This is a genomic window from Paraburkholderia tropica (assembly GCF_014171495.1).
Lineage (GTDB): Bacteria > Pseudomonadota > Gammaproteobacteria > Burkholderiales > Burkholderiaceae > Paraburkholderia > Paraburkholderia tropica.
Genome location: NZ_CP049135.1, coordinates 1,828,136 through 1,884,069, shown reverse-complemented (window position 1 = coordinate 1,884,069; position 55,934 = coordinate 1,828,136). Strand labels below are relative to the sequence as shown.

Genomic DNA, 55,934 nt, shown 5'->3' with positions numbered 1-55,934 from the left:
TCTGCACCCTCTACGGATTGCCGTTCTTCTTCACTTTCATGCTGTTCAAGAACAACGGTAATGAAGTGTGGGTGGAAAGCGCGTTGATCGCCGCCTTCGTCATGGTGCTGCTGCTCGACTGGCTGATGCTCGTGCTGCAGTTTCTCGTCGGCATCGGGCTGGCGCTGCTCGCCTATACGCTCACGAGCGACAGCTTCTCGCTGAGCGGCATTTACCTCACCCATCTGGCGATTTTCTCGTTCGCCGTGGCGATCGGCGCGATTGCCAATTACGATCAGGACCGCATCCAGATCGAACAGGAGCGCGCCATGCTGGCCACGGCAGGCAGCGTCGCGCACGAGTTGCGCACGCCGCTCGTCGCCATTCGCGTGGGCGCGGCCGGCCTCATGCGCTATTTGCCCGCACTGCTCGACACCTATCTGCTGGCCCAGCGCAACAGTCTGCCGGTGCCCAAAATACGCGTCGCGCATCTACATTCGATGCAAGGCGTGGTCGGCCGCATCGAGCAGGAAGCGCTGCATTCGAACGCCATCATCGACATGCTGCTGGCCACCGCGCGCTTTACCGGCGGACCGATGCAAAACGCAAGTCCGTGTTCGATCGCGCATTGCGTGGAAACGGCATTGGCGCGCTATCCGTTTCGCGAAGGCGACCGCGCGCGCGTGCATTGCAATCTGCGGCCCGATTTCGAATTCACCGGATCGGAAATGCTCACCGTGCACGTGCTGTTCAATCTGATCAAGAACGCCTTCCGCCATATGGGCAGTATCGAAGGCGCGCATATTTCTATTCGTCTTGAATCAGGAAAACGTGCCAACCGCTTGATTTTCAGCGATACCGGAACGGGTATTTCATCCGAAACCTTGCCGCACATCTTTACCCGCTTTTATACTTCAAGCACCATCACCGATGACGTATCGCTCGGCGCGGGAATCGGCCTGGCATTTTGCCGCGATGTCATGCAAGCGATGGGGGGAGCGATTACCTGCTCTTCAGTCAAAGGCCAATATACCGAGTTCGTTTTGACATTCCCAACGCCATGACGAAAGCCATTCAGCCATTTTCCTGGCCAACCACGGTCGCCTTCGTCGACGACAGTGCGGCATTCCTTTCGAATCTGAGCCTGCAACTCGACCCGGAGCTGGCGTTCCGGATGTTCAGCTCGCCCGGCGAGGGCCTGAAGTATCTCAACGCGCGCGCGGCGCAGGATCATCCCGTCTCGCCCATCTTCAGCCCCTATCTCGACCGCACCGAGGAAAACGATGCGCATCAGGTAATCGCCATGCGCGTGGACGCCATTCGCAGCCTCGTGAACCGGCCGGCGCGTTTCGAATCCATTTCGGTCGTGGTGGTGGATTACGATATGCCTGAACTCAACGGTATTGAATTCTGCCGCCGCCTCACGAATCCCGCGATCAAGAAAATCATGCTCACGGGCAAGGCCGACGAACACGTGGCGGTGAAAAGTTTCAACGAAGGGCTGATTGATCGCTTTATTCGCAAGCATGAAGCCGATGCAGTAGAAACTCTGAATCAGGCGATTCACGACATGCAGCTCGCGCATTTCGATAAAACCAGCGGCAGCGTGCTCGATGCGCTCGCGGTGTCGGAATATGCGTTTCTCAAGGACGGCGCGCTCGCCACGCATGTACAAGGCATTTTTCATTCGCTCGGCATTGTCGAGCATTATCTTTCATGGCAGCCGCACGGCCTCCTGATGTTCGACGCGGAAGGCACGGCCTATCTGCTCATCATCCATACCGAGGAATCGCTGCGCGGCGTGCGCGAGATCGCCGTCGAACAAAGCGCGCCCGCCAATTTCCTCGCCGAACTCGACAGCCACGGCAGCGTGCCCTACTTCTGGCGCACCGAAGGCTACTATCCGGCGCAATGCGCGGACTGGCGGCTCTACATGCATCCCGCATCGGTATTCGAAGGCGAGCGCCGCTACGTCTATTCCATCGTCAAGCAGCCGCCCGGGCTCACGCTCGACGGCATCGCGCCGTACGACGGCTATCTACAGCGCCTCGACCGCGAAATCCAGGCGGCGTGGGGCACGCACTGAACGCCCCACGCCGGTTTTAACGCGGTAGATCCCTAACGCGCCTGCGGCTGCATCACGCCGCTTCCGGCAACTCGATCAGCGCGGGAGCCTGACGCGTGCGCGAACGGCCTTCGCCACGCTCCAGCAGACGCCGCGTCGACGGCCAGTTCCACATCTGCACTTCGTCGCGTATCGCCTTGCACGCCTCCACGAGCCGTTCGAGATCCGCATCGCTCATGGCCGCGTTGATCGACAGGCGAATGAGCGAGCGATTCTGCGCCGTGGCGGGCGCGCAAAACACCGAGCCGAAAATACCGCGCGCCTCCAGCGCATCGCGCAGCACGATGGTCTGCGTTTCCGGCCCCGCTTCGAGCGCGACGATCTGCGTTTCGCTGCCGTTGAGGTTGTAGCCGAAGCCGGCCAGACTCGACCGCACGTAAGCCGCATTCGACGCGAGACGCGTGCGGCGCCAGTCGTCGCGCTCGATGACGTCGAGCGTGGCGGCAAGACCGGCGGTTTCGTGCGGCAGCAGCGTCGAGCTGAAAATGGCCGGCAGCGCCTCGAACTTGAAATACTCCTGAAAGCGCCGCGAGCAACTGATGATGCCGGCGCGCCCCGCAAACGCTTTCGCCAGACTCGCGGTGCGAAAATGCACGCGATCGCCGAGACCCAGTTCCGCCACGAGGCCCGCGCCATGCGGCCCGTGCGTGCCGAGCGAATGCGACTCGTCGACCACGAACACGCAATCGTGCGTGGCGCATACGTCGGCGAAAGCCTGCAACGGACAGACACTGCCGTTCGTGCTGTACACGGAATCGACCATCACAATCCCCGGCCCGTAACGGCGAATGCGCTGCTCCAGATGCTCGGCGTCGTTATGCATGAAGCTGATCGGCTTCGCGCCCGCGCTGCGAATGCCTTCCCACAGCGACATATGCGCCATCATGTCGACGTACACCGGCGTCTGCGCATTGGCGATCGACTGGATCAGCCCCGTATTCGCCGCGAAGCCGGACTGACACAGCACGCTCGCTTCCGTACCCATATAGCGCGCGAAACGGTCTTCGAGCAGCAATTGCGGGCACGCGTCGCCGTGCAGAAAAATGCCCGACATCAGCAGACCGTTACCGTCCGAACGGATGCTTGTGCACATCGCGTCGAGAATCTCCGGATGGCGCGCGATCGACAGATAGTCGTTGCTCGACAGATGCAGCGCCTGCGCGTCCGGCTCGCGGCCCATCATGATGTGGCCGCCCGCCCACGTCTGCTGCACGCGCGCCTCGTAATAGCGGTCGACGCGCGCCGCGAGAAACGCGGGCAGGCCCGCGTCGTTGTTGTGTGCGTCACGCCAGTTGTTATTCGTGTTATTCACTGCTTTCATCTCAGGCTCCTTGGTGGTGGATGGCCGCCCCCGCGAACGACTTCTCGGTCGAGATCGACTGCGATAGCTGGCCGGTGATACACCCGAGCCTGGACACCACGCGCACAACGGCATGGCGAGACATCCAGGCAACAGGCTGGTAATGAATGGCGAATAAGAAGGCTGGCGCGCGCGTGGCGACGAGGGCGCGCGGCGGGCGCAAACGTGTGCGCACGGACAGCGCGTGGCGGCTGCGCCTCATGCACGCAAAACGGACACGAGCAGCCGCGGGCAGGCACGGGCAAACGTGCACGCGGCGCGCTGCGATGGTGCGCTGATCTCCCCGTGGCGCGACCTCCCGTCGACGCGCCACGCATCCCCCCGGACGCGCGCAAACGGCTGCGAATTGAAAGGCGGATACGGGCGCTTTACGCCTTGAACGAGCGTCCCGACACCCGCGCGACGGACGCTACGCGCGACCGCCACGGGTTCATTGAAAAGACGCTCGCCCGATGAATGGGGTGCCGTTCCGCACGGCGCGCGCACGATGGCGCACCGCAAGCTGGAACAAACGTTGCGAGGAACGTTTATCGCACCTTCGATAATTATCCTTTAAAAACAGCGGTGTGATGCATTTCACGGGCTTCGATGCGCTTTGCATTCCGAAATGGTTTTGCCATCGTCGAAACATCATCTCGACAGCAAAAATTTCATGCGGGCGGCATGAATTACCTGCTGTCGGCAGATAAAAAACTGCAACAATCGAATGGGGGAAAGAAAAAGAAAAACGCAGTGACGAAATAATTCGTCATTCGGGACGCAGGCATGGGCGATACGGCAAAAAATAATCTTGCCGATGCCGTTATGAAATTTTCGTGTCGTCGGCGGCGGAAATGGCGTCGCGCGGCACGGCGGCGCGTGCGCTCACGACCTGGTTGCGTCCGCGCATTTTCGCTTCGTAGAGCGCCGCGTCGGCGCGCGCCATCAGCGAAGTCAAGGTGTCGCCGTCATCAAGCGCGTCCACGCCCGCGCTGAACGTCAAACCGTCGTGCACCGGTTGCACGGCGTCGACACCGGGCATGTTGTGAACCGGCGCGGCATGATCCGCCGTGCGGCGGACCGAAAGCGCGGCCACGCGCAGCGCGTCGACGCGCGCGGCGGCGTGTTCGCGCACCGTCGCCGGAAACAGCAGCGCGAATTCCTCGCCGCCGAGCCGTCCGAATAAATCGGTTTCGCGCACACCCGCCGCCATCACGCGCCCGAAATGCGCCAGCACGCGGTCGCCCGCTGCGTGACCATACAGATCGTTGACGGCCTTGAAGTGATCGATGTCGATGATCGCGAGCGCGAGCGGCACGCGGGCCGCGCGCGCGGCGCCGAGCAAGGCGTCGGCTTGCGTCACGAAGGCGCGGCGCGTGAGCGCGCCGGTCAGTTCGTCGCGATTGGCGAGCCGTTCAAGCCGCTCCGCCATGCGGTCGTGCGCGAGCAGCACCATGCCGATCGACAACGCGGGCAACACCAGAATGCCGAGCGCCAGATACGCGACGTTGAACGGCGTGGAATCGAGCAGCGTGGTCTGATGCACGAATCCGCAGCCGTAGATGATGCCGCGCATGCCATGCGCCAGCGCGCCCAGCCATGCCGACCACGTAACAAAGCGATAGCTGTAGCGCGGCCGTCCCGACGGCCGGCCGTGCAGCGCGAGCCAGCCGATCGCGCCATAAATCGACGCATGAAACATCGATATGAGCGCAATGCGCGCGCCGAGATCCGGTTCCACCCAGTACCACCACGCGATGCCCGCCGCCACGGCCGCACATCCCGCCCACGCGAGCGGCACGCGCGGCGCAAGGCCGAAAAACTCGCGGCAGCCTTCGAGCGCACGCGTGACGGCAATCGCGAGCAGCGTGTTCGATACGAGCACCGTGAGGAACGGCATGCCCATGCGCTGCATGCCCGCGAGCACGATCGCGATGCTCGCCATCACATACGCGCCGATCCAGCGGCTCACGCCCGGAATGCCCGCGGGCCGCAGCGAACCGAGAATCGCGAGACTCATAATGCTCGAAAGCACCGTGACGAGAAGAATATTGACCGGATTGAGCATGGACTGCGCGCGGCCGCTACTGGCGTGTTGATCGATAAAGGGACACGTCAGTTTAGGGCACGAATTGCATAAAGCTTGCATGGTTTTTAGTCGCCGCCGTCAATATTCAACGCGGACAAGCTTTTATTCGGCATGACCCGCCGCAATTCGATGCGCCTGCACGGATCGACGGGAACGCCGTCTGCTGGAATAAGCGCAAATGAACTTGAGGGAGACTGCCATGCCCGCATCGATTCCGGACGTCGCTCGCGAGGCGCTGATCTTGCGCGTCGAGCGCGCGCTCGACGCCGTGACCTTTCCCGCCCATCCCGGCACGCTGCTCGACTGCGCCGAACACTCGGGCGCGCGCGCTGACGTAATCGACGCATTGCGCGCGTTGCCGGACGAAGCCTTCGGCAGCTTTTCGGAGGTGTCGGCATCGATCGTCGCCTCGCATGACCGGCAGGCCCGTCCGCGCGCGCTGAGCGCCGGTTGAGCGCGGAGAAAGCCTATGCGCGGACAGACCACGACACCTTCGAGCCAACCGGGAACGAATCTTGCTGGCCCCGCCGGGCGTGCCGGACAGTCTCCGGCAACGGGCCGCCCGGAGCAGGGGCGCAGCCACGGCAACAACAAGGGCGTGCGCGATGTGAGAACCGCCGACGCGGTCGCAGCGCGCAGCACAGGTAAACGACGTATGGCAACCGTATTACTCGTCGACGACGACAGCAACGCACTGGATGCGCTCAAGGAGCTGGTCGGGCAGGAAGGCTATCGGGTCAGAACCGCGGCCGACGGCTCGGACGCGCTCAAGAGCGCGCTCGCCGACCCACCCGACGTGGTGATTTCCGACTGCATGATGCCCCGCATGGACGGGCTCGAGTTGATGCGCGCGATGCGCCGCAACCACAAGCTCGCGGCCGTGCCACTCGTGCTCGTCTCCGCGCTCGTCACGCCGCCCGCCGACGCCGATGTGGTCGGCTTCCTGCGCAAGCCCTTCGCGGTATCCCAGTTGCTCGATATCCTGCGCCGCGTGGCCTCGCCTTGAGCCATCGCCTTGACCCTCGTTATTTCGCCATCCTGATCGATTTAAGATGAGATGCGGGGCACGCGCATTGCGCCATGACGAAGCATGACGACGCCACTCAGGAGGCCATCATGACCGACTACGCAGGACGCTCGCAGGACGACCGGGTCGCGCAACGCAAGCAGCACAAGCAGCCTTCCCAGGAGCCGCCCGGCGGCGATATGGCCGTTCACGGCACCCAACCGGATGCCACGCACAGTAGCGGCGAACTTTCCGAGCAAGGCAAGGAAGTCTGGCGCAAGGGCGCGGGGCTCGACGGCGGCGGCAAGTCCGGCTGATTACATAACGCTGACGATTGTGAAGACGACGCGTGCCGCGCATTGCCGCACGCGTCGTCTTCGCTTTCACTCCCGTCCGGTTCTTTTACGCGCATTCAGCCGCGCCTGGGTTTCGCATTGCGGTTCGCCTGCGCGTCGTTTTGCGTGCGCGACTGATACGCATCGCCGCCCCTCCGGTCCGTATCCTCCAGACCGCGTTCGAGGTCGCGATGCCCCTGCACGCCCACGGAACGCGGCTCATGCGGATGGCGGCTGCCCACCGGCTCGCCTCCTTCGTGACGCGGATGCTTCACGCTCTGCGCCTCCTCCTGCGATTCAGGAGTCGCGGGCTGCGATGCCTCGCGCGCCCGTTCCTCAGTACGCTTGCAACGATCGTTCATGGCACACCTCCAGTCATGGCGCGCTTCGTGTCCTTCATGTCCTTCGTGTCGATGGCGCGTCTGCCCGATTAGCAGCAGCTTGCATGCCGCGTCGGCCGTCCGCTGGCTTAAACTTGCGATGTCGGCGGCTAAACCAGGCGCGACACGTCCCGCACACGCCCATCACGATCACCACACGCCGCACCATGACCTCGAAGGACCGCCGTCACTTTCTGCGCAGCGCCGCGACCGGCGCCGCACTGAGCCTGTTTCCGCCCGCGATCCGGCGCGCGCTCGCCATCCCCGCGCACAACGCTACCGGCACGATTCGCGACGTCGAGCACGTCGTGATCTTCATGCAGGAAAACCGCTCGTTCGATCACTACCTCGGCACGCTGCCTGGCGTACGCGGCTTTGGCGACCGCATCACGATTCCGCAGCCGCAGGACGCGAGCGTCTGGCAGCAGAGCGACGGCGAACGCACGCTGCTGCCGTTCTACCTCGACAGGAACAAGGGCAACGCGCTGCTCGCGGGCGGCGCGCACGAATGGCTCGACGCGCACGCCGCGTGGGACGCGGGCCGCATGACGCACTGGCCGCGCGCGAAGGGCAACGTGTCGATGGGCTATCTGCAGGCCGCCGACCTGCCGTTTCATTTCGCGCTCGCGAATGCCTTCACGATCTGCGACGCCTACCATTGCTCGCTGCACGGCGGCACCAATTCGAATCGACTCTTCCTGTGGACCGGCACGAACGGCCCCGGCGGCGCGCCTTATGCGGTGGTCAACAACAATGACTGGGACTGGCTCGATAAATCCGCGAAGGGCCTGTCCTGGACCACCTACCCCGAGCGTCTGCAACAGGCCGGCGTGAGCTGGAAGGTCTACGAAAACACGCCCGACAACTACAACGACAATCCGCTCGCGGGATTCGCGGCGTACCGCAAGGTGCACGAGTCGATCGAAGGCTCGCCGAACCGGCCGTGGACGCCGGAGATCGAAGCGCAATCGCCGCTCTACAAAGGCATCGGCAACACGATGCCCGACGGCGGCTTCCTGCAGGCGCTCAAGGACGACGTCAAGGCGAACCGGCTGCCGCAAGTCAGCTGGATCGTCTCGCCGCAAGCCTATTGCGAGCATCCGGCGATCTCCACGCCGGGCCAGGGCGCGTGGTACATCCAGCAGATCCTCGACGCGCTCACCGCGAATCCCGAGGTCTGGAGCAAGACCGTGCTGTTCGTGAACTACGACGAGAACGACTGTTTCTTCGATCACATGCCGCCGCCCGCCGTGCCCTCGCCGCTCGAAGGCGGCGGCTATGCGGGCAAGTCGACGGTCAGCACCGAGCACGACTATTTCACCGTGCCGAATCCGCCCGGCGACAAACAGCCGCTGCCGCCCGACGGCCAGCCCTACGGCCCCGGCCCGCGCGTGCCGATGTTCGTGATCTCGCCGTGGAGCACGGGCGGCTACGTCAATTCGCAGGTGTTCGATCACACGTCGGTGCTGCGTTTCATCGAGCAGCGCTTCGGCGTGCAGGAGCCGAACATCAGCGCATGGCGGCGCGCCGTTTGCGGCGACCTGACCTCCGCCTTCAATTTCCGTACGCCCAACGAGCAACCCGCCACGACGTTTCCCGCGCCCACGCGCGCCGCCGCCGATGCGCTCAACGCCCAGCAAAGCGCGCTCAAAACCGTGCGCGCGCCCGCCGAAAGCGAACAGACGATGCCGCATCAGGCGCGCGTCGTGCGGCCGTCGCGCGCGCTGCCGTATCGGCTGCATACGCATGCGAGCGTCGATGCGAAACATCGCGAAGTGCATCTCGTCTTCAGCAACGAAGGCAGCGCGGGCGCGGTCTTTCACGTCTACGACAAGCGTCATCTCGACCGCGCGCCGCGACGCTATACCGTCGAAGCGGGCAAGCATCTCGCCGATACCTGGACGCCCGTTTCCACCGACGCGGGCGCCTACGATCTCTGGGTGCTCGGCCCCAACGGCTTTCATCGCAGCTTCGCGGGCAACGTCGATCGCACGCAACACGATGCGAGCGTGGAAATTCAGGTGAGCTATGACGTGGCGACGAACGGCAGCGGAACGGGCATCGGCATCACGATCGTCAACGCAGGCCGCGAGCCCGCCACCTGCAACGTGATCTCGAACGCCTATCGGCACGACGGACCGTGGGTTTTCACCGTCGCGCCCGGCGCGCGCGTCGCGCAGAACTGGCCGCTCGACGCGTCGGGCGGCTGGTACGACTTCACGCTGAGCGCCGCGAATGGCGCGGAGGCCACCGTGCGCCGTTTCGCGGGCCGCGTGGAAACCGGTCGGGACAGCATCAGCGATCCGGAAATGGGCACGCCAAGCTGAGCCCCCGTTTCATATCGATTGATCTAAAATGATGGCTTCCCCGCCACGGAGCCATCGATGGGCCGCCCTCGCGAATTCGACGAAACCGACGTGCTGAACGCCGCGTGCGACGCCTTCTGGTCGCGCGGCTACGAAGCCACTTCCACGCGCGATCTCGTCAAGGCCACCGGACTCACGCAGCCGAGCCTCTATAACGCGTTCGGCGACAAGCGCGCCCTGTTTTTACGCGTGCTCGATCACTATTTGCAGCAGTCGCTGCGCGAGCGCATCGCGCGCCACGAAGCCGCGGGCACGCCGGGCACCGCCATTGCCGGTTTTTTCGCGGAAACCGTGCAGCGCTCGCTCGACGATCCGGGCAAACGCGGCTGCCTGATGGTCAATTCCGTCCTCGAAGCCACGCCCGACGACGAAGAACTGCGCGACGCGCTCGCCGCCGAAATTGTGCAGATCCGCGATTTCTTCCTGCGCTGCGTGCAAGCCGGTCAGGCCAGCGGCGAAATCGCGCAGACAGTCGGCGCGCAAGAGGCCGCACAACATCTGCTGGCCGTCTTGCTGGGCCTGCGCGTGATCGCGCGAATTCGACCGGAGCGCGACTGGCTCGTGAATGCCGTCGCGCCCGCGCTCACGCTGCTGGGTTTATTGCCTGGCAAGACTGCCTGACGCGCGCCGCTCGCCTGTGTTAATCTTGTAACTCCGATTCAGTCAGTCGCGGTATCGTCATGTCTTTTATCAGCACCGGTGTCGAATACGGTTTGCATTGCCTGCTCTATCTCGCCAACCCTTCGGGCGTGCGCGAGGCGAGCGTGCGCGATCTCGCCGAGATGCAGGGCGTCTCGGTCGATTACGCGGCCAAACTGTTCACGCGTCTGTCGAAGGCGGGCATCGTCTCGGCCACGGAAGGTGTGCGCGGCGGCTTCGCGCTGGCGCGTGCGCCGGAACACATCACGGTGCAAGACGTGGTCGACGCCATCGACGGCGACAAACGTCTGTTCGACTGCCGCGAAATACGCTCCCAATGCGCGCTGTTCGAGGGCGAGGCGCCCGCCTGGGCCACGCGCGGAACCTGCTCGATCCACGCCGTCATGCAGGCCGCCGAGCGCAGCATGCGCGCGGAACTCGAAAAGCACACGCTAGCCGATCTCGCTTCCCGCGCGCATTCCAAGGCGCCCGCGAGCCACGCGCATCACGTCGTCGAGTGGTTCACCGACCGCGCCGCCAATCGCCGCAGCGATCGGGCTTAAATACATACCTCAACTCGCGCGTTAATTTTCGCGTTGGCGGAAATCATGAAAAAGGCCCTTTCTCAAGGGCCTTTTTCATTTCGTATGCTCAGCGCAGCAGGCTCAGGCCACCACGATCCGGCGCGGATCGGCGGACGCAAACACCTCTTCACGCTCCGCACGCGGCGGATAGATCCATTCCGTGTTGATGCGATGCTTGAGCGCCTTCGCTTCCTGGCCGCTCATCTTCACTTCGCGCTCCCAGCCTTCCGTATAGACCGCGCCCCACGGGCCGAGATCGAGACAGGTCACGTATTTCGGCTGGCTGTACGGCAGCGCGTCGAGACCGAGCAGATCGGCGGCGGCATTATGCCCCGCCGAGCGGCCGAGATTCATCGCGTGCTGACACGACATGAGCGTGCGGTTGCCTTCGTCGTCGGTGGCCGCGCTCGCGACGTCTCCCGTTGCATACACGCCCGGCACGCCCTCGACCGCGAGATGGCGATCCACATACAGGCGGCCCGCCGCGTCGCGACGCGCGGGAATCTGCTCGGTCAATGCGCTCGCGCGGACGCCCGCCGTCCAGATCACCGTATTCGACGCGATGCGCTCGCCATCGGCCAGGGTCACGCCCTGTGCGTCGACCGCGCTCACGCCTTGCCCCAGTTTCCACTGCACACCGAGTTCGCTCAGCGCCTGCTCGATCACCGGACGCGGACCCGGGCCGAGATCCGGACCGATCGCCTCGTTGCGCTCCACGACCACCACGCGCACGTTGGCCTGCTCGCCTAACGCGGCGCGCAAACGCGCCGGCATTTCCGCGGCCGTTTCGATACCGGTAAAGCCGCCGCCCGCTACTACGACCGTGTTGCGCGCGGGCGTGTCGGGCTGCTGCGCCAGGTTGCGGATATGCGCTTCGAGCACCGCCGCCTCGTCGATCTGATCGACGCTGAACGCGTGCTCCGCAAGGCCCGCGATGGCCGGGCGGAACAGCTTGCTGCCCGTGGCGAGCACGAGCCGGTCATAGGACATCGTGAAGGCGCGCTGATTCGCGTCGGCGCCATGCACGGCATGAGCCGCGAGATCGATGCGCGCCACACTGCCCTGCACGAACTTCACGCCCGCTTCGCGGAAGATGTCCGTGAGCGGCGCCTTCATGTTTTCCGGCCCTTCTTCATACAGACGCGGACGCACGTGCAGATGCGGCTCCGGCGCGATCAGCGCGACTTCGACATCCGTGCGACCCGCTTCGTCGATCAAACGCGCCGCGCTCAGTGCGCTCCACATGCCGGCGAAACCGGCCCCGATAATCAAAATACGCTTGGACATGCTGCTGCTCCTGTGGATCGTTGCACCGTCGCAACGTGTAACTCGGATTCTATGAGTCGCAGTTTAACCCGACAATGCACGTTAACGAAACACACTGTTGTCCGGGCTGAGCGAAAACAAGTCCACGCACATTCCTCCGATCAATCACACGTAAAAACGCCCGCATGCTTCAAAGCATGCGGGCGCATGGAATCGACGGCGCAGTTATTCGCGCATCATCGTCTGGATAAACGATGGGTCGCCAGATCCGCCATAAAAGCAAGTGCAAGCGCCGCCGCACCGCACGCGAATATCAGTGCGTAGTTTTCGTGCGTGTGCGAAAAAACGAAGGAATAACCGTAGCCGCCCAGCGCCTGAAAGAGTGCGAACGCCGTCGTGGCGCGGCTCCATGCGGCTCGTTGCTCGAGATGATCGTGCGGCACCAGTTCGTGAATGCGGCCGAGCGCGAGCGGCACCACGCCCGGCGTCAGCGCACCGAGGATCAGCGTGGCTACAAAAATCGCCGCTGTGTGATTCGACATGGCGAGCAACGCGACAGCAAACGTCTGAATCGCCAACGCGAAACGCCACGCGAGTTTGAAGCCGATGCGATCGGCGAGTTGTCCGCAAACAATCGGCCCCGCGATGGCCGCCATGCCATACAGCACCCAGATATGCGCGCCCGTCGACGCACCGCGCCCGAGCCCGCGCGCCACATAATCGACGAGCAGCACCATGGCCGGCACGAGGCCGAGCGCATTGGCCGCGTACTGCGCGTACAGCACGCGCAACGCTGCTTGCGCCGGCAACGCGGCACGATGCGCCGGCGCGGACGCGGCAGCAACCGGCGCGTCGGTGCGCGGCCAGCCGAACCAGCTGATCGCCGTGAGCAGCAACGCGAGCACACCCAGCCCGAACCACGCCGCGCGCAAACCATAGTGCAGCAACGAAGGAATGAGCGTGCCCGAGGCGGCGATACCCAAACCGAGCCCGAGAAAGATCATCCCGCTCACGAAGCCGCGGCGCGCGGGCGGCACGTGCGGAAGAATCGACGTGGCCACCAGCACCATGATCGCGCCGCCCGCCACGCCGGACGCGAGTCGCCACGCAAAAAACCACGCCACGGACAGCGGGAACGCGCACGCGAAAAACGCGATCGTGGCGGTCGCCATGAGCACGCGCAGCGCGTGCCGGTTCGTGAGCGCGTGCGCGATGGGCCGCCCGAGCAACGCGCCCAGCAAATACCCGGCGAAGTTGGCCGCGCCGAGCGTGACGGCCTGCGAAGCCGTGAACCAGTGCGCCTGGATCAATGGCGGAATCAGCGGCGTGTACGCGAAACGCGCGAGACCGATGGCGACGAAACTGCCACACAGGCCCGCAAGCGTTGCGAACAGGGCCGCGGCGTCGAGCCGCTCGGGCGCGCGGACACCGAGCGTGGAGGGCTGGGCTGACATGTTTGCTTTCCTTTCGGATGAATCCGTTTTATATCAATCGATACAGTAACGACGAATTCTATATCGATCGAAATAAAATGCAAGCCCTCAGCGCAGCCGAAAAATCCGCGCAGTACACTGCCCGTTCCGTTCATCCCCCATCGATTGCAAGGAGCCACGATGAAGATCGACCTGTCTGGAAAGCTCGCGCTCGTAACCGGCTCGGCGGCCGGCATCGGCCTCGCCACCGCCAAAGGACTCGCGGAGAGCGGCGCGAGCGTGATCGTGAGCAGCCGCCACGCCGGCAACGTGAGCGAAGCCGAAGCCGCCGTACGCGCCGCGGTGCCGGGCGCGCAGGTGCAGGGTTTCGTCGGCGACCTCTCGAATGCTCAGGGCTGCGAGGCGCTCGTGAACGCGCATCCGAAAGTCGACATCCTCGTGAACAATCTCGGCGTATTTCAGCAGCAGGACTTCTTCGAGATTCCCGATAGCGAGTGGCTGCGCTTTTTCGAAACCAACGTCATGTCGGGCGTGCGTCTTTCGCGCGCGTATGCGGGCGCGATGGCCAAGCAGGGCTGGGGGCGCATCGTGTTTATTTCGTCGGAATCTGGACTCAATATTCCCGCCGACATGGTTCACTACGGCATGACCAAGACCGCGCAACTCGCCGTTGCGCGTGGGCTCGCCAAACGTCTCGCCGGCACCGGCGTGACGGTGAATTCGGTGCTGCCCGGACCGACGCTTTCGGAAGGCGTGGAAGCGATGCTGAAGGACGAAGTGGCGAAGACCGGCAAACCCGTGGAAGAAGTGGCGGCGGCGTTCGTGCAGCAGCATCGCGCTTCGTCGATCATCCGCCGCGCCGCGAGCGTGGAGGAAGTAGCGAACATGGTCGTCTACGCGTGCTCGACGCAGGCTTCCGCCACCACGGGCGCGGCGCTGCGCGTGGATGGCGGCGTGGTCGACACCATCGCGTGAAATTGATTCGACATCCTGATTAAATTGCGTGGCACGCTCGCTTCGGTCGTGCCACGCGCGGTTTCATTTAAAACCGCTTGCGAATCCCCAGCCGCAACGCCACCTGATTGATTGAACTCGACGCCGACAATACTGGCGCAAGATCCGCCACTGCCCCCCCGCCCGCACGCATATAGGTTGCGCTCGCGTAGACATCGGTACTCTTCGAAAGGTAATAATCCACGCTGGCATCGGCTTCGTGATAATGCGGCGCCTGCCCCGTGGCGGACACATTGCCTTCCGTATAGCTATAAGCCGCGCCCAACTGCAAAGTCGGCGTGAGCATATAGCTCGCGACGATTTCGCCGATATTGAAAGTCACGTGGCCGCCGATCTTCGCACCGAGCGTGGGATCGAGATCGCCGAACTGTGTATGCGTCCAGTCCGCGCTGAGTTTGAACGAGCCGATCGTATATGCCGCGCCAAGTCCAAACACCTTGTAGCTGCCCGCCGCGAGCCCGTAATTGCCGCTCACGGTATTCGATGCGGTCCACACGCCTTCCGGCACGGCTTGCGCGGGATGATCGATCGACGTGAACGCGCCCACCAGTTGCAGACTGCCGTTGATGTATTGCAGCGCGAACGACTTCGCACTGTTCTGCGCCATATTGCCCGCCACGCCGCCGAAGCTGTACGTGGCCATGCCGCTGAAACCGGCCACCGTCGGCGTGACGTAGCGCACCGCGTTGTTCAGGTGAAAATCGATGCCGTTGTTGTCGAGATCGCCCGGATGCGGAAACAGGATGCCGCCCGGCAAACTGCCGTTGGCCGACAGCGTGCCGATATAGTCGCCGATCGCCTCGCCCTGGCGGCCCAGCGTGAGCGTGCCGTAGTGCTCGTTCGCGAGGCCCACGTAGGCGAGTCGACCGAACAGGCGGCCGCCTTGGCTCATCGCACCGGTATTGACGTTGAAGCCGTTTTCCAGCCGAAATATCGCGCTCGTGCCACCGCCCAGATCCTCGTTGCCACGCAGACCCCAGCGATTGCCCTGCGAGATGCTGCTGTGCAGTTGAACCGCACTGTGACCACCTTGATTGCTGCTCCAGGTCAGACCGTCGTCGATGATGCCGTAGATCGTCACGCTGCTCTGCGCGTGCGCGATTCCGGAGATTCCCGATAACGTAAGCATTCCGAAATACATGGTATAAGCGAACGGCTTCCTCACGACTTCCCCTTTGAACTGGTTAGCGGACTTGCGGGTTCGATGCAGAGCGCGTACGCGCCACGATACGGTGTTCGTCGTCGATGTCGAGCAAAACGGTGTCGCCCTCGCGCGCGGCCGAGTCGAGGCGGGCGATGACCATCGGGCCGGCGTCGGTCTCGACGCTCGCGAGATAAACCTCACCCGCTCCGGCGACGCCGACACGATGCGTCACCGTCGTGGCCGCGACGACCTTGCCGCGCGTCGCTGCCAGCGTCGCCCACTGCGCGCCGCCGCATGCGGGGCACCGATAGCGCGCGGGAAAGAGTGTCGTGCCGCACGCCGTGCAGCGAAATACGTCGAGCGTCATGGCGCTTCTCCTTGCACGGCTTCGAGCACGACCGCGTTCGCGCACATGCCGTAGCGGTATTCGACCATGCCATAGCCGCTCACCAGCGCCAGCCGCGCACGCGCGACCTGGCGTTCGCCCGCCGCGCCCCGCAATTGCGTGATGGCTTCCACAAGCCCATGCATGCCGCCCGCCGCACCCGCTTGCCCCGCCGACAACTGGCCGCCCGAGGTGTTGACGGGGAACGCATGCGTGGCAATGCGTGCGATCAGCGCGCGCAGATCGCCATCGTGTGCGAAGCCAAGATCGGCGAGTTGCACCAGCGTCATCACGGGATAATCGTCGTAGACACAGGCGAGATCCATATCATTCGGCGTGGCATTCGCCGCGCGCCAAAGCTCCGGCGCGAGCGTCGCGAGCGAAGTCTGCAAACCGTCTCCGGCCTGATGATCCGCGTTATAGCAGCACTGCAACGCGCGCACGGCCACATGACGACCCGGCTTCGCGAGATCGGCGCGCGCGACCACGACCGCATTCGCGCCGCACACGACCGGGACACAGTCGTAGCGGCCCAACGGTTCGGCCACGACAGGCGCGTGCAGATAGTCGTCCAGTGAAAGCGGCGTGCGATACACAGCCTGTGGATTGCGCGCGGCCCATTCACGCTGCGCCACGCAAAGTGCACCGTAATCGGCGCGCGACAAGCCGTGTCGTTGCGCGTGGCGCTGCGTGAGCATCGCGAACAGCGCATTCGGGCCGCCGCTTTCGAGCGGACGCAGCCATGTGCGCGTGGTCAGGTTGTAGTGTTCGACGAGGCGCTTGAAATCGGCAGGCTCGAAACGATCGCCCGACAACAGCACGATGACATTCGCATCGCCGCTCTGGATCGCGCGTATTGCATGCTGAAGCAGATTGATCGCGCTCGCCCCGCCATGACAGTCGTCCATGCACCAGCGCGGACTCAGGCCGAGACGCCACGCCATGTCGATCGCGTGATCGGGCGCGAGCGTGAACGACGCCACGCCGAGGCCGTCCACCTCGCGCGCCGTGAATCCCGATTGCGCGAGCGCGGCGTCGAACGCTCGCGCCAGCAGATCGCCGGTCGTGCCTTCCGGCGCCTGACGGCAATAAGGCACTTCCACGCCCGCACACAACAGCGCGCCATCATAAGCACTCGATCGCATTGATTCGATATCCTTATCGACTAGTATCATCGCGCGTCACGGCGCACGGTTTCGCGCGTGCAGATCAGTGCGATGACGGTAATCGCGCCCATCGCCATCAACATCAGCGCAACGGGCCAGGCGGCGTGATACTTCGCGAGCAGCGCAGTCGCGACGAGCGGCGAAAGACCGCCCGCGAACACCGAGGCAATTTCATGCCCGAGCGCCATACCGGAGTAACGCACCTCCGTGCTGAAGAGTTCGCCCATCAGGCTCGGTTGCGTGCCGATCATCGCGCCATGACAAACCGCATTGCCGAGCAGCAACGCGAGCCAGACGAGCGCGGGCACCTGGGTGTCGAGCAGCCAGAAGAACGGGAACGCGACCACCATAAGTCCCACCGCGCCGATCAGATAAACCGGCTTGCGGCCGATGCGATCCGAAAGCCGTCCCCAGAGCAGCATCGTGACGAGTTCGACCGTCATCGAGACCATCACGCCCGCCAGCATCACCGGGCCCGGAATGCCGATGAATTTTCCATAGACGAGCGAGAACGCGAGAAAGATATACGAGCCGCCGTTTTCCGCAACGCGCAGGCCCATCGCCACCAGAATCGCGCGCGGATGCTTGCGGATCGCATCGAGCACGGGCATATGCGAGGTCTTGCCAGCGGCTTCGGACTTCGCGAACTCCGCGCTTTCCGGCAGCGTCGAGCGAATATAGACGCCCACGCCGAAGATCACGATGGACAGCAGAAACGGCACGCGCCAGCCCCAGCTCATGAAGCTGTCGTGCGGCAACATCTGCACGGCGAAGAACACGGCCGCCGACAACACGAAGCCACCACCCACGCCAATCTGGCTCCACGACGCGTAAAAGCCGCGCTTTTCCGGCGGCGCCGATTCGCTGATCATGAGCACGCCGCCGCCCCACTCGCCGCCCGACGCCACGCCCTGCACCACGCGCAGCACCACGAGCAGCGCGGGCGCCCACATGCCGACCTGGCCGTAAGTGGGCAGCAGGCCGATCAGGAACGTCGCGCCGCCCATCAGCGAAAGCGTCCAGACGAGCGCGCCCTTGCGTCCATAGCGGTCGCCGATATGGCCGAACAACACGCCACCGAATGGCCGCGCCGCGAAACCCACGGCAAAGCCTGCGAAAGCCGCGAGCGTGCCGATCAGCGGATCGGTGCCCTTGGGAAAGAACAATTCGCCGAATACCAGCGCGGCCGCCGTGCTGTAAAGAAAAAAGTCGTACCATTCAAGCGCGTTGCCCGCGACAGAAGCCATGACGATGCGACGCAGCGCGCGTGGATCGCGCGCGACGGCGTCGGCGTGAATGACGCCGTGTTCGTGTGCGTTTGTTTGTGAAGCGCCGGGCGCGTCCGCGCGGCAGGTCGAGGTGCTTGCCATGCTGCCTCCAGTGCCGAGTGACGGCACATCCGATGGGGTGCTGCATTTATGGGGCGCACATGTCCCGCGCGCCGGGATGATTCCGTTCTCGTTCGATGCGAGACGGGCGAACGTTCGCCGCTTGTTTAATGCGCTGTTTAGCGCCCGTTATGTGCGCTTCAATTTATAGCCCGTCTTTTCCAGATCCCATGCGGTCGCGGTGATACCGCGTTCGCGCAGTTTGTATTTCTGGATCTTGCCGTTCTCCGTGCGCGGCAGGTCGCCGACGAAATCGAGAAAACGCGGCACGGCGAAATACGGCAGACGTGGCTCGCAAAAGCGAATCAGTTCGAGCGCTTCGAGCAGCGCGCCTTCGCGCAGCACGAGCGACGCCATGACCTCGTCTTCGGCGAATTCGGATTGCACCGCGAACACCGCCGCTGTTTCCACTGCGGGATGGCTCAGCAATACCTGCTCCACTTCATATGAAGAAATATTTTCACCGCGTCTGCGAATGGCATCCTTGAGGCGATCGACGAAACGATAGTAGCCGTCGGCTTCGCGCACCACGCGGTCGCCAGTATGAAACCAGAGATTGCGCCACGCTTCCACAGTCTTGTCGGGCATGCCGAAATACCCGCTCGCGAAAGCGAAAGGCGTATCGGCGCGAACGATTAATTCGCCCGCGACGCCGTCGGGCAGCGGATGGTCGTTTTCATCCACCACGCGAGCGTCGAAACCCGCCGCGAGTTTGCCCATCAAACCGGGGCGCTGCTCGTCGATGCCGCCACCCAGAACAAAATTGGTTTCCGTCGATCCATAGCCGTCGAGCAAAGCAATGCCGCAACGGTCGGTGAATGCCTGCTGAAAATGCCCGGGTACGCCGGGCGCGAGCGCGATCCGCACACGATGCGCGCGTTCCTGCGCCGTCGCCGCGCGACCCAGCAATATCGGCACCATTGCGCCGAGCACATAGGTCACGGTCGCGTTTGTTTCGATGAGTGCGTTGAAGAACCCGCTCGCTGAAAAACGACGATCGGCGACCAGTTCGGCGTCGTAAGTCAACGCCTGAAAAAACGCGTTGAGCGCATTTGTATGAAATAGCGGCAGGCAGGTGTAAAGCACGTCGCCACGCACGACGCCGAGATTGGCCGCCGTGTAACGCGCCCACCAGAAGAACTGCGCGTGCGGGCAAATTACGCCCTTGGAGAGCCCCGAAGTGCCCGAGGTGTAGAGAATCGCCAGCGGATCGCCGTCCCCGAGATCGGCCGCGGCAATCGGCTCCGCGAGCGGCGGCAGCGTTTGTCGTTGAACCGGCGATGCGGTGCGTCGCGCTATTTCGTCTGCTTCGCCGTCTTCGTGACTGTCGATCAGCCAGATCGATTCAAGCGCAATGCGCGCGGCGTCGAGCGCGTACACGGCGCTCACTAACTGCGTTTCGGCGACCAGCAAGCGCGCGCCCGAATTGGCGAGAATGTGCTCCAACTGCATGCCGCGCGAAGCTGTGTTGATCGGCACCACCACCGCGCCGAGCCAGCCGCATCCCAGCACGATCTCCATGAATTCGCTGCGATTGCTGCACAGCAGCGCGACACGGTCGCCGCGACGAATCCCTTGCGCCGCCAGCGATCCCGCGCGCCTGGCCGCAATCTCGAGCGCCTGCGCGGCGCTCCAGCGCGTGCGTCGATCCGAGAACAGCGGCGCGTCGCCATCGCGTGCGGCGCGTGCTTGCAGCAAGGCCGGCAACGCGAGACGCTGTGCCGACTGCCGGGCCTCGCTCGACAGCGCGGCACCCTGGTCCATGCAACCCATAAGACCGTCCCCTTGAAATGGATGAGACGAGTCTAGGTTTGGGCTAAGATATCTGTCAAATTCATCAATATTATCAAGTGCATAAATATGGCGGATTTCAACGATGCCGATCTGAACCTCGTGCGCGTGTTTCAGGCGATCCTCGAGGAACGCAGTCTCACGCGCGCTGGCGAACGTCTCGGTCTTTCGCAACCCGCCATCAGTTATGCGCTGGGCCGCCTGCGTGCGCTATTCGACGATCCGTTATTCGTTCGCTCTCCTGATGGCATGTTGCCCACGCCCACGGCGCAGCAACTCGCGCTGCCGCTCGGGCGCGCGATTGCCTCGATACGCGAAGCGTTGCGGCATGCCGAACCGTTCGATCCGGGCACCAGTTCGCGCGAATTCCATTTGTCGATGACCGATGCGGGCGAGCAATTTTTTCTGCCGCCGTTGTGCGAAATGCTCCAGCGAGTCGCGCCGAACGTGACGCTCGAAGCGCGCCAGTCGCCGGTCGCCGACGTCACCGAGCAACTGCGCCTCGGCCAGCTCGATCTCGCCATCGGCAATCTCCCGGCGCTCAAGCCGCATACGCGTCACGCGCTACTCTTCGACGAGCCCTATGTCTGCATGACGCGCCGCCGCGCCGGCCTGCCCGCGCGGCGTATGTCGCGCGAGCGCTTTCTCGACATGCAGCACATCATGGTCGTGTCGAGCGAAAGCAGCCACCGCACGATCAACGATTCGATGCGTACGGCAGGCCTCAATCGCAAGATTGCGCTGCGCGTGCCGCATTTTTCCGTCGTACCGCAGATTCTTCTGCGCACGAACTGGATGGTGACGCTGCCGCAACGCGTCGCGCGTTTTTTCAACGAACTCGATCAGTTCGCGATTTTTCCGCTGCCGCTGGAAATGCCTCAGGTCGAAGTCACCGTGCACTGGCACGAAACCTTCGACAACGACGACGGCAATCGCTGGTTTCGCGAACTCGCGATCGCCACGCTACGCAAGGTGTGACGCGAAGAAAAAAGCCCGCAGATTCTGCGGGCTTTTTTCTAGAACGAAGTGGCGAAAAAGCTTCACCCGCGCCGCACGACACCCAGCACCAGCGTAACGAGAAACACAACGATGAAGATGAAGAACAGAATCTTCGCAATGGATGCCGCGCCCGCTGCAATGCCGCCGAACCCGAACACAGCGGCAATGATTGCGATGATGAAGAAAATGACTGCGTATTGAAGCATGACGTCCTCCGGTCTTCGATAAAGCGATTTAGAAAGTCACCGCCGCGCAATCATCGCGGCGCAGAATGCATGGGCTCGACCGTTCGAGTCGGATCGAAGTCGGCCCATTTGCCTTGTTGCCAGCGGCCGTGCGCGCGCTCGACTTCCACGCCGCCTGCCGCGTCCAATACGTCGGCGGCTTCGCGCTGCGTCTCCGCACTCACATGCACGGCCACGAGCACGCCCGATTCGCGTCCGCGTGGCGTGCCGTCCGGGTCATGGCTGATGTCGGGACGCTTACCGCGTCCGCCGCCTCGCGTTTCCAGCAGCGCGCCCGCGAGCGTGCCCACATAGGCCCCCACGCCGGCCGCGACGGCCAGCACGAGCAGCGAACGTAAAAAGAGGAGCGAAAGCACGATGGCGATGACCACGCCTGCAAGCGCGCCTACGCCTGCTCCCGCTCCTGCGCCAAGCGAGGCCCAGCGTGACTGGGGATCGGCAAAGCGGTCGCCGCCCACGGGAAAGCGAGCGTGTTCACCGCCTGGATTCACGTAGAACAGCGAGACGTCGTCGTCGACGAAACCGCTATTGTGCAACCGTCCGATAGCCGCTTCGGCGTCGTTGAACGTCGTAAAGCGGCTTGCAACGATCAGAGACATGGCCGTTCTCCTTGCTCGATCAATCCGACATGCGGAAGCGTCCGCTATGCAGCACCACACTGCCGCCGGTCTGTTCGATCGCCTCGCTGCATACCGTGCGAATTCGCGCACGGCCGCGCGCGTAGGCGTCCTGCAGCGGCCCTTCGAGCGCCGACTCCGCGCCGAAGTGATCTTCGAGTGCTTCGGCGGTGATCGCGCAATCGAGCAGTTCGCCGTCCACTTCGGCGACGAAATGCATCAGCAGGTTCGCACCGTCGAATTGCGGCGCATCGTTGCGGTAGTGGATATTCATAACGGCATCCTTATCGATAATCAGCGATGCGACTTGCCGGCTTCACGGCCCGCTTGCCCGCGCGCGCCCTCGCTCTTGAGCGACGCGGTGAGGCACGCGATCAATTCGGCATTGAAGGCCGGCAGATCGTCCGGCTTGCGGCTGGTGACGAGATTGCCGTCGCGCACCACGCGCTGATCGACCCACGTGCCGCCCGCGTTGCGAATATCATCTTGCAGAGAAGGCCAGCTCGTCATGGTGTGCCCCTTCACGATGCCCGCGGACACCGGTAGCCAGCCGCCATGGCAGATCGCCGCGATGGGCTTGTGCGCAGCATTGGCCGATTTCACGAACGCCTGCGCTTCGGGAATCAGACGAATCGCGTCGCCGTTGATAACGCCACCGGGCAGCACCACGGCGTCGTAGTCGTCGGGCTTCGCCTGGGCGAACGTGCGATCGACTTTCACGCGCGTACCTTTATCGACGTGACGAAAGCCCTGAATTTCGCCAGGCTCGCTCGATATGACCTCGACCCGCGCGCCCGCTTCGGTCAGCGCCCTTTGCGGCTCGGTGAGTTCCACTTCCTCGAATCCATCCACGGCGAGTATCGCCACCTTGCAATGCTTCAATTCGCTCGTCATCACGCACTCCTTCGACGGTGTCGCCGGGGCATCGGCTCACGCCATCATGGATGGACTAGCGCAAGCCGGATGCCTGAGGTTGAGTGAGGCATTACGCGGATCACTGGGTCGTGTTCGGCGAGGTGCTTTGCGGCATCGACTGCATGTTCCCGCTGTTGCCGTTTTTGCTGCCCGGCGCTGTCGCGGGTGCCTTGTTCGGCGTCGAGCCCGTGCCGGTGCCCATGCCGCCGCCCACGCCCGTGCTGCCAGGCGAGCCGTAGCCGCTGGTGTCGCCGTTCGCGCCGGTGCTGCCCGTGGCGGTATTCGGCGCCATGCCCGCCGCGCCCGCCGCCGTGCCGCCGCCCGCACCCACACCAGCCCCGCCTGAACCGCCGGCGGCGCAGGCTGCGCCGGAAATCGCCATCGCAAGAATCCATGCTGCTGCCTTGATCGTCGGTTTGCTCATCATCGTTCTCCTTGAACGCGTTGTTTGCCGATGTTGTTTGCCGATATGCGACGCGCTGCCTGCCGATCAGAGACATTGCGCAACGCGACGCGCGGACACCTTTGCTAGCGCAAACGATGTGCCGCGCGAATCAACCCGGAAGCTCGCGGAGAAAATGAATGTTGAATGCGGAAATAAAAACGGGCCCGCATGACGGGGCCCGTTCGAGGACACATTAACAGCAGGAAGGATGAGTGTGCGAACGAATCAGATTCAGCGATTCACGCCAGATGCGCGGGCCCATGCCAGCCGTTCTGATGAAACGCGGTGGCGAAGAACAACACCTGATAACGAATCGAATTCGACCAGTAGGTCCAGGTGTGGCCCCCGGGCCGCTCCGCGTAATCGTGTGGCACGCCCAACGCAATGAGTTTTTCGTGCAGCGTGCGATTCGATTGCACGAAGAAGTCGCTGACACCGCAATCGATCGTGAGCGCGATGTGCGCGTGTTCGAAATTGCTTGCGTCTTCGACGATGGCATTGCGAGTCCAGAAGTCCGCATGGTGCGCGGGGTTGCCGAACACGCGGTCGATGCCGGGTTCATCTTCGCTATTACGCGGATCGACCGCGCCGCTAATGCTGCCCGCCGCGCCGAAGGTGTCCTGCCGGTCGAGCGCGATACGCAGCGCACCAAAGCCGCCCATGCTCAGGCCCGTGATCGCGCGCGTTTGACGCGTGGCGATCGTGCGGAAATGCGTGTCGATCCACGACACGACTTCGGTGCCGATATAGGTTTCGTAGCGGCTGGCCTGATCGAAGGGACTGTCGATATACCAGCTTTCGTGACCGCCGTCGGGCATCACGAGAATGACGTGATAGCGGTCCGCGAGTTTGCCGATCTGTGTATTCGAGGTCCAGTCCGCGTAATTGCCGCCGGAACCGTGCAGCACATAAACGACCGGATAACGCGTGGTGCCGTTGCCGCGACCGTAATCGGCGGGGAGGACCACCGTGGCGTCGAACGCCCGATGCATGGCGGCGCTTGGGATCGAGACGATTTTCGTCTGGAACGCCCAGGCAGGCGCACTGAAGAACACGACAAGAAACAGCCAGAACACACGCAGGGGCCGGAACGCGCGGGCTTTATTCATGAGGGGTCGCTCTTGTTCAGATAGCCACGAAGGGCACGACTTCAGCGACGACTCTAGCAACCGGCACTTACAACCAAATTTCGGCGAACCCTACGGCAACATTCGCAGCACTTTTCACGGCGCCCTGCACGCCCGCTCAATCGCCGTTGCGCCGCCGACGCCGTAAGCGCCCTTGTGATTCGCCTTCGTGCAGCAGCCCCTTCTGACGCGGCGTGAGCGGGTCGTTCAAACAGGGCTCGGCGTCGAGTTCCTGCTCGAAGCGCTCCCAGATACCCGCGGGCGTATTGGCCGTGCCCACGCGCGTGCCGATCATCATGCGGACCTGATTCGCGCGGCTGACGGTCGAGCGCAATCGATGAATCTCCCAGAGCAGCCGCAGCACCACGGGCAGCGGATGCCGGTCGTAAATATCGGCCAGCTCGGCTGCCGTGAGCGGAGGGAAATGACGATGATTTCGTCCCATGATTGCGTGTGGAATCCTGCGCCAGATACTGTATATATATACAGGTTAGCACACGCTTGGGGCGTCCTGGGAGCGTCGTCGAGTCGTTATTCACCGCCGCAGAAATGGGTGCATTACGCCCTTTTAATGCATCGCGTGCGCGTCCTTATCGATCGGCGGATGATGACTTCCATACAGGCGCAACGCCAACGCACACACCACCGCACCCAGGCCGCCCGCCACGCCGCCAAAAGTGCCGAGCCACGCAATACCGAAGTCGTTGGCAATATGGTTGCCCAGCAGCGCACCCGCGCCGATGCCCACGTTATAGAGGCCGGAGTAGATCGACACCGCGAGATCGGCGGCATCGGGCGCGAGGCGCAGCACCCACGCCTGCATGGCCAGCCCGAAACACACGACGGCGCCACCCCACACGGCCGTATGCACGGACAGCGTCACGATATTGAGCGCGCACGGAAACAGCACGAGCAGACAGACGCAAATTGCGAATACAGACGCTCGCAGGAATTGTTCGGGACGCTGCGGAAACACGCGATTGAAACCGATCGCGGCCGGAATGCCGGCAGCGCCAAACAGAATCAGCAAATAGGTAATACGGTCGTTGCTCTCGCGCCCCACATGATGAATGAACGGCTCGATATACGTGTACGACGTAAAGTGCGCGCACACCACGAGCACCGTGATCAGATAGAGCGATACCAGCATCGGTTTTTTGAACAGCACCGGCAGGCTTTTAAACGAACCGGCCTGCTGGCTTTCGAGTTTTGGCAACGCGAACCGCAGCATGAGCAGCGTCGCGGCGGCGGCGGCCGCAATCGCCAGAAACGTCTCGCGCCAGCCGAGCGTTTCGCCAATCACGCGGCCAAGCGGAATGCCCGCCACCATGGCGATCGATGTGCCCATGCCGAGCATGCCGAGCGCGCGACTTTTCTGACCGGGCGGCGCGAGCCGAACGACCAGCGAAACCGAAATCGACCAGAAAATCGCATGCGCGCACGCAATGCCGATTCTCCCGGCGACCAGCACGGGAAAATTCCATGCAACGCCGGTCAGGATGTGACTGGCAATAAATAAACCGAATACTCCGGTCAGCAACTTGCGGCGTTCGATATGGCGCGTCAGCAACATCAACGGCAGCGAAGCCACGGCCACGGTCCACGCATAAATCGTCAGCATGAGGCCAACGTCGGTCGCCTTCATTTGAAGGCTGTCGCCGATCGCGCTGAGCAGCGCCACCGGGACGAATTCAGTCGTGTTGAAAATAAACGCGGATAGCGCCAGAACCAGCACGCCCCACCAGGCGTAACCGGATGCGCTCCGTTCAGGCGTCGACATAATCAATCTGGGGCGAGAAGCAAACAGCGGCAATTATCACGTAAAGCGCGTGCAAACCTGTTGCAGCGCGCAAAAATCCATCAAACGGACAAATTTACCGGTCTATAGCGCCCCAATAAACAGCCTTCATTTATTTCAGTTTGCGTAAGACGCAATCGCGAAAGCACGGGGGTTTGCGATCATTTTGTTACACCTCTTACCCCCGAACCTTGCATGCGTTACAGAGGCCTTTCAGGTTGGAAGTTATACTCAGCGCCGTATTAAAACCAATGAGCTCACTCATGAAGAAATTCTTCCCGATGATGGCGATTGCAGCGCTGGCTGCCACGGCTTCGATTCCGGCAATGGCCGGCGACATGAACAATGCGCTGGGCGGCGCGCTCGGCGGCGTGGCCGGCGCAGCGCTGGGCGGCGCGGTGGGCGGCAGCACGGGCGCCGTGATCGGCGGCGCAGTGGGCGGCGGCGCGGGCGGCGCAGTGACGTCGAACCGTCGCGAACGCACCGGCGCCATCATTGGCGGCGCACTCGGCGGCGGCGCGGGCACGGCGGCGGGCAACGCCATGGGCGGCCGCACCGGCGGCCTCGTTGGCGCGGCGCTCGGCGGCGGCGCAGGTTCGGCGCTCGGCGGCAATATCTCGCGCTCGAATTCGTACGCAGACGATTACTCGCGCGGCTATCACGGCAAGCGTCACCACGGCAACAAGCATCGTCATTGGGACTGATGCCGCGCGCTCCGCATTGAGCGCGCGGTAAGCATGCAGTGAGTCCGCCGCTATCGCATTCGCTTATTGCGTAATAGCGTGAATGCGCGGAACACTCGCCACACATACAAAACGGCACGGCGAATCGAATCGCCGTGCCGTTTTTTATTCGAACCGAACGTGTGCGGTATCAGGCGAGTCTGAACACGCCCACCGCCTCGCGCAATTCCACCGCCTGCTCGGCCAGTGCATGCGCGGCCGCCGACGCCTCTTCCACGAGCGCCGCATTCTGTTGCGTGACTTCGTCCATCTGCGTGACCGCCACATTCACCTGCTCGATGCCGGTGCTTTGCTCCTGCGAAGCCGTCGCGATTTCGTCGATGATCGTCGTCACGCGTTGCACGGCGCCCACCATGTCCTCGATCACGCTGCCCGCGTCGTTCACGAGTGACGATCCGGCTTCGATGCGCTGCGCCGACGCTTCGATCAACTTCTTGATCTCCTTCGCCGCCGCGCCGCTGCGCTGCGCGAGCGTGCGCACTTCCGAGGCGACCACGGCGAATCCGCGCCCTTCCTCGCCCGCACGCGCGGCTTCGACCGCGGCATTCAACGCGAGAATATTGGTCTGAAAAGCGATCCCGTCGATAACCGCGATGATATCGACGATCTCGCCCGAACTCGTCGAAATACCGCGCATGGTCTCGACCACTTCGGCCATCAGATCCTTGCCGCGCACTGCCGTGCCCGCCGCGTCGCTGGCCAGCAGCGCCGCCTGTTTCGCATTCGCCGCGTTCTGGCGCACCGTGGCCGTGATCTGCTCCATGCTCGCGGCCGTTTCCTCGAGCGAGGCCGCCTGTTCTTCCGTGCGCGACGACAAACCCTGATTGCCCGCCGCAATCTGCCCGCTCGCCGACGCCACGCCTTCCGCGTGTCCACGCACCTGGCTCACCACGTTCACGAGGCTGCGCTGCATACCCTTGAGCGCGCCCAGCAGCAGCGCCGTTTCATCGTGTCCGCTTGCCCGCACCTCGAACGCGAGATTGCCGTCGGCGACCGCGCTCGCACAATCGAGCGCGCGTGCGAGCGGCTTCGTTACGGTGCGGCTGAATAACCAGCTACCCGTCATCGACACGATCAGCGCGGCTACCATCAGCACCGCGCTGATCGCCGTCGCGCGGTGCGCCTGCTGCTCGGCATCGGCGGAAATCTGCGCGCTGTCCGCGGCGATCTTGCGGGCGGCCTGATCGAGCAGCGCAGCGGGCGCGCGGTCCACGCCGGCCACGGCATGATCGCCGGCCGCGGGATCGAAACCCGCCGCCTTGAATGCCGCGAAACCGTTGCGATAGCCCTCGCCCATCGTTGCGTGCGCGCTGGCGAATTGATCGATCAGATCGCGGCTTTCGCCGGCGGGCAGACTCGCCTTGAGTTGTGCGGCGAGCGTATCCACTTCGTGCTCGCGCGTTTGAAACGCAGACCAATGCCTGTCGAGCATCGCCGGGTCCTTACCGCGCAGCAGCGTGTCCTTCCATTCCTGAACCTGCACCTTGAACGCGAGCAGCGTGTTCGTCACGGCGCGCTCGTTCGCCACGCTGTTTTGCACCGTCGTGCCGTAAACGGTCAGCGACTGATTCAGCGAGTAGATTCCATAGAACGCGCCCGCGAACATCAAGAGCAGCGCCGCTGCAAACGCGAGCGGAATCTTCAGGGTGAGCTTCATCGTCTATTCCTTGCAGTTGCCTTGTGCGGCGCGCCGGACGTGAATCGCCAGACAGCCAACGCCACGCCATGCTATCGGCATGGCGTTTGCAAAACTGAAGGGACCCGCCCGCGCAAAAGACGACTATTTGCGCCATTCTCTTTAGTCAGACAAAACACTTTTCCTCAGTCGATAACAATCATAAAAAGGGCCGCGATTGCAGCATGAAATCAGGGGAAAAGGCGTGAAAAAAAGACCCGGCATCGCCGGGTCGGTTTGTATCGCACTGAATCGCGCGACGTGTTCCTCTAATCGCTCTTTCAGAAATTGAAATTGTCGATGTTCGATGCGTCGAACGTGGTGGGCGGTCCGAGAATCACTTCGCCGCTCTTGCCGACCGTGCGCTTGCCGAGTTTGCCCGCCTCGAACGTATCGCCTTCCTTGCCGGTGATCGTGCCCGAGGCGAGATTCGCCGCCGCATAAGCCGCGAGATAACCGAGTGCGCCCGGGTCCCAGAGCTGGAACGCCTTCACGGTGCCGTTCTTCACGAACGCGCGCATCTGGTTAGGCGTGCCGAGACCCGTGACTGCCACCTTGCCCTTGCTCGACGACGACGAGATATAACGCGCCGCCGCCGCGATGCCCACCGAAGTCGGCGCGACAATCGCCTTCAGATTCGGATACGCCTGCAGCAGACCTTGCGTTTCGACGAAGGACTTCTGGTCGTCGTCGTTGCCGTAAGCAATTTTCACGAGTTTCATCTTCGCGTATTCGGGCTTCTTCAATTCTTCCTGCATCCACTTGATCCACGTATTCTGATTCGTGGCATTCGGCGTGGCCGAAAGAATGGCGAATTCGCCTTCGTTGTTCATCAACTTCGCGACGAGTTGAATCTGGCCGCGTCCAATGCTTTCCGCGTTAGCCTGATTCACGAAGATCTGCCGGCCTTCGGGCGCCGTGTCGGAGTCGAAGGTCACGACCTTGATGCCTTGCGCCATCGCGCGCTTCAGATACGGCACGAGCGCGTTGGCGTCGTTGGCGGCAATGACGATGGCGTCCTGACGCTGCGTGGTCAGCGTATTGATGTACGAGACCTGCGACGATGCGCCCGCATCGGACGGGCCGACAACCTTGCCGTCGCCCTTGAACTCCTTGATGGCATCCATGCCGCCGTTATCGGCGATCACTTCATACGGATTGTTGATCTGCTTCGGCACGAAGGCGATCTTCAAGCCTTCCTTGATGCCGGCGGCGTGCGCGGTCAATCCCGCGCCCAACAGCGTCGCGCACAGCAGGGCCGTGCACATGTGACGTACTGGCTTCATCATGAACGTGTCTCCTCGATGGATGCCCGAAGCGATTCGGGCGCTTGTTGCTTCGCTTTTGCTTCGTGTTTTCCCAGCGGGTTTTGCTTGAATCAACAACCTCTTAAACTACGCATGCGTGCTTGTAATTCACGTTTCAGGCAGTCTGACGCGCGAGCGCGCGACGGTCTCGCAGCGTGCGCCAGCGCGCCGCCAGATTCGGAATCAGCACCGAGGCGAGCAGCAACGCGCCCGTCACAATAGTGAGCGTTTCGCTGGACACATCGGCGAGCGTCAGCGCATTCTTCAGCACGCCAACAATCAGCAGCGAAAGCAGCACGCCGTACATCGAGCCGCGTCCGCCGAAAATACTCACGCCGCCAAACAGCACCGCCGCGATGACCGACAACTCGAAGCCTTCACCGTTGTCGCCGCGCGCACTCGTAAAACGCAGCGTATAGACAATGCCCGCGAGCGCGCTCATCACACCGGACAGCACGAAAAGGCGAATCTTCACTTTCGCCACGTCGATGCCCGAAAACGAGGCGGCCGTGCTGTTCGCACCGATCGCGTAGAGGCTGCGTCCGAACGCAGTGGCTTGCAGCAGCAAGGTGAAAATCACCGCGCAGACTGCAACGATCAAAAACGGCAGCGGAATAAACGTGCTGCCCAGATTGCTCATGCCGAACAACGTATAGGCCGGCGGAAAATCGGCAATTGCCTGGTCGCCGAGCAGCACATACGCCAGGCCGCGAAACAGCGCGAGCGTGCCGATCGTCACGGCCAGCGAAGGCAGATTCAGCTTCACGATTACGAGCCCGTTGAAGAGGCCCGCGAGACCGCCCGCCACGATCACGAGCACCATCGCGAGCGGCATCGGCACGCCCATGTGCCAGAGCACACCAAGCAACGCACTCGACGCGCCGAGCACCGACGCCACCGAAAGATCGATTTCGGCCGCCACGATAATGAGCGTCATCGGCAAGGCCATCAGCGCGACTTCGGTGAGATCGGCAAGCACGTTGCTCAGATTCGCGCCCGTGAGAAACACATTCGAGAGCACGCGCCCCGCGATCAGCGAGATCGCGAGTATCGCCACGAGCAGCGTTTCCCAACTGAGCGGCAGACCCGCGCGACGCGTGAGCAAGGCCGAATCGGGTTTGGAAGCAGGTTTAGCCATGATCGCGTTTCCTCATCATGCGTTTGGCGACGGAGCGGGCAAGCAGCGTGTCGGTGGTAATCGCCGCAACGATCAGCGCGCCCTGAATGGCCTGCTCCCAGAACGGCGAGACGTGCAGCACGACGAGCGCGATGCTGATGACGCCGAGCACCAGCGCGCCGAGCGTCGCGCCCAGTATCGTGCCCACGCCGCCCGTGATCGCCACGCTGCCCACCACGGCGGCGGCCACGACCTGCAATTCGATGCCCTTCGCCGTGCTCGCATCCACGGTGCCGAATCGCGCGAGCCACAGCGCGCCCGCGAGTCCCGCAATCGCGCCGCTGATCATGAAGCCCATCGCCACGCGGCGTTCGACGTTGATACCTGCGAGTCGCGCGGCTTCCGGATTCGAGCCGATCGCATAGTATTCGCGGCCGGGACGGAATTGCTTGAGATACACCGAAAGCGCAATCAGCAGCACGACGGCAATCAGCGCGAGCACCGGCACGCCGAGCAGCGAGCCCGTCGCGAGACGCGAGAACGCATCGGGCAGACTCGTCGCGTTGATCTGTCCGCCATGCACCCACGCATAATCCGCACCGCGAAAGATGTACAGCGTCGAGAGCGTGGCGACCAGCGACGGCACGCGTCCCACCGCCACGAGCAGCGCGTTGATCGAACCCGCCACCACGCCGATCGCCAGCCCCGCGAGCAGCGCGACGATTACGGGCATATGCGGAAACGCCACGTACAGACTGCCGACCGCATACGCGCTCACACCCACCGTCGAGCCCACCGAAAGATCGATGTGGCGCATCAGGATCACGATGGTCATGCCCGCCGTGAGCAAGCTCACGATGGAGACGTTGAGCAATACGTCGCGCAGATTCTGCAAATTGAGGAATTGCGGTTTCGCGAGCGAGGTGCCGCCGATAATCAGCAGCAGCACCACGAACAGCGTGGTCTCGCGGCTTTTCGCGAGCGCTTGCACCAGCGCCGACGCACTATTGCGCCGCGCGCGCGGCTCGCCGCCGTGCAAGGGATGGGGAGAAGTGGAATGACCCATCATGCTGCATGCCCCAGATGAATGTTGGTCTGGCCAAGCGCCGCGCTCATGATGCGCTCCTCGTTGGCGTCGGCGCGCGCGATATCGGCCGTGATGCGGCCTTCGTGCATCACCAGCACGCGATCGGCCATGCCGAGCACTTCCGGCAACTCGCTCGAAATCATCAGCACTGCCATTCCTTCGCGCACGAGTTCGGCGAGCGCGCCATAGACTTCGGCTTTCGCGCCCACGTCGATACCGCGCGTAGGTTCGTCGATGATCAATACTTTCGGCCCTGTCGCGAGCCATTTGCCGAGCACCACTTTTTGCTGGTTGCCGCCCGACAAGGTGCCCACCGGCGCATTCAGATCGCTGGCCTTGAGGCGCAGCCGCGTGCCCCACTGTCCCGCGAGCTGCACTTCGCGGCCCGCTGAAATCAGGCCGAATCGCACCAGACGACCGAGCACCGTGAGCGACGCATTGCGCGCGATGCTGAGTTCGAGCGCGAGCCCCTGCTGGCGCCGGTCCTCGGGCACGAGCGCGAGGCCCGCCTTCACCGCTGCCGCCGGCATGCCCATTTTCAGCGGCTTGCCTGCGATCTGCACCTGTCCCGCATCGCTCGGATCGATGCCGAAGATCGCGCGCGCCACTTCGCTGCGGCCCGCGCCCACGAGTCCCGCGAGCGCGACGATCTCGCCCGCACGCACATCGAAGGCGATGTCCTTGAAAACGCCGCGCCGCGTGAGGCCGCGCACGCGCAGCATCACGTCGCCGGGCTTCACCTCGGCTTTCGGATAGAAGGTCGCGAGATCGCGGCCCACCATCTTCGCGACGATGTCCTGCGTATTCAGCGTGGACGTGGGCGCGTCGAACACTTTCGCGCCGTCACGCATGATGGTCACGTGCTGCGTGAGCACGAACACTTCTTCGAGCCGGTGCGTAATGAACAGAATCGCCACGCCGCGCTCGCGCAGCTTGCGCGCGATCGTGAAGAGCCGCTCGACTTCGGGCAGCGAAAGCGCCGCCGTGGGTTCGTCCATGATCAGCACGTTCGCGTTGAGCGACAGCGCCTTCGCAATTTCGATCACCTGTTGATCGGCGATCGACAGACCGCGCACGAGGCGTTCGGCCTTGAGATCCACGCCGAGCGATGCGAGCAGCGCCGCGACCTCGCGATGCATGGTGTCGTAATCGATGCGCCCCACCTTGTCGACGGGCTGACGGCTCATGTAAATGTTTTCCGCGATCGACAGATCGAAAAACAAGGTGGGTTCCTGATAAATCACCGCGATACCCGCATCGCGCGCCTGCGCGGGCGAGGTGAATTCGCGCACTTCGCCGTCGACGTATAACTCGCCACCATCGGGACGATGCACGCCCGCGAGTATTTTCACCAGCGTCGACTTTCCGGCGCCGTTTTCGCCGAGCAGCGCATGCACTTCGCCCGCCTTGAGCACGAGCGAGCCGTCGACGAGCGCGCGCACGCGCCCGAAGGATTTGCTCGCGCGGCGCAGTTCGAGACGTGGTACGTCTGCGGCCATGGCGGCCATGGTTTTCGATTCCACGCATGTCTCCTGATTCGCCGCTCGCGCCGGTTTGCGTGCGCGAGCGCGGCGTCGCTAGATGCGATAAATGCGTTCGGCGTTGCCGCGAAACAGCGCGGCTTTTTCGCTTTCGCTGGCGTCGTTCACGATCGCGGCGTAGGCGTGCCACAAATCGGCGTAACTGCCGAACAGACGATCGACCGGGAAATTCGACGCGAACATTGCGCGCTGCGCGCCGAACGCGTCGATGGCTTCGAGCACGTAAGGGCGCAGGCTTTCCACGCTCCACGTGTGATCGAACATCGCGAGCCCGCTGATCTTCACCGATACGTTCGGGCACGCCGCGAGCAGGCGCAATCCGTCGCGCCACGCGCGCCAGCCCGCTACGCTGCTGCGATCGACGAACATGCCGCCATGATTGACGATGAGCGCGATGCCCGGATACGCGCGTGCGAGCGCGGCGGCTTCCTCCATCTGCGCCGGATACAGTTGCAGATCGAACGAGAAGCCGTGCTGCTCCAGTAACGCGAAATGCTCACGCCACGCGGCCTCGCGCATATAGTGGCGACCCACGTAGTCATAAAGCGGATTCGCGTGCACGTTGAGAATCTGGCGAATGCCGCGCACGCGTTTGAATACCGCATGCTGCGCGAGAATCGCCGCCGCATTGGCGGCGCTCAGATCGCAGGCGGCCACGATGGCGTTGGGCAAACCGCGTGCGGGATTGCCGTCGGCATCCGCGAGCGATTCGAGCCAGCGCGTTTCCTCAACCGGATCGGCGGGGTCGTGATTCGCCTCGACGTGGACCACTTTGAGCACGTCGATATCGCCGGCCTCGCGCACGAGATCGGCGGGCAGATAGTTATGCTTGAGTTCGCGCGCATCGCACACGAACGACGTGGCCGGCTTCGCGAGCCACGGATAGTGATGCGTGTCGAGGTCCCAGAAGTGGACGTGCGGATCGACGACCTGCATGGCATGCTCCTCAAGGCGAATCATGACGGCAGCGTGAAAATGGGCACGACGGGTAAGCGGCGCTAAGGCGCGAAGCCGCTACGCGCCGTTTCAAGGCAGATGAAACACCGGCACGAGCGGATGCGCCACGGGCACGTTGCCCTCGCCCGTCTGCATGATGTCGGCCATGTAATCCCACCATTTGCGCATGATGGCCGTTTCGGGCAAACGGTCCATGCCGTGATCCGCGGGCCGCTTGAGCACGGCAAACAGTGCATGCGTGTTTTCGTCGAGAAAGATCCAGTAATCGCTCACGCCCGCGTCGCGCAACGCCTGTGCGAGTTCCGGCCAGATTTCGCGGTGACGCCGCTCGTATTCGTCCCGTTTGCCGGGATTGAGCTGCATGCGAAACGCCATTGTTTCCATGATCGTGTCTCCGTCCAGCGTGCTTGCGCCGATCCGCTGTTCCGCTGTTTATGCGCGCGCCCTGGCGTTTGCCCTGGCCCGTCTTTATTCCATGTTTCGCAGCGATTCGAACGACTATAATTCGCCCATCGATAGCCAACCAATCCGATGTTGGGATCGGGCGATACTTAAACCGGATCGCAGGACCCATGAACCATCACACTGCCGTCGTCTCGCTCGTCAACCGACTCAAGTTCAAACATCTGGCCTTGCTCGTCGCGCTCGACGACGCACGCAACGTGCATCAGGCCGCCGACGTCATCAACGTGGCGCAGCCCAGCGCGAGCCGCATGCTCAGCGACATCGAAGAAGCCTTTGGCTTTCGCCTTTTCGAACGCAATGCACGCGGCATGCAGCCCACGGCGCTCGGTGTCGTCACGCTCGCCTACGCGCGCCGCGCGCTCTCCGACCTCACGCGTTTCGCCGAAGATCTCGACGTCAAGCGGCGCGGCGGTCACGGCCAGCTGACCGTGGGCGCCATCATGGGCGCTGCGCCCGATCTGCTCGCGCATGCCGTTGCCATGCTCAAGACCGAGCGCCCGCTGCTGCACGTGCGCATCCTCGGCGAAACGAGCGACCAGGTCGTACAACTGCTGCATCGGCGCGACGTCGATCTCGCGCTCGGCCGCCTCACCACGCCGTTGCAGCACAACGATTTCAGCTTCGAGCCGCTGGCGCGCGAAACGCTCGTGCTGGTCGTGCGCGCGCGCCATCCGCTCGCGCGCCACGAGCACATCACGCTTGCCGAACTGATGGACTGGCCGTGGGTCGCCCAACCCATCACGAGTCCCGCGCGCGAATTGTTCGAAGGCGAACTCGCGCGCGCCGGTCTCGCCACGCCGATGAATCTCACCGAATCGGCCTCGATCTTCGCCACGCTGCAATTGCTCGAAAGTTTCGACGCCGTGGCCATGCTGCCCGAGTCCGTCGTGCGCGATCACGTGCGGGGCAAACTGCTCGTGGTGCTGCCGCTCGAAATCGGCAAGAGCCTGCCCGGTTTCGGCGTGCTCACGCGCAAGAACGAAGCGCTCGCGGAACCGGCCGAGCATTTCGTCGGGCTGCTGCGCCGTTTCTCGCAGCCGTTCAAGGTCGATGATCCCGTTCACGATACGCCGGCCGCAAAATCGGCGAAATCAACGAAACCTGCAACCGTCGCGGGCAATTCGTGATTCATCCGGATTACTGAAGATTGACGAACAGCCCGCCGTCCACCAATAGCGACGCGCCCGTGACATAGCGCGCGCGATCCGAAGCCAGAAACACCACGCATTCGGCCACGTCGTCGGGCGCGCCGAGACGGCCGAGCGGAATACGTTTTTCAAAGTACGCGCGCTTCGATTCGTCGGCGAGATCTTCCGCGTTGAGGTCGGTGGCGATCGTGCCGGGCATGACCGAATTGCAGCGGATGCCATACGGCCCGAGCGCGATCGCGCACGATTGCATCAACGAATGCACGCCCGCTTTCGTGGGCGTGTAATGCGTCTGCATGCCGCCGCCCACGAGCGCGCTGATCGAACTTGTCGCGACAATCGCGCCGCCCGTGCCCTGCTCCTTCATTTGGCGCGCCACGGCCTGCGTGACGTAGAACGCGCCGTTCAGATTCACGCCGATGGTGCGTTCGAGCACCGCGGGCGGCAAGTCGAGAAACGAATGGAACGGGCACACGCCCGCATTGCTCGCGAGCACGTCGACCTTGCCGAATTGCTCGACCGTCTGCCGCACGAGATCGACGCCCGTTTGCGGCGCGGCCACGTTGCCTTCCACCGCAATCGCGCGGCGTCCCAGGCGCTCGATCTCGTCCAGCACTTCCGAAATCGCCGAACGCCGGCCATATGTGGCGTCGTTGTCGCCCCAGTAATTGATCGCGACGTCGGCACCCTCGCGCGCGCTGGCGAGCGCAATGGCCCGCCCGATGCCGCGCGAACCGCCGGTGACGATCACCACCTTGTCCTTGAGCAGCACGATGCATTCTCCTTTCGTTATGTGGAGCGAGGCGCGCTTGAACGACGCCTGAATGACGCCTGAATGCGTTCAGTGCGAGTAAGGGCGCGTCAGCTTGCAATCGGGATTCAAACGCACGCCGAAGCCCGGCGTGTCCGGCACTTTCAGGCGGCCGCGTTCGGGCACCGGTTCGTCGAGCAATAGCGGCGTGAACATCGGCACCACTTCGTCGGCCTTCGGCGCCATCATCAGGAATTCGGCGAAGGGCGAGTTGTGGCGCGTCACCACGAAGTGATAGCTGTACACCGAAGAACCGTGCGGCACGACCATCACGTTATGCGCGTCCGCGAGCGCGGAGATCTTGATGAGTTCCGTCATGCCGCCGCACCAGTTCACGTCCGGTTGAATGATGTCGCAACAGCCCATTTCGAGCAGCATGCGGAAGCCCCAGCGCGTGGCTTCGTGCTCACCCGTCGTCACCAGCATGCCGCGCGGCACGTTCTTGCGCAGTTCGGCGTAGCCCCAGTAATCGTCGGGCGGCAGGCATTCTTCGAGCCACTTGAGTTTGTATTCCTGCGCGGCCTGCGCAAGACGCGTGGCGTAACGCACGTCGAGACTCATCCAGCAATCGTACATGAGCCAAAAATCGTCGCCGACGCGCTCGCGCATCGTCGCAAGCGTTTCGATATTCTTTCTGAGGCCTTCCTCACCTTCCGCCGGTCCGTGTTGCAAAGGCAGTTTGCCGCCGATAAAACCCATTTCCTTCGCGAGATCGGGGCGCGCGCCGGTCGCATAGAACACGAGTTCGTCACGCACCGGGCCGCCAAGCAATTGATAAACCGGTTCCTGACGCAATTTGCCGAGCAAGTCCCACAGCGCGAGATCGACGCCCGAAATCGTATTGAGCACGACGCCCTTGCGGCCGTAATAAAGCGTCGCGTAATACATCTGATCCCACATCTTTTCGATGTCGGTCACGCGCTGGCCCTCGAGAAAGCGCGCGAGATGTTTCTCGACGATGAACGCGCCAATCTCGCCGCCCGTCGTCACCGCGAAACCCACGGTGCCGTCGCTCGCTTCCACTTCGACCACGAGCGTGCCGAGCACGTCGATGCCGAACGAGCGGCGGCTCTGCCGATACTCGGGATAACGCGCCATCGGCGTGGAAATGTGATCGTCGATCCAGTGACCGTCGGCTTGATCGTGATAATCGGCGCCGCCGCCGCGGACGGTGAACGCGCGCACCTGCTTGATGGTTGGCATGGCCATGTGACGTTGCTCCTGAAAGTGGATGTCCGTGCGTTCAGCGCGCGCGCCCGGCGGCCCGCTCGAAGGCAGCCGCGGTGCGTGCGCCCGCGCGAGGTACGACGATAAGTACGAGCACCGCCGCGGCGAGGCTCGCGAATCCCAGCAATACGAGGCCCGCCGCGTGCGAGCTGAAATGCTTGTCCGCGGCGGCGCGCATCAGCGGCGCGATGAAGCCGCCCAGGCCGCCCAGCGAGTTGATGAGCGCGATGCCGCTCGCCGACGCCGTGCCCGCGAGTTCGCGTGCGGGAAACGTCCAGAACAGCGGCTGCGCGGCGATAAAGCCGCTTGCCGCGCAACAGAGCGCCGCCATCGCCACGACGGCGCCGGCCGTAGACCCCACGCCGCCCGCCGCGCCCGACACGGCAATGCCGAGCCCGGACAGTACGAGCAGACGCACAGTCCACGCACGATGGCTGCCGAAACGATCGGCGCGGCGCGGCACGATCCACGTGAGCGCCACGGCGCACAGCCAGGGCACCGCCGCGAGCAGCCCGACTTTCAGGCCGACCTTCGCGCCCGCCAGCGAAGCCACTTGCTGCGGCAGGAAAAACACCACGCCGTAGACGCTCATCTGGATCAGCGCGTAAATCGCGGCATAAGCGAGCACGCGCCTGTCGACGAGTGCCGCGAGCGCATCGCGCGGACCGTGCGCCATCGCCTCGCCCGCATCGACGCGCAACGCCGCCACCAGCGCGCGCCGTTCGTCGATGTCGAGCCAGTGCGCGTCGTCGGGACGATCGGTCAGATACCAGAACGCCCACACGCCAACGACCGAAGCCAGCGCGCCTTCGACGAGAAACAGCCACTTCCAGCCCGCCAGCCCGCCGACGCCATGCAGATCAATCAGGAATCCCGACAAAGGTCCGCCGAAGATAAACGCCAGCGGTGCGCCGAAATAAAACAGGCCGATTGCACGCGCGCGCGACGACTGCGGAAACCACTGCGTGAGGTAATAAATGATGCCGGGAAAGAAGCCCGCTTCGGCGACGCCCAGCAAAAAGCGCAACGCGTAGAACGACGCAGGCGATTGCACCCATGCCATCGCGGCCGAAACCAGGCCCCACGTGACCATGATGCGGCACATCCAGATGCGCGCGCCCATGCGATGCAACAGCAGATTGCTCGGCACCTCGAACAGCGCATAGCCCGCGAAAAACACGCCTGCGCCGAATGCGAATGCCGCATCCGACAAACCGGTGTCGTGCTGCAACGCCTTCTGCGCGAAACCGATGTTCGCGCGATCGAGAAAGGCGAGCACATACATCAAGAGCAGGAACGGCAACAGCCTGCGCATGGCCTTGCCGATCGCGGACTGCGCGTGCAATGACGCCTGCGATGCTTCGCTCGACATCGAACTCTCCTGATCCGGCGGTGGGGTGATGCGCCCGAAAAAACTGGGCGCATCGGCTGGCGAGCTCAGCGCTTCAATACGTCGCGCGGCCGCCCGACAAATCGAATACCGACCCGGTGCTGAACGCGCAATCTTCGGAGCACAGCCAGACGATCATCGCGGCGGCTTCATCGGGCATCAGGAAACGGTTCATTGGAATTTTCGCGAGCATATAGTCGATATGCTCCTGTTTCATCGAATCGAAGATTTCGGTTTTCGCCGCCGCGGGCGTAACCGCATTCACGAGAATATTCTTCGTGGCGAGTTCCTTGCCGAGCGATTTCGTCAAACCGATCAAGCCCGCTTTCGATGCGCTGTAGTGCGAGGCATTCGGATTGCCTTCCTTGCCCGCCACCGAAGCAATATTGACGATGCGCCCATAACCCTGTTCGAGCATGCGCGGCACCACGGCGCGGCAGGTCAGATAGCTGCCGATCAGATTCACGTCGATCACGCGCCGCCAGACCTCGACCGGCAATTCCCACATCAGGCCATTGCCGCCCGTAATGCCCGCGCTATTCACGAGCGCGTGAATCCCGCCGTGATCTTTCACGGTTTGCTGCGCGGCGGCTTCCACGGAATGCTCGTCCGTGAGTTCGACTTTCACCGCGGAGACGCTGCCCAATTCCGACAATTCCTTGCGCGAACGTTCGAGCCGTTCGGCATCGATATCCCAGAGCGCGACGGCCGCGCCCGAGCGCAAGGCGCGCTGCGCCACCGCATAACCGATGCCGCGCGCGCCGCCGGTGATCACCATGACGCGGTTCTTCAGATCGAGTTGATTCATGACGCCCGCCCTTTATCGTGTGAATGCCGATGCCTGCGCCGTGCTTGCCACGGTGCGCTGCTGCTGCTCGCCGAGTCCCGCCACGCCGAGGCGCATAACCTGGCCCGCGCGCAGATAAACCGGCGCGGGTTTCTGGCCCATGCCGACGCCGGGCGGCGTACCGGTGGAAATCACATCGCCGGGCTGCAGGCTCATGAAGTGGCTGATATAGGACACGACGGTGGCCACGTCGAAAATCATCGTGCGCGTATTGCCTTGCTGATAACGCTTGCCGTCGACGTCGAGCCACATGTCGAGCGCCTGCGGATCGGGAATGTCATCGCGCGTCACGAGCCACGGGCCGAGTGGCGCGAAGGTATCCGCGCTTTTGCCCTTGTCCCATTGACCGCCGCGTTCGATCTGCCACGCGCGCTCCGAGACGTCGTTTACCACGCAATAACCGGCCACATGATCGAGCGCCCGCTCGCGCGAGACGTAGCGCGCTTCTTCGCCGATCACCACGCCAAGCTCGACTTCCCAATCGACTTTTTGCGCGCCGGGCGGAATCACGACGTCGTCGTTCGGGCCGACAATCGAACTCGTCGCCTTGAAGAACAGCACGGGCTCGCTCGGCACCGGCATATTGGATTCGGCGGCGTGATCGGAATAATTGAGGCCGACGCAAATAATCTTGCCGACTTGGCCCACGCAGGGACCGAGGCGCGCATCGGCGGGCGCGAGCGGCAGGCTGTGCAGATCGAGTGAACCGAGTCCGGCGAGGGAAGCGGACGAGAGCGCGGCGCCCGCGAGATCGGGCAGCACGCTGGAGAGATCGCGCACACGCCCATCGCGATCGAGCGCGCCCGGCTTTTCACTGCCCTTACTGCCCCAGCGGACCAGCTTCATGCGGTGTCTCCTGATATTGGATTTGAGCATTGCTCAAGCAATATAGGCAGTCCGCGATAGCGGAACAATCCGGATGAAGCATGGGGCAATAACAAAAGCGTATCGCGCCGATGCGAGTTGAATAATCAGCACGAATTGACCGGATACTGCGCGTTGCTGCATCGCCGCAAAAAAAGGCGAACGAAGTCCAATAAAAAACGGCGCGCCCGGTTATTCACCAGGCACGCCGTCTTTAGAAACCGCCAATCTAAAAGATCAGTCGCGATTCGCTTGCAGCACCGTCAACGCCGTCATGTTGATGATGCGTCGCACCGTCGAGCTGGACGTGAGAATATTCACCGGCGCATTCACGCCGAGCAGGAACGGACCCACGGCCACGTTGCTGCCCGCACCCGTTTTCAGCAGGTTATAGGCAATATTCCCCGAATCCACGTTCGGGCACACCAGCAGATTGGCCGCGCCCTTGAGCTTCGAATGCGGCAGGATACGCTCGCGCAGCGCTTCGTCCAGTGCGCAATCGCCGTGCATTTCGCCGTCGATTTCCAGATCCGGATTCTGCGCCGTGACGAGCTTGAGCACTTCGCGCATCTTCGTGCCCGACGCCGAGCTGCCCGAGCCGAAATTCGAGCGCGACAGCAGCGCGACCTTCGGTTGCAGATTGAGCCATTCCATCTGGCGCGCGGCGGCCAGCGTGAATTCGGCGATCTGTTCCGCGTTCGGGTTGTCGTTGATGTGCGTATCGACGATCGCGACCGTGCGCTTGTCGAGCAGCAGGATATTCATCGCCGCATACGTCTTCGCGTTGCGATGCATGCCGATCGCTTCGTCGACGAAACGCAGGTGGTCGTGATACGCGCCCACCGTGCCGCACACCATGCCGTCGGCGTCGCCGAGGCGCACCATCATCGCGCCGATCAGCGTGAGACGGCGGCGCATTTCCACGCGCGCCATTTCCTTCGAAATGCCGTCGCGGCAACGCAGTTCCCAATACGTGGTCCAGTATTGATGGAAGCGCTCGTCGTATTCCGGATTCGTGACTTCGACGTCTTCGCCGAGCTTCAGGCGCAGGCCGAACTTCTCGATGCGCGCCAGCAGCACTTCGGGGCGGCCGATCAGGATCGGACGCGCGAGTTTCTCGTCGACGATCACCTGCACCGCGCGCAGCACGCGCTCTTCCTCGCCTTCCGCGAACACGATGCGCGACTTCGCGCCGTCACGGACGAACTGCTTGGCCGCCGCGAAGATCGGCTTCATGAAGGCGCCCGAGTGGTACACGAACTGTTGCAGCTCGTTCGTATAGGCGGCGAAGTCGTCGATCGGACGCGTGGCCACGCCGTCTTCCATCGCGGCCTTCGCCACGGCCGGCGCGATACGCACGATCAGGCGCGAATCGAACGGCTTCGGAATCAGGTACTTCGGACCGAAGCGCAGGTCATACGCGCCGTAGGCGGCCGCGACCGAGTCGTTCAGTTCTTCTTCGGCGAGCTGGGCGATCGCGTGCACCGCCGCGATTTCCATCTTGCGCGTGATGGTGGTCGCGCCCACGTCGAGCGCGCCGCGGAAGATGTACGGGAAGCACAGTACGTTGTTGACCTGATTCGGGAAGTCCGAACGGCCCGTGGCCAGCACCGCGTCCGGACGCGCTTCGAGCGCGATCTCGGGGAAGATTTCCGGCGTGGGGTTGGCCAGCGCGAGAATCAGCGGCTTGTCGGCCATCTTCTTGACCATTTCGGCCTTGAGCACGCCGCCCGCCGAGAGGCCGAGGAACACGTCCGCGCCGTCGATCACTTCGCTCAGCGAACGCGCGGAGGTGTCCTGCGCGAAGCGCTCCTTGTCCGGGTCCATCAGCGTCGTGCGGCCTTGATAGACCACGCCGTCGATGTCCGTCACCCAGATGTTCTTGAGCGGCAGGCCCAGATCGACCATCAGGTCCAGACAGGCCAGCGCCGCCGCGCCCGCGCCCGAGGTCACGACCTTGACCGTCGAAATATCCTTGCCGACCACCTTCAGACCGTTGAGGAACGCCGCCGAAACGGTAATGGCCGTGCCGTGCTGATCATCGTGGAAGACCGGAATCTTCATGCGCTCGCGCAGCTTGCGCTCGACCGTGAAGCAGTCCGGCGCCTTGATGTCTTCCAGATTGATGCCGCCGAAGGTGGCTTCGAGGCTCGCGATAATGTCGACGAGCTTGTCCGGGTCGCTTTCCGTGACTTCGATGTCGAACACGTCGATGCCGGCGAACTTCTTGAACAGCACCGCCTTGCCTTCCATGACCGGCTTCGAGGCCAGCGCGCCGATATTGCCCAGACCGAGCACGGCCGTGCCGTTCGTGATCACGCCAACGAGGTTGCCGCGCGCGGTGTAGCGGAACGAGTTCTGCGGATCGGTGACAATCTCTTCGCAGGCCACGGCGACGCCCGGCGTATAGGCCAGTGCGAGGTCGCGCTGCGTGACGAGCGGCTTGCTGGCCGTCACGGAAATCTTGCCCGGCGTCGGGAATTCGTGATATTCGAGGGCGGCCTGACGATCGGTCTTGTTCATGTTCCTCACTCTGATAGTGTGCCGGGCGCGCGGGCGGCGCGGCGGTCATGTTCGAATGAGGCGATTCTAGTGAGCCGGCATCAGCTCCCCATTTTGATTTAGTATGGGGCCATTATTTTTTCCTGATACCTCCCCGGATACCCCTCCGGTAGCCCCGTGGACAAGCGGAACGTGTCTTTCAGCATCGAAGAAGTTACCCGGCGCCTCAATACGCGCCTGAAAATGCGTCACCTCGTGCTGCTGCTGCAGATCCGCCAGCACGGGTCGCTGACCCGCGTGGCCGAGCACATGGCCACGAGCCAGCCCGCCGTCACCAATGCGCTGGCCGAAATGGAGAGCATGTTCGGCGCGCCGCTGTTCGACCGCTCGCCGCGCGGCATGACGCCCACGCCGCTCGGCAACGTCGTGCTGGCGCGCGCCCAGGCCATGCTGCACGATCTCGACCACCTCGCGCGCGACATCGAGGCCGTGCATTCGGGCCACGCCGCGCGCCTGCACGTGGGCGTGATTCCGTTCATTTCGGGGCGCACGCTCGCCTCGGCGATCCGGCTCGCGCAGTCGCGCCTGCCGCAGCGCGTGACCATGACGATCCACGAAGGCACCAGCGATGCGCTGCTGCCGCAACTGCGCGATCACACGCTCGATATCGTGATTGGCCGCGCGTCGGCGACCGTCGACGTCGCGCAATTGCGCTTCGAGGTGCTGCATCAGCAGACGCCGCGTCTGATCGCGAGCCGCCGCCTGGCCGCGCGGCTCGGCCGCAGCAAGGCGAACTGGCAGAAGCTCGCGGAGCTCGACTGGATTCTGGGCGCGCCCAATACGCCCATCCGCGAGCAGATCGACGACCTGTTCCTGCACGCGGGCGTCTCGCCGCCGGTGCCGATCGTCGAAAGCTATACGTCGCGCCTGATCGGCGAAATGATCGTGGCCAACGACGACGCCGTGTCGATCGTCCCCGCGGATATCGCCGAGGAACTCGTGCATATCGCGGGCGTGGCGATCGTGCCCTACACCTTCGACTGGACGCTGCCGCCGATCGCGCTGTTCACGCGCGTGGGCGTGCCGCGCGAGGTCGATACCGTGTTCGGGCAGGCGCTGCACGAGCGTTATCTCGAAGTGGAGCGGGCGCGGCGCTGAATCGCGTGTTGAATTCGCTCGCTGGATGCGGACAGGGCGCGGTGTGAACCGTGCCCTGTTTGTTTTCGGGCGTCGCCTGCATTGCGGGCGAGCGAAATGTACTCACAATGAAAGCACGAATGTTTTCACCGAATCTTTCATCATGCTTTCATTTCGTCGGCGTCGCCGCTTAATGTGGCGAATAATTCTCATCAACGTATCAACACAGCGCCTCCAACGAGAGGCCGGTTCTCCATAATTTCCAACGAAATACCCTTGCATCAAAACGTCCAGACACTTCGGAGACAGACCATGAACGATCAAGCGATACTCGACGCCCTGACCGCGCACTGGCAAGCGTCGGCGGCCGGCGACCTGGAAACGGAACATCAGATCTACGCCGAGGATGCAATCTGCGACTACCCGCAATCCGGCGAACGCATTCTCGGGCGCGCGAATCTGCAGGCGCTACGCGGCGCGCATCCCGCCCGGCCATCGGGCTTCGATGTGAGACGTATGCAAGGCAACGGCGACCTGTGGATTACCGAATACACGATTACGTACAACGACCGCGACGCTTTGACAGTCAGCATCATGGCGTTCCGAAACGGCAAGGTCGTCCACGAAACCCAGTATTTTTCCGAGCCTTTCGACGCCCCGGCCTGGCGCAGTCAATGGGTGCAGAAAATGTCGTGACATGCGCGCTGCGCAGGCGCTGGATTGGTGACTGAAAGCGTTCACGCGTTTCGTTCAATCGTCAGCGGCTGGAGGCGGTCCATCGTCCAGATCACGCTCACGATGAATGATTAAACGGTGCGGCCGATTCAACCGGTCGACATCGCCGTTTCGATCGCCGACAATCAGCACCGAACAGCCATCGAGCACCGAACAGCCATCGCTTCTGTTTCTACCTGGAGCCGTCTCCATGCAGCCTGTCCTGATTGATCTACCCGATACGATTTACACCGAGCGACTAATCATTCGCGCGCCTCGGCCGGGTGATGGTCAGCAAGTCTTCGAAGCGACGGTTGAATCACTGGAAGCGTTACGCGCATTTCCAGCGTCGTTGCCCTGGGCAATGGAGGAGCCTTCCGTTGAAGCCTCGGAAATCTTCTGCCGGACTGGGGCGTCGAACTTCATCGCGCGTCGCGATTTTCCTTTTCTCTTTTTGCTGCGTGATTCCGGTGAATTGGTCGGGTGTGGCGGGCTTCATAACCCGCGCTGGAAAGCCGGCACGTTTGAGGCCGGCTGGTGGGGCCGAACCGCCTGGACCAAACAAGGCTTGGTGAGCGAAGCCGTTAGCGCCATCGTCGATCTGGCCTTCACCGCGCTCTCGGCCCATCGCGTGGAAGTTTTCACCGACGACCTGAACCCGAATGCATGGCGATTGTGTGAACGAATCGGCATGGCGCTCGAAGGCATATTACGTCATTCGCGAATCGAGCCCGACGGGACGCTGCGCAATACGCGGGTCTATTCAAAAATTCGCCAATAGTCCAATAGTCCAATAGTCCAATAGTCAGGCGCGTTTATAGACACTGAACATCAACCGCAGTCCAAGCGCAGCGATTGCAGCCGATGCGCAACGGTCGATCCAAACCCTGGATTTCAGGTAGCGGTCTCGAAGAACGTGGCCGGAAAAACACACGGCCACCGTGGCGTACCATCCGGCCTCTACGGCAAAGACGAGCGGCGGCAGCGCAACGTAGCACCACAACGGCGGATGCTGCGGCAATAAGGCCGCGAAAATACTTCCGTAGACAATGGCGGTCTTTGGATTGGTCAGCTGTGTGGTCAATCCCGTCCAGAATGATCGCCCCAGACTTTGCGCCGCCTCGGTGCGAATACGGTCAATCACAATTGACTCCGATGAACCTCGCCAGATTTTCAGGGCGAGGTAAATCAGGTACGCGCCTCCGGCCATCTTGAGTCCGCCATATAGCCATTCCACGCTGTTCAACAGCGTATAGAGGCCCGCCAGCGCGATGCCGCTGAAGCAGACTCCCCCAACGCCCATCCCGATGGCGGTGGCAAGCCCGTCACGCCGCGACAATCCCAGCGAACTTCTGACAACGAGAATAAAGCTCGGTCCCGGACTTATCGCGCCGAGCAGAAGTGCCGTGAGTATGGCGATGAGAGCCGACGAGACATTCATGGAGCCTCCACACACTGGAAAAGGATCGAAGGCCATATTGTGTGGGCTGACGGCTCTGATAAGCTAGCGCACAGTTCGACAACGAGGTGTGAATTTGAAACACATCCCCAAAGCTCGTCCGCCGCTTGCCAATCTCGAGACTGTCTGCCTGGTTGCTCAGGCGGGATCTTTCAGTGCGGCGGCGACCGCCAGCGGCGTCACGCATGGGGCCATCAGCCGGCGCGTAGCCGCTGTCGAAAATTGGCTCGGCGTGCGGCTTTTCGAGCGCCACGGGCGCGGGATCGAGCTCACACCAGATGGGCAACGCTTTGTCGGACAGGTGCTCCAGGCTTTCGATATCATCGATGTCGCGGCCGACCAATGGCGTACACGCGCCGTTGCAAGACTGGTGCGAGTGAGCGTTGTATCCTCGTTCGCCCAGCTTTGGCTCTTCGATCGACTCGCTAAACTCGAAGCTGGCGCGAATCCACTCAAAATACAGCTCGACGTCGGGTCACGTCACGTTGATATTGCGGGCGGCGAGGCCGATCTGGCCATTCGCTATGGTCGCGGAAACTGGCCTGGGCTCCATGCTGAATTGCTGTTGCCAGAAACGCTCACTCCGGTAGCACATCCTGATATCGCCGCGAAAATAAAGGCAAACGATCCCAATGGATTACTGGCTCACCCACTGCTTCACGATTCGGATTTGACGGGATGGCGTGCGTGGTTCGACGGCCATAACGTCTCGCTCAAGCGTCGGCAACACGACCGGCGATTCGAGGATTACACACTCGTCCTTTCTGCAGCGGAGGCAGGTTTGGGGATCGCCTTGGCCCGCCTGCCCATTGCGGCAACCCGGCTGCACGGAAGCCAACTCGTTCGATTGGACAGGCGTACTGTCGCGAATCCGCTCGCCAATTACATCGTCACAAGCAAGCAGGAGCGAAGGCCGGAGATACTCGAGCTTATCCAGCGATTGAAAGACAGCATCGATGAAAACGACCCGCCGATTCAACGCAAGCGTTTAGCGAGGAGCTAGTGGCGTCGATTTAGCGCGCACGCCACATATCAGAAAGCGGCAAATTCACGACATCAAACACCATGCCGTTCCCGCAGAATTGCGGCAGCCTCTGCCAGCGTCCGCAGTTTGGCTTCTGCAATCTGGGCGCCGCTCACGGGCGCGTCGGCGAATGTCGCAAAACCGCAGTCCGGATTGAATAGCACGCGCTCTTTGCCGAACAGGCCGATCGCCCGCTCCGCCCTGCGCAACACCTCGTCGAGCGGTTCGACGTGCGCGTGCTTCTGATTGCAGAGTCCCACGCCGATACGCTGCCAGTCGGGCAAGCCTTTGAGAAGCGCCATCTCTCCGGCGCGCGGCGTGCAGAGTTCGAGGAAAAGCGTGCCGACATTCAACGCCGCCAGCGTATCGACAAGCGGACGATAATCCCCCGTCATGGCCTTGCTTTCGTCGGCCGTCCAGTTCCCCCGGCACATGTGGACGGCAACGCGATCGATCGGGAAGCCATCGACCACGGCATTCAGCAGGCTTCGCGCAAACGCCAGCTCGGATTGCGGATCGCTCTTTTCCGATAGCGCACCGCACATGAAACTGCGCTGACTCGTCGTTCCGGAAAACACCACCTCCGACAATACCGGCTCGTCGAACTGCACCAGCGCGGCACCCTGCGCGAGCAGCGCCGCCAGTTCTTCCCGCAGTATCCGCACGACATCGGCGGCGAGCGCTTCGCGGCTCGAATAGGCGCGGTCGGAAACGCACTCCATCCACATCGTCCGCGTCAGCAGATAGGGACCGGGCAGCGCGACTTTCACCGGCAGCGCGGTCAAGCTGCGCATGTAGTTCATCTCGTGCACCGCGAGTGGCTGGCTGCGCCCGAGCGGCCCGAACACGGCCGGATGCCGCACGTCGGCCGCCGGTACATCGAGCGCTCTCAATTCCTGCTCGAACGCCTGCGGATCATCCACATAGGGCAACAGATCGGTCAGCGGAATCAACTGGCAGTTGTCGAGCAGGCCGCCGACAAAGCTCGCGTAGCTATCGCGCCGCTGCTCGCCGTCGGTGACCACATCGACGCCCGCACGCAACTGCGCCGCGATCGCGAGTTGCACGGCGTCGTCTGCGCTGGCCTGAAAAGCCGCGTCGTCGAGCCGGCCCTCGATATGATCGTGCAGCGCCTGAAGCATCCATCTCGGTCGCGGCCAGCTCCCGATCCCCATGACCGACAAAGGACGGATCGACGGCGCAGGCGACGGCGCGGGCAAGGAAGCCGGAATCGCGACGGGCATGATCTGGATCGACGCACGCTGACGCGCTTCGCGCTCAAGCGCCTCGTCGATCGGCCCTGCTCGCATCGCACCGCTCGCGAACGCGCCCTTGCTCACCAGAAAGCTGCGGCGCTTGCCGTCTTTCGTCCACGACACAAGCTCGTTGCCCGTCATACGGCACCATGCGGGCAGGTCCGATTCGACCGAGGTTTCCGTCGACTGGATCTCCAGCAACTGGCCGCGTTCGAGCGGGTCGATATGTTTGCGAATCAGCAGCAGCAGGCCGTTTCCGCAATCGAGATCGCCGCCGTCGAAGCTGACGGCCGGTTCATACGCGTGTTGTGAAGACGATTCCATCATGCCGATGCCCCGCTATCCTTCGAAGTCGCTCGCCTGCACCGACTTCGGCGCAGGCGAGCGTGTCCCACCGTTATCGACAGGTACTCGCGCGGTGCGCATGCGCACCGGCCAGCGTCACTCGCTCTTGCCGGACGTCTGCGTGTAAGTCAGTTTGCGCGTCCAACCGGTGTAACGCTTGCCGTCCACTTCGACGTAAAGCGTCGCCAGCGAATTGACCGGGCCGTCCTGTTGCGGCGGCTGCATCATCAGGTCGCGACCGGTCGACCACGAAAAGCGGCGATCGTCGAGATTGCCGAAGTAGTAGTCGATCTTGCCTTTGTCGAGTCCGTGATAGCCGGTCGCCGTGGTCCGCTCGACCAGCGTTCGGTTCTGGTCCGTGAGCGGAAATTCCTTGCCATAGACATTCGCGAGCGACACGTCGAGCGGAATCCAGCCGTAATTCGGCGCGTAAAACTCGATCCAGCAGTGATAGCTCGCATCGACTTTCACGCCGTCGAGCGTCGGCTTGAGCAGCGAGCCATACACCATCCGCGTCGGAATGCCGTCCGCCATCGCGAGCGACGAAAACAGCGAGTGGAAGTCCGTGCAATTTCCGCTCTTCGTCTGCAGGCAAAAGTCCGTGCTGCCGAAATCCGAGGGCTTCATACGGTCCGGATACTCCACCCAGTAGGTCACGTGATCGAGCGTCCAGTCGTAGAGCTTGCGAGCAGCGAGTATCGGATTCTGCTCGTCGCCGACAATCTGTTTCGCGAGGCCCTTGATCTGGTCGTTGACGATGACATAACTCGTCGGCAACAAATAACGCTGTAGCGCCGTGCGTTCCGCATCGGTGAGTGGACGCGTCTTCGACGGATCGAGACGCGTCTTGCGCTCGGTGAGCGTCTGGTCGAAATGCTCCGTGATGTCGATCGTCGCCGCATTCGGCTGCTCGACGTCGATATAGCCAACCCGATTGCCCCACGAATCCCGGTGATACTCAACGGGGTAAGCCGAGTCGACGCTAAATGACTTCACCTCGTTCCATGGCGTCTGCTGAGGAACGGGAAACCAGATGCGGACCTGCTTCGCACCGGCCGGCACCTTGACGACCAGCTGGTTCTCCGTGCGAAACGAAGCCTGCTGGGCGGGTGCGGAATCCGCCGCACGCGCAGCGAGTGGCGCAATCGACGCAAGGAGCGCCAGCGATGTGCAGACCTGCCACCAGGTTCGGCGTGAGCGGGGGCGTTTCGCTTCTGAATGCGCTTCGGACCGTGAAGCGAACAGGCGTGACGATCCGGCGCCGGCGACGCCGGCGAGCGTGTGGAGAGATGTCATGGGCGCCCTCAGTAGCTGAGACTGGGGCAACCTTCACTCATGAATTCGACAAGCATGGCGCCACCCACGATCTTCGCGCCAGGAATCAGCTTGTCTTCATCGAGCGAGCGTTTCTTGAAGCACGGCGAACAGACGTAAATCTTGCCGCCGGCTTCGACGAAGCTCGTGATCAATTCCTTGAGCGGCGCAAAGCCGGACTCGTGAATATCGTCCGCATAACCGGACTGCGAGAGACGCGTGCCTTCGATATTCAGAAAAACGACAACGTCTTTCTCGCTGGCAACGGCCGCGTTCGCCACGACAAAGGCAACCGTCGCCCTGTCGGTGTCGTCTTTGGCTCGAGTCAGACTGACCACGAATTTTCCAGACACGTTACTCTCCCGGTTTTCTTGCACTGTGGATAAACGAAGGCTAATGCTTTTCGATGACAGCCAGTATTAACCCTTCGCTTTGATGAAAAAAATTCCTTTCTCTGGTTCTGCACGCAGCAGTTGATGCCCGGTAATCCGGCAGTATGAAGGGATATCCTCGATCGCGCCGCGATCCCGTGCGATCAGTCTGATGATTTTGCCCGGCATGGTCCTCAGTCTCACACGGAGCTTGAGCAGCAGTTCGCCGCAACCCAGATCGCCCGCATCCCATTCCACGTCGAATGGCGCGCTGGAATTTCCGGTCGGTAGCTGCACGGTTTCTGTCATGGCGGTGAGCGGCAAAGGCTGAGAGCGTTTCCCAGCGACATAATACGGCACATCGCGCCGCTCGCGCGCTCAAGCGTCCGATCCAATGGAAATGAAAGGCAACAGGCGGGGATTGGCACAGGGGCGCGGTTTCCGCCGGATATCGGCTCCCGAAGCGCACAGACCTTAATGCGAGCCGCGCCAAATGACGCGACGTCCGCAATGCGTGTCCTCTTTTGCTTGAATCGTGCGCGAACCGATCTCCGCATTGGCCGCGCGTTGAACGGCGCGAGACCGGCTATCGACGATGCAAACGCACGCCAGGCTCCCGACGCCCTACCAATGCACGCCCAGTTCTCCGCGCGCGACAAACTGGCCTTGGCCGCTCGGGCCCACCCACTCGCCATCTTCAATCAGGCATTCGCCACGCAGCAGCACGGTCTTGACCTGCCCCGTCACGTTGCGCCCTTCGAATAGCGTGAAATCACACGCGCCATGCTGCGTTTCAGCGCTGATCGTCTGCGTGGCGTCGGGGTCGAACAGCACGATATCGGCGTCGCTGCCCACCGCAATCGTCCCTTTGCGCGGAAACAGTCCGAACAACTTCGCCGGCGCAGTCGACGTCAATTCCACGAAGCGGTTCAGCGAAATGCGGCCCGTGCCCACGCCGCCGTCGTAGACCACGGTCATGCGCGTCTCCACGCCCGGCACGCCATTGGGAATGCGCGAAAAGTCGTTCTCGCCGAGCGGCTTCTGATTCACGCGCCCGAGATGGCCCTCCTTCAAGCAATATGGACAATGGTCGGTCGAAATGAGTTGCAGGTCATCGGTCTTGAGCGCGGTCCACAGTGCGTTCTGCGACTCCATCGAGCGCAGCGGCGGGCTCATCACGTAACGCGCAACATCGAAGCTGTCGTCGGCGTAGGCGGAATCGTCGAAGAAAAGATAATGCGGGCAGGTTTCCGCGAACACGGGAATCCCCAGATCGCGCGCCTCGATCACGTGCTTGAGCGCTTCCTTCGCGGACAGATGCACGAAATACACCGGAGCCTCCGCAAGTTCCGCGAGCTTGATGCCGCGATGCGTGGCCTCGCCTTCCATCAGCGCGGGGCGCGTGAGCGCGTGATAACGCGGCGACGTGTGGCCTTGTTCGAGCGCCTCGCGAATCAGCAGGTCGATGACCGTGCCGTTTTCCGCGTGCAGCGCGATCATGCCGCCGTGCTGGCCGACCATGCGCATCGCGCGAAAGATCGCGGCATCATCGGACATGACCGTACCCGGATACGCCATGAACATCTTGAAGCTCGACACGCCTTCGTGACGGATCGCATAGCGCATGTCGCCGAGCACCGATTCGTCGACTTGCGTCACGATCACATGAAAACCGTAGTCGATATGCGAGACCGACCCGGCCTTGGCCTGGGCGCGCGCGATCGCGTCGAGCGGGCTCGTACCGGTTTCCTGCAACGCGAAATCGATAATGGTGGTCGTGCCGCCGAACGCCGCCGAGCGCGTGCCCGTGTCGAACGTATCGCAGGTGACCGAGGGGCCGAAGGTGTTTTCCATATGCGTGTGCGCGTCCACGCCGCCAGGCAGCACGAGCCGGCCCGTCGCATCGATCACGCGCGTGTCCGGCCCGGCTTCGAGCCGCGCGCCGATACACACGATGCGTTCGCCTTCGATCAGGATATCGCCGTGATAATCGTCGACAGCGGTGACGATGCGGCCGCCGCGGATAAGGGTTCGCTTCGCTTGGGTCATGAATGGCTCCGGTGGGAAACTGCGGAATCGGTGAGATCGGCTGAATGGGCTGAATCCTTGTGCAGCGCGTGCGCGAGCGCGGCTTCGAGCGCGTGCATCTCCTGCGCGTCGAGCGGCGCAACGGGCGGCCGCATCGCCGCCCCCGGCAGGTGGCCGAGCAGATGCAGACACGCCTTCAGGCGCGCATTCGCGAGAAAGCCCGGCGCGGTGCCGTAAATCGCTTTCGCGAGCGGATACACGCGCTCGTGCACCTTGCGAGCGGTCACGAGATCGTTGCTCTGCATCGCGCGATAAAGTTCGACGATCAACTCCGGCACCACGGCCGCGAGACTCACGAGCGAGCCCTCGGTGCCCACGGCGAAACAGGTCATCAGATGCTCGTCGCCCGACGCCATCACCGCGACGTGCGGCGCGAGCGCCTGCACCAGCCGCCGATTCGCCTCATAACGCGCGGTCTCCCAACTGCCCTCCTTGATCGCGACGACGTTCGGCAACGCGACCAGCGCCGCCAGCATCTCCGGCGTGTACGCCATCGCCCCCGTACCCACCCCGGCCTGATAGAGCATCAGCGGCAACTGGGCGTTCGCGTTCGTGATGCGATGGTGCGTGACGACCGTCGCGAGATCGGTGGAGAGCGTCCACGAATACGGCGGAAACAGCAGCAGCGCGTCGGCGCCCGCCGCTTTTGCGTCGTCGGCATGCGCCTGCGCCTGATAACTGTCCTCCGAATTGATACCGGCGACGATGATCGACTGCGCGCCGCACACCTCGCGTGCGATCTCCACCACACGACGCTTTTCCTCGCGCGAAAGCGCGAAGTTTTCTCCGGCATGGCCATTGATCAGGAGTCCGACAATTCCATCGACCGACGCGACCTGCGCGAGATGACGGCGCAGCGCCGCTTCGTCGAGGTGGCGGCCCTCGGCGTCGAGCGGGCACAGCGTAGCGGCGTAGACGCCATGAAAGGGAAATTCTCGTGCGGGAATCATGGCTTCGGTTCTCGGTGAGCGCTGGAATGCGTGGACTGGGCACCCGGCGCGACGACGAGCCGCGCGGGATCGAAAAGCGGTAAATCGGGCTCGCTGCCGAGCATCGCCTGCGCGAGCAGCTTCCCCATGAACGGACCGCTCGTGTAGCCGGAATGCACGCAGCCGATCACCCAGGCGGCGTCGTGGCCCGGAATCGGCCCGAGCATCGGCATGGCGTCGGCGGTTTCCGATTCGAGGCCGAGCCAGATGCGCGCCACGCGTGCGTCGGCGAGCGCGGGGATCACGTGCTGCGCGAGGCGAAGATTGCCTTGCAGATTCTGCGGAATGGTTTCGACGGGGCCGTTCACGCGGTCGCCCACGCCTTGCCAGCCGCCGCCGATCAGCACCGTGCCGTTGTCGAACTGCTTCATCGACAGCAGGCCGTTGGCGATGCTCAACACGGTCCGCATCACGGGCGGCAGGCGTTCGGTGACGATCAACTGGTTGACGAGCGTTTTCACCGGCACGTGCACGTCCAGCATCGCGAGCATCGGTTCGAGCCACACGCCGCCGGCGAGGACGAGACGCGCGCCGTCGAGACGCTCAGGCGTGCCATCGCGGCGCTCGGCGTGCACGCGATACGCGCCCCGCTCGCGCTCGATGCGGCTGACCGCCGCGTATTCGACGATCTCGACATTCGCCGCGCGCAACGCCGCGCGATAGGCGCGGCCGGTCAGATACGCGCTCGCGAAACCGTCCATTTCGCAGTGCGCGGCTTCGAGCATGGCGGGATTGAGGCCCGGCTCGACAGCGAGCGCGGCGGCAGGATCGAGCAAGCCGATCTGCGCGCCGTATTCGCGCCGCGCGGCGGCCCGCGCGCGCAACAGTTCCTGCTCGGCGGGCGTGAAGGCCAGCGAGAGGCCTGGCGCCGCGGTCGCGGCCACGCCCGCGCCGAGCCAGCTTTCGGCGTTCATCCACATGGGCCATGCGCGCATGGCGTAAGGCACGAGTGCGGCGCGCGTCATATGCAGCGTGAGCGTG

Annotated in this window: 56 protein-coding genes (2 of these 56 running past the window's edge); 17 read left to right on the top strand and 39 right to left on the bottom strand. The window is 63.1% G+C overall.

Annotation, left to right across the window (positions count from 1 at the left end; translation table 11 throughout):
• A protein-coding gene (locus G5S35_RS23260) for a sensor histidine kinase (RefSeq protein WP_237181403.1) crosses the window boundary here: on the top strand, nt 1–1,043 show its 3' portion. The gene continues 187 nt to the left of window position 1, outside the view; the window shows 1,043 of its 1,230 coding nt (coding positions 188–1,230); the start codon falls outside the window, past its left edge; its stop codon occupies nt 1,041–1,043.
• On the top strand, nt 1,040–2,065 hold the full coding sequence (locus G5S35_RS23255) for a response regulator (protein ID WP_065065418.1): 1,026 nt from the start codon (nt 1,040–1,042) through the stop codon (nt 2,063–2,065). Before G5S35_RS23260 ends, G5S35_RS23255 begins: the two co-directional genes overlap by 4 nt.
• Before the next feature lie 52 nt (nt 2,066–2,117).
• Here G5S35_RS23255 and cqsA read toward each other — a convergent pair whose 3' ends face one another.
• The gene (cqsA, locus tag G5S35_RS23250) at nt 2,118–3,425 is read right to left on the bottom strand and encodes an alpha-hydroxyketone-type quorum-sensing autoinducer synthase (protein WP_074982462.1); all 1,308 of its coding nucleotides are present in this window, start codon (nt 3,423–3,425) and stop codon (nt 2,118–2,120) included.
• A gap of 627 nt (nt 3,426–4,052) precedes the next feature.
• Here cqsA and G5S35_RS23245 point away from each other — a divergent pair.
• Nucleotides 4,053–4,208, top strand: coding sequence for a hypothetical protein (locus G5S35_RS23245; protein WP_183039102.1), 156 nt, complete (start codon nt 4,053–4,055; stop codon nt 4,206–4,208).
• 58 nt (nt 4,209–4,266) lie between these two features.
• On the opposite strand, the gene G5S35_RS23240 is transcribed toward G5S35_RS23245, so the two are convergent.
• Nucleotides 4,267–5,511 (bottom strand): GGDEF domain-containing protein, encoded by a 1,245-nt coding sequence (locus G5S35_RS23240; protein WP_074982464.1) that lies wholly within the window; start codon nt 5,509–5,511, stop codon nt 4,267–4,269.
• A gap of 220 nt (nt 5,512–5,731) precedes the next feature.
• On the opposite strand from G5S35_RS23240, the gene G5S35_RS23235 reads away from it, so the two are divergent.
• From G5S35_RS23235 to G5S35_RS23225, 3 genes are all read left to right on the top strand, one after another.
• Nucleotides 5,732–5,986, top strand: coding sequence for a DUF2795 domain-containing protein (locus G5S35_RS23235; RefSeq protein WP_183039101.1), 255 nt, complete (start codon nt 5,732–5,734; stop codon nt 5,984–5,986).
• A gap of 201 nt (nt 5,987–6,187) precedes the next feature.
• A complete protein-coding gene (locus G5S35_RS23230; protein WP_065065422.1) occupies nt 6,188–6,538 on the top strand; it encodes a response regulator in 351 nt (116 codons plus the stop codon).
• Nucleotides 6,539–6,648: 110 nt separating this feature from the next.
• Complete coding sequence (locus G5S35_RS23225; RefSeq protein WP_074982698.1) at nt 6,649–6,855, top strand: hypothetical protein; 207 nt, start codon at nt 6,649–6,651, stop codon at nt 6,853–6,855.
• 95 nt (nt 6,856–6,950) lie between these two features.
• On the opposite strand, the gene G5S35_RS23220 is transcribed toward G5S35_RS23225, so the two are convergent.
• Nucleotides 6,951–7,235 carry a hypothetical protein gene (locus G5S35_RS23220; RefSeq protein ID WP_065065423.1) on the bottom strand — a complete coding sequence of 95 codons (285 nt, stop codon included), beginning with the start codon at nt 7,233–7,235 and terminating at the stop codon, nt 6,951–6,953.
• Nucleotides 7,236–7,420: 185 nt separating this feature from the next.
• Between G5S35_RS23220 and G5S35_RS23215 the strand changes: the two genes are divergently transcribed.
• The 3 genes from G5S35_RS23215 to G5S35_RS23205 are packed head-to-tail and all read left to right on the top strand — an operon-like array spanning nt 7,421 to nt 10,821.
• On the top strand, nt 7,421–9,580 hold the full coding sequence (locus G5S35_RS23215; protein ID WP_183039100.1) for a phosphocholine-specific phospholipase C: 2,160 nt from the start codon (nt 7,421–7,423) through the stop codon (nt 9,578–9,580).
• A gap of 57 nt (nt 9,581–9,637) precedes the next feature.
• Nucleotides 9,638–10,240 carry a TetR/AcrR family transcriptional regulator gene (locus G5S35_RS23210; RefSeq protein WP_065065425.1) on the top strand — a complete coding sequence of 201 codons (603 nt, stop codon included), beginning with the start codon at nt 9,638–9,640 and terminating at the stop codon, nt 10,238–10,240.
• A gap of 59 nt (nt 10,241–10,299) precedes the next feature.
• Entirely contained in the window at nt 10,300–10,821 is a 522-nt protein-coding gene (locus G5S35_RS23205) for an RrF2 family transcriptional regulator (RefSeq protein ID WP_065065426.1), read from the top strand.
• 102 nt (nt 10,822–10,923) lie between these two features.
• On the opposite strand, the gene G5S35_RS23200 is transcribed toward G5S35_RS23205, so the two are convergent.
• On the bottom strand, nt 10,924–12,129 hold the full coding sequence (locus G5S35_RS23200) for an NAD(P)/FAD-dependent oxidoreductase (protein WP_124260494.1): 1,206 nt from the start codon (nt 12,127–12,129) through the stop codon (nt 10,924–10,926).
• Between the two features lie 215 nt (nt 12,130–12,344).
• Nucleotides 12,345–13,562, bottom strand: a complete 1,218-nt coding sequence (locus tag G5S35_RS23195) for a YbfB/YjiJ family MFS transporter (RefSeq protein WP_074982473.1) — start codon at nt 13,560–13,562, stop codon at nt 12,345–12,347.
• Between the two features lie 159 nt (nt 13,563–13,721).
• Here G5S35_RS23195 and G5S35_RS23190 point away from each other — a divergent pair, with 159 nt between their 5' ends.
• A complete protein-coding gene (locus G5S35_RS23190; protein ID WP_065065429.1) occupies nt 13,722–14,516 on the top strand; it encodes an SDR family NAD(P)-dependent oxidoreductase in 795 nt (264 codons plus the stop codon).
• A gap of 67 nt (nt 14,517–14,583) precedes the next feature.
• On the opposite strand, the gene G5S35_RS23185 is transcribed toward G5S35_RS23190, so the two are convergent.
• The 5 genes from G5S35_RS23185 to G5S35_RS23165 form a co-directional block, all read right to left on the bottom strand.
• Nucleotides 14,584–15,684 (bottom strand): porin, encoded by a 1,101-nt coding sequence (locus G5S35_RS23185; protein WP_124260493.1) that lies wholly within the window; start codon nt 15,682–15,684, stop codon nt 14,584–14,586.
• 55 nt (nt 15,685–15,739) lie between these two features.
• Nucleotides 15,740–16,066 (bottom strand): Zn-ribbon domain-containing OB-fold protein, encoded by a 327-nt coding sequence (locus tag G5S35_RS23180; protein ID WP_065065430.1) that lies wholly within the window; start codon nt 16,064–16,066, stop codon nt 15,740–15,742.
• Complete coding sequence (locus G5S35_RS23175) at nt 16,063–17,229, bottom strand: thiolase family protein (RefSeq protein ID WP_124260492.1); 1,167 nt, start codon at nt 17,227–17,229, stop codon at nt 16,063–16,065. The genes G5S35_RS23180 and G5S35_RS23175 overlap by 4 nt, the downstream gene beginning before the upstream one ends.
• Before the next feature lie 26 nt (nt 17,230–17,255).
• Complete coding sequence (locus G5S35_RS23170; RefSeq protein ID WP_231957786.1) at nt 17,256–18,497, bottom strand: MFS transporter; 1,242 nt, start codon at nt 18,495–18,497, stop codon at nt 17,256–17,258.
• A gap of 270 nt (nt 18,498–18,767) precedes the next feature.
• Complete coding sequence (locus tag G5S35_RS23165) at nt 18,768–20,402, bottom strand: ATP-dependent acyl-CoA ligase (protein WP_183039099.1); 1,635 nt, start codon at nt 20,400–20,402, stop codon at nt 18,768–18,770.
• A gap of 96 nt (nt 20,403–20,498) precedes the next feature.
• Between G5S35_RS23165 and G5S35_RS23160 the strand changes: the two genes are divergently transcribed.
• The gene (locus tag G5S35_RS23160) at nt 20,499–21,407 is read left to right on the top strand and encodes a LysR family transcriptional regulator (protein WP_065065433.1); all 909 of its coding nucleotides are present in this window, start codon (nt 20,499–20,501) and stop codon (nt 21,405–21,407) included.
• 62 nt (nt 21,408–21,469) lie between these two features.
• On the opposite strand, the gene G5S35_RS23155 is transcribed toward G5S35_RS23160, so the two are convergent.
• The 8 genes from G5S35_RS23155 to G5S35_RS23120 all read right to left on the bottom strand — a co-directional run bounded on the left by G5S35_RS23155 (nt 21,470) and on the right by G5S35_RS23120 (nt 26,557).
• Nucleotides 21,470–21,634, bottom strand: coding sequence for a DUF1328 family protein (locus G5S35_RS23155; RefSeq protein ID WP_065065434.1), 165 nt, complete (start codon nt 21,632–21,634; stop codon nt 21,470–21,472).
• A 50-nt stretch (nt 21,635–21,684) separates the two neighbouring features.
• Nucleotides 21,685–22,272: a hypothetical protein gene (locus tag G5S35_RS23150; RefSeq protein ID WP_183039098.1), complete on the bottom strand. Its 588-nt coding sequence runs from the start codon at nt 22,270–22,272 to the stop codon at nt 21,685–21,687.
• Nucleotides 22,273–22,291: 19 nt separating this feature from the next.
• Nucleotides 22,292–22,564, bottom strand: a complete 273-nt coding sequence (locus G5S35_RS23145) for a DUF1488 family protein (RefSeq protein ID WP_065065436.1) — start codon at nt 22,562–22,564, stop codon at nt 22,292–22,294.
• 20 nt (nt 22,565–22,584) lie between these two features.
• Nucleotides 22,585–23,184 carry a type 1 glutamine amidotransferase domain-containing protein gene (locus tag G5S35_RS23140; protein WP_074982483.1) on the bottom strand — a complete coding sequence of 200 codons (600 nt, stop codon included), beginning with the start codon at nt 23,182–23,184 and terminating at the stop codon, nt 22,585–22,587.
• A gap of 100 nt (nt 23,185–23,284) precedes the next feature.
• Complete coding sequence (locus tag G5S35_RS23135) at nt 23,285–23,632, bottom strand: hypothetical protein (protein ID WP_065065438.1); 348 nt, start codon at nt 23,630–23,632, stop codon at nt 23,285–23,287.
• A 257-nt stretch (nt 23,633–23,889) separates the two neighbouring features.
• Nucleotides 23,890–24,759: an alpha/beta hydrolase gene (locus tag G5S35_RS23130; protein WP_065065439.1), complete on the bottom strand. Its 870-nt coding sequence runs from the start codon at nt 24,757–24,759 to the stop codon at nt 23,890–23,892.
• Between the two features lie 136 nt (nt 24,760–24,895).
• Nucleotides 24,896–25,222, bottom strand: a complete 327-nt coding sequence (locus G5S35_RS23125; RefSeq protein ID WP_065065440.1) for a hypothetical protein — start codon at nt 25,220–25,222, stop codon at nt 24,896–24,898.
• Between the two features lie 123 nt (nt 25,223–25,345).
• Nucleotides 25,346–26,557, bottom strand: coding sequence for a sugar transporter (locus G5S35_RS23120; protein ID WP_110326783.1), 1,212 nt, complete (start codon nt 26,555–26,557; stop codon nt 25,346–25,348).
• A gap of 281 nt (nt 26,558–26,838) precedes the next feature.
• Here G5S35_RS23120 and G5S35_RS23115 point away from each other — a divergent pair, with 281 nt between their 5' ends.
• On the top strand, nt 26,839–27,279 hold the full coding sequence (locus G5S35_RS23115; RefSeq protein ID WP_110326782.1) for a hypothetical protein: 441 nt from the start codon (nt 26,839–26,841) through the stop codon (nt 27,277–27,279).
• A 169-nt stretch (nt 27,280–27,448) separates the two neighbouring features.
• Here the strand turns inward: G5S35_RS23115 and G5S35_RS23110 are convergent, their stop codons facing one another.
• The 7 genes from G5S35_RS23110 to rhaM form a co-directional block, all read right to left on the bottom strand.
• Nucleotides 27,449–28,975: a methyl-accepting chemotaxis protein gene (locus G5S35_RS23110; protein WP_183039097.1), complete on the bottom strand. Its 1,527-nt coding sequence runs from the start codon at nt 28,973–28,975 to the stop codon at nt 27,449–27,451.
• A 299-nt stretch (nt 28,976–29,274) separates the two neighbouring features.
• The gene (gene rhaS / locus G5S35_RS23105; RefSeq protein WP_065065444.1) at nt 29,275–30,282 is read right to left on the bottom strand and encodes a rhamnose ABC transporter substrate-binding protein; all 1,008 of its coding nucleotides are present in this window, start codon (nt 30,280–30,282) and stop codon (nt 29,275–29,277) included.
• A gap of 133 nt (nt 30,283–30,415) precedes the next feature.
• The gene (locus G5S35_RS23100; RefSeq protein WP_065065445.1) at nt 30,416–31,438 is read right to left on the bottom strand and encodes an ABC transporter permease; all 1,023 of its coding nucleotides are present in this window, start codon (nt 31,436–31,438) and stop codon (nt 30,416–30,418) included.
• Entirely contained in the window at nt 31,431–32,486 is a 1,056-nt protein-coding gene (locus G5S35_RS23095) for an ABC transporter permease (protein ID WP_074982489.1), read from the bottom strand. The genes G5S35_RS23100 and G5S35_RS23095 overlap by 8 nt, the downstream gene beginning before the upstream one ends.
• A complete protein-coding gene (locus tag G5S35_RS23090; protein WP_183039478.1) occupies nt 32,483–34,012 on the bottom strand; it encodes a sugar ABC transporter ATP-binding protein in 1,530 nt (509 codons plus the stop codon). Before G5S35_RS23090 ends, G5S35_RS23095 begins: the two co-directional genes overlap by 4 nt.
• A 69-nt stretch (nt 34,013–34,081) precedes the next feature.
• Entirely contained in the window at nt 34,082–34,981 is a 900-nt protein-coding gene (locus G5S35_RS23085) for an amidohydrolase family protein (RefSeq protein ID WP_074982491.1), read from the bottom strand.
• A gap of 90 nt (nt 34,982–35,071) precedes the next feature.
• Entirely contained in the window at nt 35,072–35,386 is a 315-nt protein-coding gene (gene rhaM / locus G5S35_RS23080) for an L-rhamnose mutarotase (RefSeq protein WP_065065449.1), read from the bottom strand.
• Between the two features lie 188 nt (nt 35,387–35,574).
• Here rhaM and G5S35_RS23075 point away from each other — a divergent pair, with 188 nt between their 5' ends.
• Nucleotides 35,575–36,594, top strand: coding sequence for a LysR family transcriptional regulator (locus tag G5S35_RS23075; RefSeq protein ID WP_124260484.1), 1,020 nt, complete (start codon nt 35,575–35,577; stop codon nt 36,592–36,594).
• 10 nt (nt 36,595–36,604) lie between these two features.
• On the opposite strand, the gene G5S35_RS23070 is transcribed toward G5S35_RS23075, so the two are convergent.
• From G5S35_RS23070 to G5S35_RS23045, 6 genes are all read right to left on the bottom strand, one after another.
• Nucleotides 36,605–37,387 (bottom strand): L-rhamnose 1-dehydrogenase Lra1, encoded by a 783-nt coding sequence (locus G5S35_RS23070; protein ID WP_065065451.1) that lies wholly within the window; start codon nt 37,385–37,387, stop codon nt 36,605–36,607.
• Between the two features lie 69 nt (nt 37,388–37,456).
• Entirely contained in the window at nt 37,457–38,635 is a 1,179-nt protein-coding gene (rhmD, locus tag G5S35_RS23065) for an L-rhamnonate dehydratase (protein WP_110326769.1), read from the bottom strand.
• Between the two features lie 34 nt (nt 38,636–38,669).
• Nucleotides 38,670–40,025 (bottom strand): MFS transporter, encoded by a 1,356-nt coding sequence (locus G5S35_RS23060; RefSeq protein WP_065065485.1) that lies wholly within the window; start codon nt 40,023–40,025, stop codon nt 38,670–38,672.
• A gap of 73 nt (nt 40,026–40,098) precedes the next feature.
• Nucleotides 40,099–40,851: an SDR family NAD(P)-dependent oxidoreductase gene (locus G5S35_RS23055; RefSeq protein WP_065065453.1), complete on the bottom strand. Its 753-nt coding sequence runs from the start codon at nt 40,849–40,851 to the stop codon at nt 40,099–40,101.
• 12 nt (nt 40,852–40,863) lie between these two features.
• Nucleotides 40,864–41,736 carry a fumarylacetoacetate hydrolase family protein gene (locus G5S35_RS23050; protein ID WP_183039096.1) on the bottom strand — a complete coding sequence of 291 codons (873 nt, stop codon included), beginning with the start codon at nt 41,734–41,736 and terminating at the stop codon, nt 40,864–40,866.
• A 255-nt stretch (nt 41,737–41,991) separates the two neighbouring features.
• Entirely contained in the window at nt 41,992–44,277 is a 2,286-nt protein-coding gene (locus tag G5S35_RS23045; RefSeq protein ID WP_065065455.1) for an NADP-dependent malic enzyme, read from the bottom strand.
• Between the two features lie 222 nt (nt 44,278–44,499).
• On the opposite strand from G5S35_RS23045, the gene G5S35_RS23040 reads away from it, so the two are divergent.
• From G5S35_RS23040 to G5S35_RS23030, 3 genes are all read left to right on the top strand, one after another.
• A complete protein-coding gene (locus G5S35_RS23040) occupies nt 44,500–45,414 on the top strand; it encodes a LysR family transcriptional regulator (protein ID WP_221224281.1) in 915 nt (304 codons plus the stop codon).
• A 291-nt stretch (nt 45,415–45,705) separates the two neighbouring features.
• Entirely contained in the window at nt 45,706–46,089 is a 384-nt protein-coding gene (locus tag G5S35_RS23035) for a nuclear transport factor 2 family protein (RefSeq protein WP_065065456.1), read from the top strand.
• Nucleotides 46,090–46,318: 229 nt separating this feature from the next.
• Nucleotides 46,319–46,888, top strand: coding sequence for a GNAT family N-acetyltransferase (locus tag G5S35_RS23030; protein ID WP_074982498.1), 570 nt, complete (start codon nt 46,319–46,321; stop codon nt 46,886–46,888).
• A gap of 24 nt (nt 46,889–46,912) precedes the next feature.
• On the opposite strand, the gene G5S35_RS23025 is transcribed toward G5S35_RS23030, so the two are convergent.
• Nucleotides 46,913–47,548, bottom strand: a complete 636-nt coding sequence (locus G5S35_RS23025; RefSeq protein WP_065065457.1) for a LysE family translocator — start codon at nt 47,546–47,548, stop codon at nt 46,913–46,915.
• A gap of 94 nt (nt 47,549–47,642) precedes the next feature.
• Between G5S35_RS23025 and G5S35_RS23020 the strand changes: the two genes are divergently transcribed.
• Nucleotides 47,643–48,569, top strand: a complete 927-nt coding sequence (locus tag G5S35_RS23020; RefSeq protein WP_221224276.1) for a LysR substrate-binding domain-containing protein — start codon at nt 47,643–47,645, stop codon at nt 48,567–48,569.
• Between the two features lie 53 nt (nt 48,570–48,622).
• On the opposite strand, the gene G5S35_RS23015 is transcribed toward G5S35_RS23020, so the two are convergent.
• The 7 genes from G5S35_RS23015 to G5S35_RS22985 all read right to left on the bottom strand — a co-directional run.
• Entirely contained in the window at nt 48,623–50,047 is a 1,425-nt protein-coding gene (locus tag G5S35_RS23015) for a 5-methyltetrahydropteroyltriglutamate--homocysteine methyltransferase (protein ID WP_237181402.1), read from the bottom strand.
• Nucleotides 50,048–50,287: 240 nt separating this feature from the next.
• The gene (locus tag G5S35_RS23010; protein ID WP_183039094.1) at nt 50,288–51,187 is read right to left on the bottom strand and encodes a transglutaminase-like domain-containing protein; all 900 of its coding nucleotides are present in this window, start codon (nt 51,185–51,187) and stop codon (nt 50,288–50,290) included.
• Nucleotides 51,188–51,495: 308 nt separating this feature from the next.
• Nucleotides 51,496–51,858: a DsrE family protein gene (locus G5S35_RS23005; protein ID WP_065065460.1), complete on the bottom strand. Its 363-nt coding sequence runs from the start codon at nt 51,856–51,858 to the stop codon at nt 51,496–51,498.
• Between the two features lie 66 nt (nt 51,859–51,924).
• Nucleotides 51,925–52,200, bottom strand: a complete 276-nt coding sequence (locus tag G5S35_RS23000; RefSeq protein ID WP_231957780.1) for a sulfurtransferase TusA family protein — start codon at nt 52,198–52,200, stop codon at nt 51,925–51,927.
• Nucleotides 52,201–52,500: 300 nt separating this feature from the next.
• On the bottom strand, nt 52,501–53,925 hold the full coding sequence (hydA, locus tag G5S35_RS22995; protein ID WP_074982503.1) for a dihydropyrimidinase: 1,425 nt from the start codon (nt 53,923–53,925) through the stop codon (nt 52,501–52,503).
• Complete coding sequence (locus tag G5S35_RS22990) at nt 53,922–54,914, bottom strand: dihydrodipicolinate synthase family protein (RefSeq protein ID WP_065065463.1); 993 nt, start codon at nt 54,912–54,914, stop codon at nt 53,922–53,924. The genes hydA and G5S35_RS22990 overlap by 4 nt, the downstream gene beginning before the upstream one ends.
• Nucleotides 54,911–55,934: the 3' portion of an NAD(P)/FAD-dependent oxidoreductase gene (locus tag G5S35_RS22985; RefSeq protein ID WP_237181401.1), read on the bottom strand. It continues 185 nt past the right edge of the window; the window shows 1,024 of its 1,209 coding nt (coding positions 186–1,209); its start codon lies beyond the right edge, outside the window; the stop codon is at nt 54,911–54,913. Before G5S35_RS22985 ends, G5S35_RS22990 begins: the two co-directional genes overlap by 4 nt.

Excerpts from the sequence above, each read along its gene's own strand:
- G5S35_RS23255 (WP_065065418.1), top strand. The coding sequence starts at position 1,040 with ATGACGAAAGCCATTCAGCCATTTTCCTGGCCAACCACGGTCGCCTTC.
- cqsA (WP_074982462.1), bottom strand. The coding sequence starts at position 3,425 with ATGAAAGCAGTGAATAACACGAATAACAACTGGCGTGACGCACACAAC.
- G5S35_RS23245 (WP_183039102.1), top strand. The coding sequence starts at position 4,053 with ATGCGCTTTGCATTCCGAAATGGTTTTGCCATCGTCGAAACATCATCT.
- G5S35_RS23240 (WP_074982464.1), bottom strand. The coding sequence starts at position 5,511 with ATGCTCAATCCGGTCAATATTCTTCTCGTCACGGTGCTTTCGAGCATT.
- G5S35_RS23235 (WP_183039101.1), top strand. The coding sequence starts at position 5,732 with ATGCCCGCATCGATTCCGGACGTCGCTCGCGAGGCGCTGATCTTGCGC.
- G5S35_RS23230 (WP_065065422.1), top strand. The coding sequence starts at position 6,188 with ATGGCAACCGTATTACTCGTCGACGACGACAGCAACGCACTGGATGCG.
- G5S35_RS23225 (WP_074982698.1), top strand. The coding sequence starts at position 6,649 with ATGACCGACTACGCAGGACGCTCGCAGGACGACCGGGTCGCGCAACGC.
- G5S35_RS23220 (WP_065065423.1), bottom strand. The coding sequence starts at position 7,235 with ATGAACGATCGTTGCAAGCGTACTGAGGAACGGGCGCGCGAGGCATCG.
- G5S35_RS23215 (WP_183039100.1), top strand. The coding sequence starts at position 7,421 with ATGACCTCGAAGGACCGCCGTCACTTTCTGCGCAGCGCCGCGACCGGC.
- G5S35_RS23210 (WP_065065425.1), top strand. The coding sequence starts at position 9,638 with ATGGGCCGCCCTCGCGAATTCGACGAAACCGACGTGCTGAACGCCGCG.
- G5S35_RS23205 (WP_065065426.1), top strand. The coding sequence starts at position 10,300 with ATGTCTTTTATCAGCACCGGTGTCGAATACGGTTTGCATTGCCTGCTC.
- G5S35_RS23200 (WP_124260494.1), bottom strand. The coding sequence starts at position 12,129 with ATGTCCAAGCGTATTTTGATTATCGGGGCCGGTTTCGCCGGCATGTGG.
- G5S35_RS23195 (WP_074982473.1), bottom strand. The coding sequence starts at position 13,562 with ATGTCAGCCCAGCCCTCCACGCTCGGTGTCCGCGCGCCCGAGCGGCTC.
- G5S35_RS23190 (WP_065065429.1), top strand. The coding sequence starts at position 13,722 with ATGAAGATCGACCTGTCTGGAAAGCTCGCGCTCGTAACCGGCTCGGCG.
- G5S35_RS23185 (WP_124260493.1), bottom strand. The coding sequence starts at position 15,684 with ATGCTTACGTTATCGGGAATCTCCGGAATCGCGCACGCGCAGAGCAGC.
- G5S35_RS23180 (WP_065065430.1), bottom strand. The coding sequence starts at position 16,066 with ATGACGCTCGACGTATTTCGCTGCACGGCGTGCGGCACGACACTCTTT.
- G5S35_RS23175 (WP_124260492.1), bottom strand. The coding sequence starts at position 17,229 with ATGCGATCGAGTGCTTATGATGGCGCGCTGTTGTGTGCGGGCGTGGAA.
- G5S35_RS23170 (WP_231957786.1), bottom strand. The coding sequence starts at position 18,497 with ATGGCTTCTGTCGCGGGCAACGCGCTTGAATGGTACGACTTTTTTCTT.
- G5S35_RS23165 (WP_183039099.1), bottom strand. The coding sequence starts at position 20,402 with ATGGACCAGGGTGCCGCGCTGTCGAGCGAGGCCCGGCAGTCGGCACAG.
- G5S35_RS23160 (WP_065065433.1), top strand. The coding sequence starts at position 20,499 with ATGGCGGATTTCAACGATGCCGATCTGAACCTCGTGCGCGTGTTTCAG.
- G5S35_RS23155 (WP_065065434.1), bottom strand. The coding sequence starts at position 21,634 with ATGCTTCAATACGCAGTCATTTTCTTCATCATCGCAATCATTGCCGCT.
- G5S35_RS23150 (WP_183039098.1), bottom strand. The coding sequence starts at position 22,272 with ATGTCTCTGATCGTTGCAAGCCGCTTTACGACGTTCAACGACGCCGAA.
- G5S35_RS23145 (WP_065065436.1), bottom strand. The coding sequence starts at position 22,564 with ATGAATATCCACTACCGCAACGATGCGCCGCAATTCGACGGTGCGAAC.
- G5S35_RS23140 (WP_074982483.1), bottom strand. The coding sequence starts at position 23,184 with ATGACGAGCGAATTGAAGCATTGCAAGGTGGCGATACTCGCCGTGGAT.
- G5S35_RS23135 (WP_065065438.1), bottom strand. The coding sequence starts at position 23,632 with ATGATGAGCAAACCGACGATCAAGGCAGCAGCATGGATTCTTGCGATG.
- G5S35_RS23130 (WP_065065439.1), bottom strand. The coding sequence starts at position 24,759 with ATGAATAAAGCCCGCGCGTTCCGGCCCCTGCGTGTGTTCTGGCTGTTT.
- G5S35_RS23125 (WP_065065440.1), bottom strand. The coding sequence starts at position 25,222 with ATGGGACGAAATCATCGTCATTTCCCTCCGCTCACGGCAGCCGAGCTG.
- G5S35_RS23120 (WP_110326783.1), bottom strand. The coding sequence starts at position 26,557 with ATGTCGACGCCTGAACGGAGCGCATCCGGTTACGCCTGGTGGGGCGTG.
- G5S35_RS23115 (WP_110326782.1), top strand. The coding sequence starts at position 26,839 with ATGAAGAAATTCTTCCCGATGATGGCGATTGCAGCGCTGGCTGCCACG.
- G5S35_RS23110 (WP_183039097.1), bottom strand. The coding sequence starts at position 28,975 with ATGAAGCTCACCCTGAAGATTCCGCTCGCGTTTGCAGCGGCGCTGCTC.
- rhaS (WP_065065444.1), bottom strand. The coding sequence starts at position 30,282 with ATGATGAAGCCAGTACGTCACATGTGCACGGCCCTGCTGTGCGCGACG.
- G5S35_RS23100 (WP_065065445.1), bottom strand. The coding sequence starts at position 31,438 with ATGGCTAAACCTGCTTCCAAACCCGATTCGGCCTTGCTCACGCGTCGC.
- G5S35_RS23095 (WP_074982489.1), bottom strand. The coding sequence starts at position 32,486 with ATGATGGGTCATTCCACTTCTCCCCATCCCTTGCACGGCGGCGAGCCG.
- G5S35_RS23090 (WP_183039478.1), bottom strand. The coding sequence starts at position 34,012 with ATGGCCGCCATGGCCGCAGACGTACCACGTCTCGAACTGCGCCGCGCG.
- G5S35_RS23085 (WP_074982491.1), bottom strand. The coding sequence starts at position 34,981 with ATGCAGGTCGTCGATCCGCACGTCCACTTCTGGGACCTCGACACGCAT.
- rhaM (WP_065065449.1), bottom strand. The coding sequence starts at position 35,386 with ATGGAAACAATGGCGTTTCGCATGCAGCTCAATCCCGGCAAACGGGAC.
- G5S35_RS23075 (WP_124260484.1), top strand. The coding sequence starts at position 35,575 with ATGAACCATCACACTGCCGTCGTCTCGCTCGTCAACCGACTCAAGTTC.
- rhmD (WP_110326769.1), bottom strand. The coding sequence starts at position 38,635 with ATGGCCATGCCAACCATCAAGCAGGTGCGCGCGTTCACCGTCCGCGGC.
- G5S35_RS23060 (WP_065065485.1), bottom strand. The coding sequence starts at position 40,025 with ATGTCGAGCGAAGCATCGCAGGCGTCATTGCACGCGCAGTCCGCGATC.
- G5S35_RS23055 (WP_065065453.1), bottom strand. The coding sequence starts at position 40,851 with ATGAATCAACTCGATCTGAAGAACCGCGTCATGGTGATCACCGGCGGC.
- G5S35_RS23050 (WP_183039096.1), bottom strand. The coding sequence starts at position 41,736 with ATGAAGCTGGTCCGCTGGGGCAGTAAGGGCAGTGAAAAGCCGGGCGCG.
- G5S35_RS23045 (WP_065065455.1), bottom strand. The coding sequence starts at position 44,277 with ATGAACAAGACCGATCGTCAGGCCGCCCTCGAATATCACGAATTCCCG.
- G5S35_RS23040 (WP_221224281.1), top strand. The coding sequence starts at position 44,500 with ATGCGTCACCTCGTGCTGCTGCTGCAGATCCGCCAGCACGGGTCGCTG.
- G5S35_RS23035 (WP_065065456.1), top strand. The coding sequence starts at position 45,706 with ATGAACGATCAAGCGATACTCGACGCCCTGACCGCGCACTGGCAAGCG.
- G5S35_RS23030 (WP_074982498.1), top strand. The coding sequence starts at position 46,319 with ATGCAGCCTGTCCTGATTGATCTACCCGATACGATTTACACCGAGCGA.
- G5S35_RS23025 (WP_065065457.1), bottom strand. The coding sequence starts at position 47,548 with ATGAATGTCTCGTCGGCTCTCATCGCCATACTCACGGCACTTCTGCTC.
- hydA (WP_074982503.1), bottom strand. The coding sequence starts at position 53,925 with ATGACCCAAGCGAAGCGAACCCTTATCCGCGGCGGCCGCATCGTCACC.
- G5S35_RS22990 (WP_065065463.1), bottom strand. The coding sequence starts at position 54,914 with ATGATTCCCGCACGAGAATTTCCCTTTCATGGCGTCTACGCCGCTACG.